This is a genomic window from Sorangium sp. So ce836 (assembly GCF_028553905.1).
Lineage (GTDB): Bacteria > Myxococcota_A > Polyangia > Polyangiales > Polyangiaceae > Sorangium > Sorangium cellulosum_D.
In genome coordinates this window covers 3459838-3517029 of the sequence record NZ_CP102233.1, presented here as the reverse complement: position 1 = coordinate 3517029, position 57192 = coordinate 3459838, and the positions used below count along the sequence as shown (strand labels likewise).

Here is a 57192-nt window from a genome sequence, read left to right as displayed (position 1 = left end):
CGTAGGCTGGGGAAACAATTTAAGCAACGCCCTGCGGATGATGGAACACGATCCCAACAATTACATGCCATTCCAACTGCTGATGCCCGAACCGATCGCACACATTGAGCGCCAAGCCGCCTTGGGCGATGTTAAGAAATTGATACATGTGTCCATTCCTGCTGGGCACATCATTCCCGAAACGGACATTCCCGACGAGATCACGCACTTTTACGCCGGCGGCGACACACATCGAATCATCGTCGGGAAAGTGCGTGATATTTTGGCCCAGAAGCTACTCGGAATCATCCCGAAGCATCTATAAGCTCGTGTTAGCGCTTTGGCGATTGAGCCGGGGGGGGGGAGGACAGTGGCCCGCCAGCTAGCTCGTCGGTGCGCCGCGACGAAGACAAAGCGACAAAGTCGACGCGAACGAGTTCGAGTGCGATGCGACGGGTCACCCTCGCTTTTTCGCTGAAGGCGACAGAGACGCTGCTGCAACACAGCGCATATTGTACCGAGGGCAACGCAGAAAGTTTGCACCACTCTGCTGCAGCGTGCCTCCTTCCGCAGCACTCCGGTCAGCAGCGACGGTGACCAGGGCGGGATGATGCCGAGATAAGGGGGACGACGAGTTGCGCAAGCTCGGCCCACGCTGCGCCGAGCTCAGCTGAAGCTGGCGAGACGCTACTTTCCGGCCTTGCGCGCGCGGAGTAATGGCACGATGTCGATTACGCGTGTACGCCGCCGCAGGACAAGGTACGGCGGTGCGTCCGCCTCCGGCCAGCGGAAGTCGAGGAACGCGTCCTCGTCAGCGTGTGCCCGATCGAGCAGCAACTCCGCGTACCAGAAGCAGAGTCCGTAGTATTTGAGAACGGTTACCTCAGGCGTAGCCGCTCCGCAGAGCGCGTTCTGAAGCGAGCTTGTGGAAGGCGGCCCCGTGCGTAGAGTCGCGGTGCGATGACGGAGCGACGGAGCGGGGACGCAGGCGTCGAAGTCCCGAGCCTGATGACGGCGGTGCTGAAGCTGTCCGCGCCGCATGTCGCGTGGCAAGGCCGCGAGGACGTCCCCGCCCGCGCGAAGGGGCGCCCGCGTCGCGCGGCCGGCCAGGAAGAGCGCGCGGGAGCAGCCGAGCCCGCAGGCGTGGGGCGCCGCAAGAGCGCCGCCCAGCCGTCCGCGGAGCAGGAGGGCGGACGGCGGCCGACCCGAGGCGCGGACAAGCAGCGCCGAAGCGAAGCGACCCGGAGGCGCCCCGCCACGACGAGCTCGACGGCGGCCGGGCGAAGCGACGACAGCACCGGCTCGACGAGCCGACGCACCTCGGCGCGGAAAGGACGCGCGCCGGCCTCGACCGCTCCGGACGCGACGAGCGCTGTGGGCGCGGCGGATGCGGGCGACGCGGCGCGATCAGCGGTCGCGGAAGGCGAGCCGCGAGCCGGTGATCCGAGCCAGGTCCAGGTACTTGAGCCGCCCTTCGGCGATGAGGCGTTGTCGCGTCGCGACCCAGTTCTTGGGACTCAGGTCGAGGATGCGACTGAGCGGATAGCTCGGAGCCACGGTCAGGATCTCCTGCAAGTAGAGCTCGGGGTCGAACCCGTGCATCTGGCAAGTCGCGATGAGCGACGTGATGGCACAAGACCGGACAGCGTGCTCGTCGCTGCCGTGGAAGAGCCAGTTGCGCCGTCCCTTGACGACGCGGCGCAGAGCCCTCTCGGAGGCATTGTTGTGGATGGGGATCTCCCCGTTGGAGAGGAACTCGCAGAGCGCCTCCCTCTGGTTGTGCAGATAGACCAGCCCTTCGCGCAACGGCGAATGCTCGGGGACGACCTGCCGCTGCGCCTCGACCCAGGCGAAGAGCTTCTCAATCAGCGGTGCGGACTTGCGCTGCCGGATCTCGAGGCGCTCGTCCGGGCTGCACAGGGCGCATTCCTGCTCGACGCGGAAGAGCGCCTGGAGGGTCTGGAGCGCGAACGCCGCCTCCTTGCCCGCCCCGGCCTTGAACGCCTTGAAGAAGCGCCTTCGTGCATGGCTCCAGCAGCCGGCCTCACGCGCCTTGCCCGGCCCGAACAGCACGTTGTGGTTGGCCGAGGCGTCGGCGACGAGCGTCCCCTGGTAGCCGCCGAAGAGCTTCGCGACGGTGGGCCCGTCGTACGTCGGTGTATAGCGGAACAGCACCCCATCGCCCGGCGCGACCAGGACGAAGACATGCCCATAGCGGTGCTTGTCCTTGGCCCGGATGGCGGTGCCCGTCGCATCCATGGCGAACCACGACCTCGAGAGCGCGTCGCTCCAGATAGCATCGGCGATGCGCATCGCGATGCCACCACAATCGTACTGCCAGCGGGTCATGTTGCCGCGGCCGATGCGGAAGCCGTGGCGATCCGACTCCACCTCTTGCCGGTAGTAGGGCGTGTGGTAGTCGAGCTTGTGGACGAACAGGTGGGCCAAGAGGCTCGGATCGGCAAGGCACCTGTCGATCGGGCGCTCCGGCAGCGACGCGATCTTCACCGGTCCGCTGTCCTCCGCAGCGTCCGACTCGGGCGTGTAGCGTACAAGGACGCCGTCGACGAAGGGGCTTTGCTTGAAGGACGTGTCCGCGGGGATCCCCAGGAGCTCGTGCTCCCGCACGACGAGCGGCTCGCCGCGCTCGTGATTCAAGGCCGGCCCGGCGGCTGGCGAAGGAGCCGGCGCCTCTTCAGCTGCGCTGCTCGCCGCCGGTGCCTCCGCCTTGGCCACGTACTTGAGGCGACGCGTGACGAGCTCGAGGAGGCCGCCACGCCGGTAGCCGATGCTCGAGCTGTCTTCGGCGCCCACACGCTCGAAGCGCTCGAGGCCTTTGAGCAGCACCTCCTGCGGCAGCGACTCGATGATCACCCTCGGAATGACACCGATGCGGCGGCGCCCGTGCTCGTGGCGCTTGACTGGCTTGCCACCTCCGGGATCGGAGCCGGAGGAGGATTCTGCCGTCCCCGCGTGCTCCGGTGGGCTCGCGGAGCCCGGCGGCGGGCCGCTGGCCTCGCCCGGGTCCACTTCGGGCGCGGCGTCGACGCTCTCGGCCTGCGACGAAGTCGGAGCCGGACAGGCATCTGGCTCTCCGGCCAGCGAAAGCCGCAGCTGGTCAGGCGAGACCTGCTCGGAGACGTGGCGCCGGAATCCGATCTCCAGGGTCCGAATCGTCTCCTGCAGCTGTTGATTGTACGCCTTGAGCGACGCGACGGTGCGAGCGAGCTCTTGGGCCTGCTGCTCCGCCGTCGAGAGCTCGGCCAGCCTCGCCTCGAGCTCCTGCACCCGCCGGAGCAGCGCGTCGACCACCGACGCGGGGCCGGCGGGGCTCCCCTGTCCTTGTCCCCTGGCCTGGAGATAGCCGAGCACGAGCGCCGCGCCGTCAAGGCGCTCTGCCTCCGTCGACTGCGGCAGCGCGGTCTCACCGGGGCGTGTCGTCGAGGTCAAGGCGCGCCATGGATGCCCCCTGCGCTTGCTCTTGACAAGTACCTTATGCAGCGAAAATTCGCTGTTTTCGATGAGAATTTCTCGTCGAAGGCGGGAATGCAGGGCCGCCATGGTGCGCCATCGGCGGCGCGCTCTCGCGAGGTCTTCGGGCGCGATGCAGCGCGCGCCCTGCTCCATCTCCGCATCCGGCTGCGCCGGCCGCCATCGGGCCGCGCTGGCGCCGGCAGCGCGGTGAACGAGCGCCGGCGCAGACGCCTCAGTGGACCAGCCGGCGGCGGCTTGCCAGCTCTTCTACAGGCAGACCGGCGAGCAGCTGCGCGAAGTCCTGTGCTGACAGCTCGATACACCTGCCGTCGGCCTCGGTGAACGAAGGCAGAGCAAATGCACCCTTCGAGAGACGCTTATACAAGATCGTGTATCCATTGCGATCCCACCAAAGGGCTTTGAGCCGGTTACGCCTCCTGTTGAGGAACAAGAACAGCGCGCCGCTGGCCGGGTCCAGGCACAGCACTTGCCGGGTGATCGCGGCGAGCCGGTCGAACGCACCACGCAAGTCCACTGGACCGACCGCCAGATAGACGGCTATAGTCGCGGGGGTCACCGTCCCCTCCGCAACGCTTCGAGTGCTTCCACGAGCTCGCGCGCGCCTATCCCACATACCTGCATCCGCGTCCCGTCGGCAAACGCGACGTTGAGCCGCAAAGGCGGCGCCTCGCGGCGCTCCGGGCGCACCACGACGGGTAGGAACGGAATCTGCTGAGCCGCCTTGGGGGCTCTTGGCGACGCACCCTCGTCTGCGCGCTCACCGTCAGCCACCCATCGGTCGGCAGTCATCTTGTGGACACCGAGCTCCGTGGCGATCTCGGTCGGTGTTGCCCCCGAGCGGGAGCGCGCCTTGGCGTAGGCCTCGGCTCGCTCCCGCAGCTCGCTCGGGAATTTCCCACGGCTCTTCTGCTCTCGATACCTCGACAGCTCTGCACGCAGCTGTACCAGCTCCCTGCTTCCTGGCATCGCTCGCTCCTCTTCGCTCGGCGAGGGCACGGCCCTCATCTGGCGTCGCGTAGCGTGCAACCGAATCTGGCCAGGGGAAAGACGCGGTCAGCGGAGCGGCTACCCTCAGGCAGGTGGCCCCGGTAGCCGCTGAGCCGGCTCGCTCGCCCAATGAGTTTCTCGACCCGATCGCGTACGGTGCGGAACTCCGCAAGAAGAGCGCTCTGGCCGTGGGTGGGGACGATCGGACGAGGCAGGGTTGCCTTGGCGCCTCCCCGGCGCCGCGACGGTGGTTTGTTCATGCGTACCATATCGCCACAACTCCGACGTCGGTTGCCTGGCGGAGCAGCAAGTTTCCTAGACCAGCAGTAATTTGACGTGAGCGAGTCGCTCCTTTCGCACAGAGACGCGGTAGTTTTCCCGTGTATGTGCCGCAGGTCCGACCTCGCGTAGCCGAGAGCCGTTCCCTCGTTTTCGACCACCACGACGCCGGCGTGGCGCCGACGCAGCAGAACCTCCGCCCACGAGCGGCTGAGGCGACCATGGCAGACATTGACGAGGGCCTTTCCGCATGACTGCAGGAGGCCCCAAGCCGAATGCGGTGATCGCGGAGGGAGGGCCCGTCCCGTGGCCCCTGCGTGCCCGGCGAACGTACGGCAAGTCGCGACCCGCCGTGCCGTCTTGTCAGAAACGGAATTTCGTCGGCCGAGATAGGCGGAACTTTCCAATCCGGCCGCTGGCATACGCAGGGTCGAAACCCGAGCTCGACCTGGCGACGCCGAGCTCCCCGAGCTCGACCTGGCGACGCCGAGCTCCCCGAGCTCGACCTGGCGACGCCGAGCTCCCCGAGCTCGACCTGGCGACGCCGAGCTCCCCGAGCTCGACCTGGCGACGCCGAGCTCAACGCGAAGGAGCTCCAGCACGTAGCTACGAGGTAGGGCGCTCCTCGCTTCGCACGCCACTCGCCTTTGGCTCCTCGCCAGCAGCTGAGTCCTGCGCCGGGGCCCGCGAGACGTTGCCCTCGACGGGCACAGGAGCAAACGTAGGCCTCCTTATCGCCTCTTCTGCTGCCTCTACTGCCTCTACTGCCTCTACTGCCTCTACTGCCTCTACTGCCTCTACTGCCTCTACTGCCTCTACTGCCTCTGCTGCCTCTGCTGCTTCTGCTGCTTCTGCTGCTGCTTCAGCCGCGTCCGCTTTAACCGCCGCCGCCTCCGACTTAGCCTTCAGCGCTTCAAGCTCCACTTCTTTGATCTTCACTTGATGCGCCACTTTTGCAGCGTCCAGCCGACTCACAAGCACACGAAACTGCTCCATACCACGCCTATACTCTCCAGCAGCCCGACTCTGCGCCTCTTCGATCTTTCCTAGCAACTGAAAACCATCGATGTGATCGGCAGCGACAAAAAGCCAGTTGCCCAGACCGTGAATCTTGTCAAGCGCCTCCAACTTTTTGCTAAGCAACACCCGCAATTTATCAATCACAGGAACCATCAAATCAACAGCTTCGGAACATTTAGCAATATTTTCATCGCTCCAGTCCTCCAGCTTGGCCGGTAGGTCACTCCGCAGCCTGTACACGATCTCCTGAAGTTTGCTCCCTAAGGAAACAATGGAATCGCAAATCTCAAGAAAGCGACGAACCGGCCCGTGCAGAACCCTCTCCGCGTGCATACCGTCCAGAGCCACCTCGACCCGCCTACCAGCCTCTACCACCGACACCGTACCAAGAGCGAGCTTGCGACGAATCTCGACCAGTGTCGGAACAAGTGGAGACGGAGCCACCTCGTTCGACATCCACATAACCACCTGAAGAATCGCAGCAAGAATCGCCCCAACCTGGACGTCAGAGACGACAAAACTTGCGTCTCTTATGAACACAAGCCCCACACCAACCAATGTAACAGCTCTTGGCACAAGGCTCACCAGCGTCGCCACTTCCGAGGTCGCAACGTAGCGGCCAACAACTCTGGCTACTTTGCCAAGGCGCTCCGGGACGAAAGCAACGAGCAGAATCACGATCTGCGCGCCGTACAGTGCGGCAGACGAATACACGTAGTCGCCCAGATCATGCCGCAGCGCAACGAGAACACAAAGCAGCGCCGTGTTCCGCATGAGCTGAGAAAACCAAAGCAGCCGACTTTCGCTAAACACGTACGACAGAAGCCACGCTCGCGCAAACCCACCAGGAGACGACAGAGCACGCCTCAGCCACGAGACCATGTCCCACAATAGCAGCACAGCAACCGAGCTCAGTGCCACGCTCGTCCAGTTCGTAGCCTGTGTGACTTGAGTTAGCAGGAGCCCTAACGCAGCGACGAGGCTTCCCATGAGTGCCCACGCCGACCACCCAGGGCGTCGATGAGCTTCGCTCTCCAACGCGATTTCGTCTCGAATAAGGTCCAGAAGAGTCTTCTTGTCTGGAACGTTGCAGTCGTGGTGAGTGCTGGTGTCACCGTTCGGAAGGGGCTGTCTGTCATCGCGCGGGCCTTCGGTCATGGCCCCCAGGTGGTCCTCCCCCGCTTCCGTCGACACCCCCGACGGCACCAGGAGGCAGGGATGGGACGGAGAAAGAGGAGGGCGTTCACGCCCGAGTTCAAGGCGGAGGCGGTACGGCTGGCGAAGGCGAGCGACCGGAGCATCGGCCAGGTGGCGAAGGACCTCGACCTGACCGAGACGGCGCTGCGCGACTGGATCAAGCGTAGCCGCTCCGCAGAGCGCGTTCCGAAGCGTGCTTGTGGAAGGCGGCCCCGTGCGTACAGTCGCGGTGCGATGACGAAGCGACGGAGCGGGGATGCAGGCGTCGAAGTCCCGAGCCTGACGACAGCGGTGCTGAAGCTGTCAGCACCGCAGGTCGCATGGCAAGGCCGCGAGGACGCCCCCGCCAGGGCGAAGGGACGCCCGCGTCGCGCGGCTGAGCAGGAGGAGGAGCGCGCAGGAGCGGCCGAGGCCGCCGGCGTGCGGCGCCGCAAGACCGCCGCCCAGCCGTCGGCGGAGGAGGTGGGCGAACGGCGGCCGACCCGAGGCGCGGACAAGCAGCGCCGAAGCGAAGCGAACCGAAGGCGCCCCGTCGAGACGAGCTCGACGGTGGCGGGGCGAAGCGACGACAGCACCGGCTCGACGAGCCGACGCACCTCGGCGCGGACGCGGAAAGGACGCGCGCCTGGCTCGGCCGCTCCGGACGCAACGAGCACTGTGGGCGCGACGCAAGCGGGCGACGCGGCGCGATCAGCGGTCGCGGAAGACGAGCCGCGAGCCGGAGATCCGAGCCAGGTCCAGGTACTTGAGCCGCCCCTCGGCGATGAGGCGTTGTCGCGTCGCGACCCAGTTCTTGGGACTCAGGTCGAGGATGCGGCTGAGCGGATAGCTCGGAGCCACGGTCAGGATCTCCTGCAAGTACAGCTCGGGGTCGAGCCCGTGCATCTGGCAGGTCGCGATGAGCGACGTGACGGCACAGGCCCGGACAGCATGCTCGTCGCTGCCGTGGAAGAGCCAGTTGCGTCGTCCCTTGACGACGCGGCGCAGAGCCCTCTCACTGGCATTGTTGTGGATGGGGACCTCCCCGTTGGAGAGGAACTCGCAGAGCGCCTCCCTCTGGTTGTGCAAATAGACCAGCCCTTCGCGCAACGGCGAATGCTCCGGGACGACCTGCCGCTGCGCCTCGACCCAGGCGAAGAGCTTCTCAATCAGCGGTGCGGACTCGCGCTGCCGGATCTCGAGACGCTCGTCCGGGCTGCACGGGGCGCATTCCTCCTCGACGCGGAAGAGCGCCTGGATGGCCTGGAGCGCGAACGCCGCATCCTTGCCCGCCCCGGCCTTGAACGCCTTGAAGAAGCGCCTTCGTGCATGGCTCCAGCAGCCGGCCTCGCGCGCCTTGCCCGGCCCGAACAGCACGTTGTGGTTGGCCGAGGCATCGGCGACGAGCGTCCCCTGGTAGCCGCCGAAGAGCTTCGCGACGGTGGGACCGTCGTACGTCGGTGTATAGCGGAACAGCACCCCATCGCCCGGCGCGACGAGGACGAAGACATGCCCATAGCGGTGCTTGTCCTTGGCCCGGATGGCGGTGCCCGTCGCATCCATGGCGAACCACGACCGCGAGAGCGCGTCGCTCCAGATGGCATCGGCGATGCGCATCGCAATGCCGCCACAGTCGTACTGCCAGCGTGTCATGTTGCCGCGGCCAATGCGGAAGCCGTGGCGCTCCGACTCCACCTCTTGCCTGTAGTATGGCATGTGGTAGTCGAGCTTGTGGACGAACAGGTGGGCCAAGAGGCTCGGATCGGCAAGGCATCTGGCGATCGGGCGCTCCGGCAGCGAGGCGATCTTCACAGGTCCGCCGCTGTCCTCCGCAGCGTCCGACTCGGGCGTGTAGCGTACGAGGACGCCGTCGACGAAGGGGCTTTGCTTGAAGCCCGTGTCCGCGGGGATCCCCAAGAGCTCGTGCTCCCGCACGACGAGGGGCTCGTCGAGCTCGCGCTTGAAGGCCGGCTCTGCGGCTGGCAAAGAAGCAGGCTCCTCGCCCGCTCCGCGGCTCGCCGCCGGTGCCTCCGCCTTGGCCACGTACTTGGGGCGACGCCAGACGATCTCCACGGGGCCGCCGCGCCGGTGGCCGATCACCGAGCTGTCTTCGACGCCCACACGCTCGAAGCGCTCGCTACCTTGGAGCAGCACCTCCGGCGGCAGCGTCTCGATGATCACCCTCGGGATGACACCGATGCGACGGCGCCCGTGCTCGTGGCGCTGAACTCGCTTGCCACCTCCGGGATCCGAGCTGGAGCAGGACTCTGCGGTCCCCCCACGCTCCGCCGGGCTCGCGAGGCCCGGCGGCGGGATGCTGCCGTCGCTCCGATCCGCCTCAGGCGAGGCGCTGTGGGTCTCGGCCTGCGACGAAGCTTGAGCCGGACAGGCGTCTGGCTCGCCGGCCAGCGAAAGCCGCAGCTGGTCAGGCGAGATCTGCTCGGAGACGTGGCGCCGGAACCCGATCTCCAACGTCCGAATCGTCTCCTGCAGCTGTTGATTGTACGCCTTGAGCGACTCGACAGAGCGAGCGAGCTCTTGGGCCTGTTGCTCCGCCGTCGAAAGCTCGGCCAGCTTCGCCTCGAGCTCCTGCACCCGCCGGAGCAGCGCGTCGACCACCGACGCGGGGTCGGCGGGGCTCCCCTGTCCTTGTCCCCTGGCCTGAAGATAGCCGAGCACGAGCGCCGTGCCGTCAAGGCGCTCTGTCTCCGCCGCCTGCGGGAGCTCGGTCTCACCGGGTCGTGTCAAGGCGCGCCATGGATGCCCCCTCCGCTGGCTCCTGGCAAGTACCTTACGCAGGCACTTTTGGCTGTTTTTGATGAGAATCCTTTGTTGAAAATGGGAACGCGGGGCAAACATGGTGCGCCCTCGACGCCGCGCTCTCGCGAGGTCTTCGGGAGGATGCAACTCGCGCCCTGCTCCATCTCCGCATCAGGCTGAGCCGGCTCCGTATCAGGCTGAGCCGGCCGCCATCGGGCCGCGCTGGCGCCGGCAGCGTGGTGGACGAGCGCCGGCGCAGACGCCTCAGTGGACCAGCCGGCGGCGGCTTGCCAGCTCTTCCACGGGTAGACCAGCGAGCAGCTGCGCGAAGTCCTGTGCTGACAGCTCGATACACTTGCCGTCAGCCTCGGTGAACGAGGGCAGAGCAAATGCACCCTTCGAGAGACGCTTGTATAGAATTGTATACCCGTTGCGGTCCCACCAAAGTGCCTTCAGTCGGTTGCGCCTCTTGTTGAAGAACAAGAATAGCGCGCCGCTGGCTGGGTCCAGGCACAGCACCTGCCGGGTGATCGCGGCGAGCCGGTCGAACGCGCCACGCAAGTCCACTGGACCGACGGCCAGATACACGGCTATCGTCGCGGGGGTCACTGCCCCCTCCGCAACGCCTCGATCGCTTCCACGAGGTCGCGCGCGCCTATCCCACATACCTGCATCCGCGTCCCATCGGTAAATGCGACGTTGAGCCGCAAAGGCGGCGCCTCTCGGCGCTCCGGGCGCACCACGACGGGTAGGAACGGAACATGCTGAGCCGCCTTGGTGGTCGCTGGCAACGCACCATCATCTGCGCGCTCACCGCCAGCCACCCATCGGTCGGCAGTCATCTTGTGGACACCGAGCTCCGTGGCGATCTCGGCCGGCGTCGCCCCCGCCCGGGAACGCTCCCTGGCGTACGCCTCGGCTCGGTCTCGCAGCTCGCTCGGGTACTTCCCACGGCTCTTCTTCTCACGATACCTCGACAGCTCCGCACGCAGCTGCACCAGCTCTCTGCTTCCTGGCATCGCACGCTCCTCTTCGCTCGGCGAGGGCACGCCCCTCATCGGACGTCGCGTAGCGTGCAACCGAAGCTGGCCAGGGGAAAGACGCGGTCTGCGGAGCGGCTACGATCAAGCGCGCGGACACCGACGCGGGCCACGGCCCGCCGGGGGCGCTGACGACGCCGGAGCGTGAGGAACTGCAGCGGCTGCGCCGCGACGTGAAGCGGCTGGAGATGGAGCGCGAGATCTTAAAAAAACGGGCATGCGCAGGGGCGCACCCGCGAAGCATGAAAGCCGGTAGACTGCGGGCGCGGATCGCGTCGGGCCAAGGTCGACGCTTACTGGTGTCGTGAGCCCGAAAAAAAACGGACCCGAGCGTCGCATCAGGCACCCCGAATTGTTGCCGTCTCCGCAAGGAGCGAGCACGCCAGGTAAAATCGCCCTTCGCGACGCTCCCCGGCGCCTTTCGCGCTGGAGGTCAAGATGGAGGTCCTGTACGCCCGCTGCTGCGGGCTCGACGTGCACAAGGAGACCGTCGTTGCATGCGTCCGGATCCAGGAGCCCCGAGGCCGCGCAAAGACGACGGTGCGTTCGTTCGGCGCGACCACGGCCGAACTCCTCGAGCTACACCAGTGGCTCACCGAGCAGGGCTGCACGCACGTGGCGATGGAGTCGACGAGCGTCTACTGGAAGCCGGTCTTCAACCTGCTCGAGGGCAGCTTCGAGGTGCTGCTCGCCAACGCGCGGCACATCAAGGCCGTCCCGGGCCGGAAGACCGACGTCAAGGACTGCGAGTGGATCGCCGACCTGCTCGCGCACGGACTCATCCGGGCGAGCTTCATCCCGCCCGCCCCGATCCGGGAGCTGCGGGACATCACACGGCATCGCAAGAGCCTGATCCGTGACAAGGCCACCCTGGCCAACCGCGTGGGCAAGCTGCTGGAGACCGCCAACATCAAGCTGAGCAACGTCGTCTCCGACGTGCTTGGCGTGTCCGGCCGCGCGATGCTCGCGGCGCTCATCGCCGGCGAGCGCGATCCGAAGAAGCTTGCGGCGCTCGCCCGGGGCCGGCTCATCCCCAAGGCCGAGCAGCTTGCCGAGGCGCTGCGCGGTGGATTCTCGAGCCATCACGCGTTCTTGCTGGAGCAGCTCTTGAAGCAGATCGACCATCTCGCCGAGCTGATCGCCGCATGCGACGCCAGGGTCGTCGACCTGTGCCAAGCGCACCGCGAGCCGCTGCAACGGCTCCGGACCATCCCCGGCGTCGCGCAGCGGACGGCCGAGGTCCTGCTGTCGGAGATCGGGCTCGACATGACGCGCTTCCCGACCGCGGGTCACCTCGCCTCCTGGGCGCGGATGTGCCCAGGCAACAACGAGAGCGCGGGGAAACGACGCAGTGGCGCGACCGGCACCGGCAACAACTGGCTGCGCACCACGCTGCTGGAGTCGGCGTGGGCTGCCTCACGATCACGCAAGACGTACCTCGGCGCGCAGTACCGCCGGATCGCGCGCCGCCGTGGGCCCAAACGAGCGGCGACCGCGGTGGCGCACAGCATCCTGGTCATCGCGTTTTACGTTCTGCGCGACGGCGTGGAGTACCGGGATCTCGGGCCAGACTATTTCGACCGCGCCAATGCGGCCAAGCTCACCAAGTACCACCTCCGGCGCCTGGCCGAGCTGGGGTACGAGCTGCCCCAGCCTCGTGCCCAGCCCGGAGCGTAGGCTTTCTAGGTAAAGCGGCGGCCTTCTTCGCGAAGGAAAACGAGTGAGGTTCGAGTTCATCGACGCGGAGAAGGCGCACTACCCGGTGCTGGTACTGTGCGCGGTGCTGCTCGTCTCGCGCAGCGGCTACTACGGGTGGGCCAAGCGCTCGGAGTCCGCGCGGGCCAAGTCCGACGCTCAACTGAGCGCACAGATCAGGGCCGTGCACCACAAGAGCCGTGGCCGCTACGGCAGTCCGCGCATCCACGCGGAACTTCGTGCTCGCGGCATGCGTGTCGGCAAGAAACGGGTCGAGCGGCTGATGCGAGCTCAACGACTCGCGGCTCGGAGGAAGCGGCGCTTCCGCCGCACCACCAACTCGCGGCACAACGGCCCGATCGCCCCGAATGTGATCGAGCGGCAATTCGATGCTCGAGCGCCCAACCAGGTCTGGGTGACGGACGTGACGTACATTCCCACCGGCGAGGGCTGGCTGTACTTGGCCGTGATCCTGGACCTGTTCTCGCGCCGCGTGGTCGGCTGGGCCGCGAGCGCGTTCAACGATCGCGCCCTGGCGCTCACCGCGCTCGCGTTCGCCTTGGGAACGCGGCGGCCGGCGCCTGGGCTGGTGCACCACTCGGATCGTGGCAGCCCCTACGCCAGCGACGACTACCGGCTCGTGCTCGGGACCCACGGGCTCATCCCGAGCATGAGCCGCGCCGGCGACTGCTGGGACAACGCCGTGGCCGAGAGCTTCTTCGCGACGCTGAAGGCGGAGCTGGTCGAGCACGAGCGCTACCCGACGCGAGCGGCCGCCATCGCATCGATCGGAGACTACATCGAGAACTTCTACAACCTGAAACGACGGCACTCACGGCTCGCCTACATGAGCCCGATCGAGTTCGAATTGAAGACCTACGTGACCGCGCGCGCGGCATAGTGAGACTGTCCGCGGAACCGGGGGAGGACCAAGGCTAGCCTAACCGGCGGGCTCCGGCTCGCCGGGAGCTGGACTGGAGGTCGCCGAGACCGCGGGGTCGCTCTAGAAGGCGACGCGTTGCGCGAGCTCGACCCGGCGGCGGGGTCCTACTCTCCAGCCTTGCGGGCCCGGAGGAACGGCACGACGTCGATCGCGCGCGCACGCCGGCGCAGGTCAAGGTGCGGCGGTGCCTCCGGCGCGGGCCAGTCGATCTCGAGGAAAGCGTCCTCGTCTTCGCGGGCGCGCCGGAGCAGCAGCTCGGCACGCCAACAGCAGATCGCGTCGAACCTGAGAACCATCGCCTCCGGCAGGTGGCACCGGTCAGGGCTGAGCCGCTGCGCCTGCGCGATGAGCTTCTCGATCCGCTCGCGCAGGGTGCAGAACTCCGCCAGCAGAGCGTTCTGGCCGGGGGTGGGGTCGGTCGTAAGCGACAGGGTTGCCTTGGCACCTCCTCGGCGCCGCGACGGTAGTTTGGCCAAGCGTACCATGTCGTCACAGCTCGGACGGCGCTTGCGTGCCGTAGCAGCACGTTTCCTGAGGCACTAGCAACTCGACGAGGGGAGCTGCGCCCGTCGCCACCCAGGAGGGCTGCTCAGTGAGCGGTGCGCTGCGCACGATCACGGGTTAGGGCCGGCGGCTCGCACCGCGTCCGCGTCGCCTGTCAAGCGTAACGACGGTCGCTGCACAGTTCCCTCGGTCTGGTACGCAACCGGCGGCACGCGCGCGTCGACCTCCCGAGCATGAACGACCCGCATGACCTTGCCGCCCTGATCGACGCTGTCCTCGCCGACCCCGTCGAGGTACTCGAACTGCCACACCCGACGGCACCGGCCGTGCTGCTAAGGCTCGTTTACGACGAAGGCGGCCCCCTCATCGCGTCCTGGCGCTGCGGAGCGTGGCGCCATGCCGTGGAGGTGGGCGAGGCGTAACCGACGCTACAGCCGTCGCGTCCCCACCCGGGACCGCTGCGCAGGCGCCCTCTTCTTCGACGCTGCCGCCCGCTTTCCGCGGCTTCCGTCGCGTCACCTGCACCTGCACCTGCACCTGCGCCTTGATGCGCGACGCAGCCCGGAGCACCCGGTCCAGCCGCGTCGGAGGGATCAGCGCGTCGAACATGAGCCGCATCCTGCCCGGATCCACCGGTTACCTCTTGCGGCGCGACGGCGCGCGTTTCTTCTGCGCCTTCTTGGGCTTCCTCGTCGTGAGGAGGCGCTTCATTTCCCGCAGCTCGCGCTCCAGAGCGGACTCCGCCCGCGCTGGGCGGCAGACGTACGTCACCCCTCGTGCCGCCCGCCGTCCGCGCTTGGGCGTCGTCGCCCGCGTCTTCCGCAGCGCCCGCTTCCTCGCCGGCCTCGCCGCCGTAGGGGTCGCGCGTGCGGTTCGGGTGCGCACCTTCGCGGCGCGCGCCGTCGGCGCCACCGCGACGGCTTTCCGCGTGATCGCCTTCCGCGCGGCGCTCCGCTTCGGCGGTGATCTCCGCTTCAGCGTGCGCCTCGGCCTCGCGCTGGTCGTCGTCGCGCGCTCCGTCGTGGTCCTCGGCACCGCTGACCGCCCGGCTAGCGGCCTGCTCCCCACGAGCACCAGCCCGCGGCCCCGCGCCCCAGGCGTTCCCGCCGACAGGAGCAGCGGCGCCGGGCGCGCTGGCGGCAGGCGGAACGGCCGCGCCGGGAGCTCGTTCACCTCGGCCTGCACCACGATCGTGCGCCCGCGCCCTCCCTTGCCCTTGCCCTTGCGGCGACGCTTGCCCCCTCCCCCCACGTCGAACATCGGCAACTGCTGCTCTGCCATGACGCCTCCTCGGCTCAGCTGACCCCTTCGAACCAGGGCCGCACCAGGGCGGCCCACACTTTCGGCGCGAGCTCGGTGGCGTGCGCCGCGTGGCTGTAGCGGGCTCCGTAGTCGAGCAGGTGCACCCCGCCGCCTGCCCAGCGGCGCTCGGGCGCGGGCAGGCCCGCCAGGGCGCCCTCCTCCACACTCACCCGGCTCCCGAGCTCGCGCGCGAGCGCAGCCAAGGTCTGCGCCCCGGTCGGGTGCTGCTTGTTCGGCGCGCTGCTCGCCGTGGCCACAAACAGCCGCCCGCCCCCCGCTGTCTCGGCCGCGTAGTCCACAAGCGATCCGATCGGCGCCGCGAGCGCCCGCGCGCGGTCGGTCCACTCCGTCGTGTAGGTCGCGTCCGCGAGCACCACGGCCGCGACCTCGGCCCGATCACGTGGGTCGGCGAGCAGGCGCTTGACGATGTGCCCCCCGGCCGAGAAGGCCGCGAGCACGAGCGGTCCCGGCGGCAGCCTGAGCGCGCGCCGGCAACCCGGGAGGCGCCTCCCGTCGCCGTCCAGCCAGCTGTCCGCGATCTGGCTGCACGAAGGCGACCCGTCGCCGGTACAGGCCCGGTGTATCACGGGCTCGCTGGCGAGCCAGGCGCCCGCGACCTGCGCCGCGCTCACGGGGCCGAGCCATACGACGGCGACCGGGCGCGGCCGCACGTGGACGGAGCTCGTCCGGCCGGGCGGCGCGTTCCCGCTCGGCGTGTCCTGGCCCCGGCGCTTCGCGACGACGGTACCGATCACGCCTGTTGCGAACGCGACCCCGCCCACGGCGACCGCGACCCGGTGGCGTGCGAGCTTGTGCGCTGCCGCCGGCGAGACGCCCATGGCGCGGAAGCGACGGGCCCAGGTCTCCAGTGCCCGCGCCTCGCGGGTCGCGCGCGGCGGAGGCAGCGGCGCGAAGCGCGTCACCGCGGCCTCCGCTTGCGCCGCGTGCCCTCGGTCAGCCGGTGCACCCCGTAAAGAACGAGCCCGCCCGCCGCCGCCCCGGCGCCGAGCTGCACGCCCCGCGGCAGCCCCTTGAAGGCCCGGACCGCCCCCTGCGCCATCTCGGGGAGGGTGTTCGCGCCGATGACCGACGGCGGCAGCCCCACGGCCGTTGCGGCGCGGTCGACCGCCGCGGCGCTCTTCAGCGGCCCCGTCGCCTCCTCGATGTCCGGGGGGCGCACCTGCGGCCCGCCGCCCGCGTAGCCCTTCTCGCGCGCGTAGCTCTCGGCCACCTGGAGGTCGGCCGACATGGCCGCGAGCGCGCTCGCGTCCTCGTCGCCGGTCTCCCACTTCGCCGAGAACTCCCGCCAGGCGTCGAGCTGCCGGCGGACGTTCGGGAGCTTGTCCCCCACGCCCCAGGCGATCAGCGCGTCCCAGCGCCGCCGCAGCTCGGCGTAGGTCTCCTTCGCCTTCTGCGAGACCCACCACGCGCCCACGTCAATGTCGTCGTCGTCGTCGTTGCTCATCGCAGCACCTCCACGAGCCACGGCGGCAACGCGCCGCCGAGAAGCAGTTCCGAGCCCCGCGCGAGCTCGTCCACCAGGTCGATCTCCTCGCTGTCCCGCGTCGCTTTGCGGTGCACCGGCGCCCAGAGCTGCGACCAGTCCTTGTGCACGTCGTCGTGGACGCGGCCCGGCGTCTGCCACACGCCGCCGCCCTCTCGCCGCAGGCCGTAGCTCACCGCCTGGCGCTCCCTGAGCCCCGGCTCGAGGATCCACTCCTTCCAGGGGCCGTCGAGCAGCGCGGCGGACTTGGGCCCGATCCGCTTGCTCCACTCGCGCGCCTGCGCCTCGAGCGTCGGGTAGCGGTCGAGCAGCGCAGGTAAGCCAGGGGGGGCGAGCGGCGCGAGCACCACCCGGCGCACCGCCGCCCGCCAGCGGGCGTCGCAGATCGCGCGCGTGGGCGGGAGGTAGTGCGACACCCGGCAGAGCTCGAGCGCCTCGCGGAAGGCGACCGGCAGCCGCACGCCTCGCACGCTCAGGGCGTCGGTCGCCACGCGGAGCCGGTACGGGCCGAGCTCCAGCTCGGACCAGTACACGTTGTCCACGAGCCCGTCTTTCCACCCCTCCACCACGCCGGGCAGCGGCGGGACGGCAGGCGCTCCGGCCACGGCGGCGCCCTGGTCGGGCAGCGACCACGGGCGCTCATCGTTCCGGGCCTCGGCACGAACCGAGACATGGAGGTGACGCGTGTGCGGGTTCGTCCCGTCGTACGGGCGCCACGCGCCTCCCTGGACCTGGCGGTTCGCGATCCGCTTGTTCCAGATCACGTACGTGACGCGCGGATCGGTGAGGAGCCGCTCGGCCAGCGCGTCGAGGTCGGGGCCGCGCTCGGGGTCGTGCGTCACGTCGAGGGCGTTGCCCTCGTTGTGGTCGCTCTTCCTCGCCTGGTGCCCGGCGTCGCCCAGTAGACCGTCGCTCGCGCGGCTCCGGCCCGGCCAGCGCTCGTTGAGCTGGCGCACGAGCACCCGCAGCGCCGGAGCCACCTGCGCGGGCGGTGCCGCTGGCCGACCGGAGACCTGGGGCGCGGAACGCGCTGCCTGCGCTGCGGGTGGCGGAGCGTCGACCAGCTGCCCCCCGATCGTGACCCACTTGCCCTTGGCGCGGCCCTCGACCGCGCGCACGGCGCGCTCGACGTCGGCCCACGTGAAGTGGCCTTTCTTCTCGGGGTCGAAGCCGGGATTCGCAGCGTAGACAGCGCCCTTGGTCAGGACCGCGCCCGGCACCACGGGCTCTTTGCCGTCCCGCACCGCGATCTGCGCTTCGAGCGGCAGGCGGGCAGCGGCGGGCAGGAAGTTGCGCTTGTACAGATCGAACGCGGTCCACGCCGGCGAGCGCCCCTCGAGTCGGGCAAAGAAGGGGCGCACGAGCTCGCGGAGCTGCCGCTCGGCGCTCCACGTGCGCACAGCCCACACGCGCTCGGCGGTGTCGAGCCCCGGCAGCTTCGCGCCCACCGTCACCTGGTTCAGCCCCGCGCGCGGCGTCCCCGTGGCTTTGCGCGGCGCTCCTGGATCCCAGCCGCTCTCGAGCTCGATCACCGTCGCCAGCGCAGCCGGCGCCAGGCCGAGCTCGTAGGCGACCTCGAGCAGTGTCCTGCGCACCGCGGGCGTCGCGCTCACGAGCCCGGCGAAGGCCGGCGCGACGGGCGTATCCTCGTCGGCAGCCTCGTCCGGCGTGCCGGCGCCGAGAGCGCGCCGCGCCCGGTGCCGGACGTACGCGAGCCCCGCGGGGAGCCCCGCGGTGGCCACGTAGCCCAGGCCGGCGAGGATCGTCAGCGGTTCCACAGCGTCCGCACCCGCGTCCAGAGCTCGCGCACCCGCGGCGCCACCTCCCGCCCGAACTGCTCGACCTCCGCGACCACGGCCGCGACCTCCGGATCGAGGAGCACCGGTGGAAGCCCCGCGCAGAACGCCTGGACCTCGACCGCCGGTTCGGGCGCCGGGGCCTCGGGCGCACGGGCGCGCTCCTCGCTCCCCTTCCCCTTGCGCCCGTCCCGGACCGTCTGCGGAGGCTCGCGGATCTCCTGCTCTCCCGGCGCAGCCTTGGCTTCGCTCTGCACCTCCGCGGGCGCGCTGTCCGCACGGTGCTTGCCCGTCTCTTCCACCGCGCCGCAGCTCGCACACATGCGATGCCCGTTCACGAACGTCTGCGGACCACTGCACACAGGACACATCATGAGATCACCCTCTTTCGGTCTTCCCTTCGACCGTCTCAAAGCAACGTCCCAGACTGCCAGTACCCCTGCACCTCGATCTCGGACTCCGGCGCGAGGCTTACGGGGCAGATCACGTTGGGCGTGAGAGCGTAGTCACCCACGGTCATCTCGCCGCTGATGAGCCGAAACCGATTGGCGAACGGCGGGAAGCGCACCTCCTGCCCTTTCTCGTAGAAGTGCGTCAGCCAGAAAGACTGTGGCTCGATCCACGCGCCCGCCTCGTCTTCTGCCGCCCACACCTCCACCTTCCACCTGCCCCTTCCCCCCTTCAGAAACAGGTCCCCTCCGGTGGGGAGGTAGTAAGCGCCGCAGTCGCTCCACAGCTCGACCCGCTCAGCGGGCGCCGCAATCGCCTCGACCGCGAGCGGCCCCCTGCGCGGGAGCACCCAGCGGCAGTGGAGCTTATAGCCCTCGCCGTCGTAGGCGCGGCCCCTGTCCGTCTTCTGCGCGCGCACCCAGACGCGGACAGGCGTGCACCACGACTTAACGAGGAGCGGGCCCTGGTTCAGCGCGGCGTCTTCGATGACGATCGGGCCCATGGCTCACCTGACCGCGCACGTGCCCGGGCAGCCGACGCGCTCGGCCAGCCCCTCGACGTCGTCTGCCCACCCCTCGAAGTCGAACAGGTCGAACGTGTCGCCGAACTCCTCCTCCTCATGCTCGGCCCGGACGCGCTGTCGCCGCGCGCGCTCGGGCGCGGGAGCGGTCTCCTGGGGAGCAGCCTGCGTCGGCGACGTCGGCGCAGGCGGCGTCGGTGCCGTCGGAGCTGCCCCCGGACGCGTGTCCTCCAGCGGCAGCCGGTAGTTGAGCTTGCGCAGCGCCACGGCCGCCGCGAGCAACCGAGCGCGATCCGCCGGTGCCGGGTCCTTGGCTGCGGGGGTCGCGAGCCGACGCCGGATCGCGCGCTGCACGTTGGGGTCGGGGCTCGACACCGCAGCGAGCGCCGCGTGCGCCTTAGCCTCCTCCGAGGCCGGCGGCGCCGCCTTCATCGCCTGCTGCGCGGCCGCGTGCACCGCCGTCGCGTCGCTCCGCTTCGGGTCCTTCGGGTGCGGGCGCTTGGCCTTCTTGGCTGCCTGCTCCGCCTGCCCGACCGCCGTTGCGACCGCACCTGTGGCCACCGCCACGCCAGCTCCTGCCGCGGGCGTCGCGACCGCCCCGACCACGACCGACGCGACGGCGCCCACCACGCGTACGACGTCGTCCCACAGGCCCACGTCCTCGGCGTCCTCGGGCGGCGTGGCGCCGCCGGCCTGCACGAGCTCCGCGCCGCCCTCCTCGCCCGTGCCCGCCACCCCGCCCTCGCCCTGCTCGGCAGCGGCGAGCTCGTCCAGCGCCGCGCGCCGCAGCTCCTCCGCCTCGGCAGGCGGCAGCGTCGCCGACACGCGCTCGACCTCCGCGAGCACCTCCCGGCGGAGGGCCTCTTGCTCGCTGCGTGCGAGCGCCGCCACGGGCACGTCGACGCTGCGCAGGGCCAGGCGCGCGGCGGTGCCGCCGCGACCGGCGACGCGACGCAGCGCCGCCTTGAGGCGCTCTGCGGCCGGCGGCCGGATCTGGGCTCGCGCAGCGCCCTCGTACGCCGTCGCCGGCGGCTTCGGCATGCCCCCCGTCACGCTCGGGTCGTCGACTCGGCCCGCGTCGTCGATGAGGAAAACATGAAAGCCGCGGCCGTTGGCCGCGCGGACGCACCCCACCCAGCGGCCCCGATGCCCACCCGCTGCGCGCGTCAGCCCGTCGCAGTCGTCTCCGCCCTTGTGCCGCACCTCCTCCGGCGCCGCGAAGTAGTCGCCGCCCTGGTCGGGCACGTACCGCAGACCCTTGAGCGAGACCTTGACGCCACGGCGGATGTCCGCGCGGACGAGCGCCGCCAGGACCTCGGCGATCGCCTGCGGGTCACGCGGGATGGAGACCGTGGGCCGAATGCCCGCGGCGCGGCCGATCTCCTCCACTCTGCGGGCGCGCTCGTTCGGGTTCGCCGCTGTCCCTCCGCTCACGTCATCCGGCAGGGGCGCGGTGTCCTCGTCGTGCCAGTCCTGTTGCCGCATCGCTGTTGCCCTCCGTGTCCGATCCCGACCTTGCCGCGCCCTTCAGCCCCTCACTTGAACTTGAACCGCGGCCGCGCCTTCGGCGTCAGCGTCCGGCGGCGCTTCGCGGCGTTGAGCAGCTCGCGCGTGAGTCCCCGGAAGTCGAGCTCTCCCACGCCCGGCAGGAAGATCCGACCCGTCGAGCACTGCCGCTCGAAGTAGAGCAGCGTGATCCCGTAGAACGGCACGGCCGGCGCGTTGGCCGGAGCGTCGAGGTAGACGGAGCAGGTGAACTCCGTGTCGTCGCCGAAGGCCTTGCCGATCAGCGACGCAAGGGGCGTGTCCTTGGTGATGAGCTCCGTCCTGAACTGCGTCAGCGAGATGTCCTGCGGATAGGCCTTCGCTCGGTCGTCGCTGAAGCCGAGCGAACCGCCCACGATGCAGAAGCGCTGCGCGCAGTCGACAGGGTCGGTGCGGACGCCGAAGAACGTCATCGTCTTCGTGAATTTGAACGGCGTCCCCTGCCGTGCGCCGTTGACCCGCGGCCGGAGGTCGTAGACCTGTCCCGCTTGGCACGGCGTACCCCGGTCGGTCGCGTAGAGCGTGACCGAGCTGTTCGGGCGCTGCTCGGCCGCCACGAGGCGGGTCGCGCCCACCGTCGCGTACGCCTTCTCGAGCGCCGCGTTCGACTTCGCGAGCTTGCGCGCGACGGCCTGCGCCACCTCCCTGCTGATTCCCGCTTTTTTCTGGACGTACGCCCCCACCTCGTCCTCGTCGGCCAAGAGGAGCCCTTCCACCTCGTCGTCGTCCTCGTCGTCGAGAGCCTCCGCGATGCCCTCCACCGCGTCATCGAACCTCACGCCGATCGCCTCGTACGTCTCTTCCAGATCCCTGTCCCTCATGACGTGCCTCCAAGGCCCGCGGCCCAGTCGAGCATCGCGAGCCAGTCCTCTGTCCCCACGCGCGCCTGGAGGCGCGCGCACAGCTCTTCGTCCTCCAGCACCTTCTCGAAGCCTCTCTTGACCGGCGCGAGCTTCGGATCGGCGGTCCCCCCCGGGAGCAGCTCCGTCACCCGCTGGAGCGGCACGCCGAGGAGCTTGTAGAGCTCCTGCTCGCGCGCATTCGCGGTCCGGAGCTTCTCGATCGCGATCTCCTTCTGCCCCTGGACGATGGCGAGCGAGGCGTTCGTCGCTGCCGCCTTGGTGAGGAGCTCGTTGGCGGCCTCCAGGCGGTCGTAGAGCGCAGCGATCCTCTCGTCCCTCTCCTTGATCGCCGCCTCGCGGGCCTGAACGGTCCGCTCCAGCGAGTCGATCTGCGCGCGCGCGTCCGACGCGCCGCGGCTGTACGCCTGCGCGAGCTCCCCGGTGAGGAGGTGAACATCGACGTTCACCGACTGCTGCGTGACCATCGACGACGAGCTGCGCGCCTTGCCGCTCACGTCTACCCCTTGTCGCCGTTCCGTCCGCGCTTCGGCTCTTCCGCCGCCGCGCGCTGCTGGGCGCGCTGGCGCTCGGCTTCCGCCTTGTGCTTCAGGCCGAGCGAGCGGCCCGCATTCGCGCTGATCGCGTTCGTGGACCCGATCGCCGCTGCACGACAGATCGCACGCACGCCCGGGTTGGCGTCGCCCGCGAGCACGGCGCCGAGGCCGCTGACCGCGGCCACCGCGACCTTGACCGTGTCGCCGTCGTTGTGGCGCGCGTCGGCGTACGACACGCCGCCCGCAACGACGTTCGTCAGCGGGGCTTCGATGGCAAGCGGGAGAGCCTCGTTCGCCTGCGCCTCCTCCAGGGCGACGACGAGATCCGCTTTGGATGCGCTCGACAGGGCGGCATCCGTGGGGAGTGCAAGAGTACCAGCCACAGGCAACCTCCTTCGGTGACGTCCGGTGTCCGAACGACCGCTGCCAAGGCTAGCGCGCCCGCGCGGACCTCCTGCCTTTTGTACTCCACGGGGGGTGTACTCCACCGTGGAGTACACCTCCCCCTTCTCGGAGGTTTTCTGTGGAGAGTCGCTGTGCTAGGCTCTGCTTCTGGTAATGCCCAGCCGTCGTGACAAAACGTACTCTACGGCGGTCGCCTGGCTACGGTCCGATCCGCGCGTCCGGGCTCCGCTCAGCCGCTCTTTGAGGAGCGACTACCGGCGGATCGCTGCCCTCGGCGACACCTGGGGGGGCGCTCTCGATGCCCTGGGCGCGCCGTACTACCTGGTCCGGTGGGTCGCCGGCCCCGGGACGAGGGACGTCGAGGAGCGCGAGCGACGCTACCGCGCCGCGTGCGAGGCGCTCCGCCGCGAGGTCCCGTGGACCGTGGCCGCGTGGCGTGCCCTGAAGGCCACGGGGCGGCCAGTTCGACCGGAGCCTCCGAGGCACAAGCTGCGATTGCTGTCAGTCTCCTTCGAGCCGATAGCGCCGGCCGTCCCCCAGAGCGACGTCACCCGAAAGTGTTCTCCGGCTCGACCAACTGAGAAACGGCAGGCCAGCGGGGACACGTCGACCAGTCGGGAAGAGTCAGGTTCTCGGGCGACCACGGCGCACGCTGCAACCGTGCAGAAGCGAAGTGCGCCCGCCGCTCTCGCCCCCTGGCGACGAACGTGAACACACGCCTGAACGCGGCAGGATGAGAGCGGCTCGTTCAGTCTTTGACTAGCTTCAGCAGCTTCCGGTCAGCGATCCAGTAGACACTCTCCTCGTCCACAGCGAGCGCCCACTGCTGCCCACGTGTTAACGGTTCAGTAATGAGCGCCGTCGGATTCCCTCCCGACACCGGCACCCTCATCAATTGATACGAGGAGCCGTCCCAGTTGATCCAGTAGACGTGGCTCGCGTCTACAGCGACACTCCGCGGGTTCGATTGTCCAAACGCCAGTGACACTGGGTCACCTCCGTCGATCGCGACCTTCATCACCGAACCGTCCTGCCTGTTAGTCCAGTAGACGCTCGCCGCGTCTACTGCAACGCTCTGCGGCTCCGACTGCACTGTAGCGAGCGCCACGGGGTCCCCCCCGCCGATCGCAACCTTCATTACCGAGCCATCACGCGTGTTAGCCCAGTAAACGCTTGTCGCATCTATAGCGATGTCGAACGGGCCCAGCTGCCCGGAGGCGAGTGTCACAGGGTCGCCCCCGTCGACCGTCACCTTCATCACCGATCCATCACCCTGGTTAGTCCAATAAACGTTTGTCGCGTCCACAGCGACGTTCGCCGGGTCCCGCTGCTCGGCGGCGAGTGCCACAGGATCACCTCCGTCAATCGCCACCTTCATTATCGCACCACCGTTCGTCCAGTAGACACTTGTCGCGTCCACGGCTATACCCTGCAGGTTTGCCTGCCCGGCGGCCAGCACAGTCGTGTTGCCCCCGGCGTTCGGAACCTTTACCACCTTGCCATTCACAGCCGGAGCTGTGAAATATACATTTGTCGTGTCCACGACGAGGTCTGCAGCGGGATCTACAATGGCCAAGATGACGGGCCGGCACATCGATCCGTCACAAGCGCCCCCTTGACAACTGTGGTCACACCTACCGCAATGCTCCGAATCAACGGAGGTGTCTACACAGGCTCCCGCGCAGTACACCGCGGCTCCTTCACAACTGACACCCGTACCGCTCGAAGCAACGCTGGCAGCGGTGCCGCTCGAAGCAACACTGGCGGCGTCATTTGATTCACTTCCTCCCCCACCGCTCGAACCACCAAACTCCCGATCGGACGGTGCACACCCTCCCGCTAAAGCCACCCACGACGTCACTGCGCCAAGGCATGCCAGTCGCCACATGGTTATCCTCCGGTGGTGAGTGTAAAGTCGTCTGGCTGGCCCTGTCGAGCGTGAGTGCACGTTCGCCCATAGCGTTCGCGCTGGGTATCTGAGAGCGGTTCCCCCAGTCCGGCGCGGCGTGCAGAGTACGTTACCCGCAGCTTCGCCGAACAACTTCGGCGTCCATGCCGGACTCGAGCTCGCCCGGCAGCGCGGGGTGGGAGCAGCCCAGCAGGTCTGAGTAGAGGTAAGCGCGCCCGTGAAAGGTGGACGCCGAAGCAGACCACGCTGTCAAGCGAGAAGTGGCAGCCCCCTGGCTCACTTCGTACGGCTGGAGTTTTCCGCGAAGCTCCAGGAAAAGCTCCCGGTCACAAGTCGTTGATAACTTATGGGTTTCAGGCTGCTCCGGGAGCTTCTGGAGCTTCTGGAGCTTTTCTGCGGGTTGTGGATCGCGCGCAGGCGCGCAGGAACGGTTGCCGGAAACAAGCTCCAGAAGCTCCAGAAGCTCCAGACCAGTGGACTTTCGAGTACTTACGGCCTGGAGCTTACCCTGGAGTTTGTCCGGCGACACGGAGCGCGGGGCCCGGTCGCGCAGCCCTGGACGGCAGCGCCGCTCGGCCCGGAGCTCGCGACGAGCCGCAGGTCCGCCCCCGGTCGCCGGAGGTGGCTCTGACGGCGGGGGCGCCGGCTGAGGATGGGACGCAGCGGGTGCTACCGGGGGAGCCGACGCGCTACCCGACGAGCCGGAGCGCTCCGAGAACTCGCCGACGGGTGCCCCGCGCCCCGAGTCCGCGTCAGCGGAGCAGGGCCCCCGCTGGCACCCGCCGGTAAAAGCGCGCCTTTTCGCCTTCGTCGCGCTCGTACAGCTTGGAGGCCACGACTCGCCGGCCGAACATGTGGGCCGACAGCGTGTTCTTGTGCCCATTCTCTCCGGCCCATGCCCGATACTGTCTGTAGAACTCGCTCGCCTGAATGACCTCGTCGGCCGGGCGTGTCGCGAGGAAGAGTCGCACCTGATCTGAAGAATCCCGCCACTCGTTGACGAGCACGAGGCTCTGGCTCGGCATCGTGTAGTGCTTCTGCCGCTGCAGGCGAGCGGCTCCCTCAAGAGCCCAAGCAACAACCCCGGATAGCTCCTGATCGAGGACAAGAGCCTCGGGTGCGATCTTCCTCTCCTGTGCCGTGTCGAACCTTCGGGTAAACGGCAGAATCATGGGCCGCCGCCAAAAGCCTGCGGAGAAATCCGACGCAGCGATCGGCCAGTTCGTGCTGAACATGTGCCCGGCAACCGGTCGAAACTCAAAGGGATCGCGGTGCTTTCTCTCCGCCATCACCGGATCACCCGTCACCACCGCCTTGAACGCCCCGCCGTCGAGGATCTCTCCGGTGGGCGTTTCCGACACGAAGTTAGCCAGCTTGCCCTCAAGCGCGGACAGCGCAAACCTCTCCGTCCATCGTTGCGGCGGAAGGCTCGCCAGAGCTTCCGGCGGAAACATCGCCCTCACGAGGTTGATCACCGCGCTCTTTCCGTTACCGCCCTCGCCATACAGAATCAGGCAGCGCTGGTACCTCACGGCGTCGCCGATGAGGCAGGCGCCCACGAACTCCTGGAGGAGCGCGGTTCTGGCCGCGGCTTCCTCCTCACTGCAATCCGCGAAGACACCTTCGAGGAACTCGTTGAGCAACGGCGTATGACCAGGGCTCCACGTCACGTAGTCCATCGGGTAGCCGTGCCGGGCTCGGTGGGCTTCGGAGTGCGGCACGACGTCGATCCGGCCGTCCCTCACCACGACGAAGCCGTTGCGAAAGGCAGCGCCTGGAGGAGCTCCCGAGAAGGTCACTCTTCCGGCCTGAGACAGCAGCTCGTCCCGTGCGATGGCTTCCGCGCCGCGCACGTCGGCCACGTTGACTTTGAGCGGCTTCTCGTCCTGGCCGACGGGTGCGCCGGCGAACTGGGCGGCCGTGTGTCGCACCACGTGGCTCGGAACGAGCTCCCACACCCCACGGGAGGGGCTGTAACGCCAGAACTCGCCAGCGTCGTACGTCAACGGTGCCGGGCCGAGCGCATGGAGGACGGCTTTCGCGAGCTCGGCGTGATCTCCACGCGCGAAACGCACGGTCGTCACGCCCGGAGCAGGTAGCCAACGGGCGCCTGCGAGCGTTCCGCGCTGGCGACCTTGTGGTGGAGCTCCTTCGCGCTCCACGGCGGCTGGCAGCGCGGATTGTAGAGCTGCTCGAGGAGCGCCAGCGCCGCCTGCGGCGAGAGCCCGAACCCTTTGACCAGGTGCAGCGCCGCGAGGAACGTCGCGCGGCTGCCACCCTGACCCTGCACGGCGGGCGGAAGGGTCTCAAGGTATGCCGCGGCACGCCGGTGCGCGTCCGCCGGAGCACCTAGCTCGCCAGGCCGCCCCTCTGGCTTGCTCCGCCGGCTCGGAGCCGACGTCACCACGCGCTCGAGCAGCCACCGCGGCGCGGGCTGCACCTCGGCGCTCGGATCCTCCCACGCGTAGCGGGTCCCGCTGACGTGCAGCGACGGCGGCGCGACGACGTAGCCGCCGTCCCCTCGCACGTCGACGCCGGGACCGAGGCGCCCGGTCACGCTCGGCACGTGCACGCCAGGCCACCGGAACCACCAGTGATCGCCCCCGGAGCCAGTGAAGGCGTGCAGTGTCTTCCCAAGGGGGCCGTGCAGCCGCACCAGTTCCACCAGCGTGCGATCCCCGCCGGCCGCCGGATCGACGTCCACCACGAAGGCGCCGGCGTGCTTCCCGAGGGCGATCCCGATGTTCGCCTGAGGTGCCGAGCGCCACCACGTAAGGATGACCCCCCGGTCCGTGCTCGCCTGGAGCACGCCTCGCCGAACGAGGCGGCCCGCTGGGTGCTTCCCGATCCGCCGGCATGCGGAACCTGCACAGGACGCGGAGCGTTCGCAGCAGCAGCGGGCGGCGTCGCCGGTGGCGACGGGCCACGCAACGGGCAGCACCGGCCACCCGCGGGCGGCGTAGGAGAGAGCAACCTCGAGGAGATTCACGGCCTGCGCCCGGAGTCGACGGGGGCCGAGAGCTCCAGGATCTCAGCAGCCTTCATCCTCCCGTTGGACCAGGCCTCCAGCTTCCGGGCGGTCGCCTCACCGAGCTTCTTGCCCTTGCGGACGTGAGGGTGGAGGGTCGAGTACGCGACGCCGGCCTCTTGAGAGAGCTTGTGGATGTTCATGCCCGTCGCCTCAAGGAACTGCTTCACGTTCATGCGGCGGATGATACGCGGACGAAGATATAGTTTCAACGATATATCGTCGCCGACTTCAGATTGTCACGCGAGGCCGGCGATCCCAAGGCTGGGACATGGCGCGCAGCGCGTTCGGGATGTACCTACAGGAGCTCCGCGAGGCTCGCGGCGTGAGCAAGGCGGAACTAGCGCGGGAACTGAAGGCGTCCTGGAGCACGGTCAACAACTGGGAGCTGCACGGAGCGCTCCCCGAGCGCGAGAAGCTCCGCCAGGTCGCCACCGTCCTGAAGCTGAAGCCCGAGGAGCGCACGAGGCTCCAGGCTCTCGTCGAGGAGGGCGGCGGAGCCCCTGCCAATGCCAACGGGACGCGAGGGGCATCCCCGGATGCTGCGCCGCCGCCTTTCATCGAAGGAGCGGCGGCGTCCTCGCGCTCGCGCTCGGCCGAGGCGCAGCGGATGCTCGAGGACGTGCTGACGCGGGCGCTCCAGCCGGGACGCCACACGATCGGCGATGCCCACAGCGTTCTGAGCGCTCTGACGGAGGCGGCTCACCTCGTGGCCGAGCTCGAGGCGCCCGAAGAGGCCGCGCGGGTCTGGCTGGACGCGGCGGCTCGACTGCGGGCGCGGGGCGTCCGCGTGACCGGTGCCACCCTCGCCGTGGGCTCAGCAGTGAGCCAGCCGGCGGACGCACGCCGAGGGGCCCCGCCCAAGTAGAGCGCCCGGAAAGATATATCGTTGACACGATATAGTTGACACTATATCGTTCAGGCGTGTCTTGTCCACGCCTCTCGACCTGCTTCGTCGACGTCCGGCTCGGTTCCGAGCTCCGCACCTACGCGGTCGCGCGGCTCCGTGACGCGTACTTCCTTACAGCGGTCGTGTGGGTCGAGACCGGGCAGCTCGTGCCCGGCGGGCTCGACGCGCTGGACGTGCAGGCAGCCGAGGAGGCGGAGCGGCTCCTCGAGCTCGAGCAGCGACGCCAGGTCGACCCAGGCGCGGACGGCGGTGCGCCGTGTGCGCCCGGGTCGACGAACGCAGCGCCACCGCCGTTCCGGCGAGGAGGCCGAACGTGAGCCACTTGGAGAAGCGCGCGAAGGAGTGGGAGCAACGACTACGTGACACCGCAAGCCGGCTCGATCGCGGCATTCGCATCGCTCCGGTCTATTCGTGGGAGCTCAACGACCTGGCGGATCTGGTCGAGGGGCTGCGTGTCGAGGCGCAGCTCGCTGCCGCTGTGCCGGAGAAGGAAGAGGCGTGAGTTGGCGTGGTGGCACCGAGAGGCCGCGCGCCGCTCGCGTGATAGGCGCGCCGGGCGGAAGGCCTACGCGGACACGTGGGCCCAGCCGGCGCGTCGCGTGATCTCTTGCTCGCGTTGCGGGCGCGCAGTCGAGTGGCGTGGCTACGTGGCCGCGCTGCTGTCGGGTTGGGTTTGGGAGTGGAGGCACGGGCGCGAAGTGTGGTTGTGCAACGACGCGCACGACGCCCCATAGGGAGGAAGTTTCATGGCTGTGTGCGACAGCGTTTACAGGTTTCTGAGGGCAAACTACGGCCCCAGGTGCACAGCGCCCCTCACCGGGCAAGACGCCAGGGCGCTACGCTCGTTCGTGCACCTGGTCGAGCTCTACCGCGTGTCGGACGAGACAGGCGCGCGGTGCGCGCTCGAGGCGATGCGCGCGACCGTGCGCGCAATGCAGACGCACACACGATGGATAGCGCGCGAGGCTATCGCCGCCGTTGCGGACTGGGAGGACAGGGAGCGGGTGTGGCGAGAGATGTTTCCCGACGAGCCCTGCGGAGGCTCGCGGCCATCAGGGGAGGGGGCGTGACAGCCGCCGCGCTCGTGCTGGAGTTGCTCCAGGCGCGCCCGGAGGGACTGACCCTCAAGGAGCTGCGCCACGCCTTCGTCGAGGAGTTGGAGCGCGGCTTCGACGAGCTGTGGGAGCTCGGGATGCTGGTGAACCGGCTCCCCGAGGACGGACCGCCGTGCCGGGTGGCCTGCAAGGAAGGGGTCCTGGCACGGCCCGTGACCGTCGAGCAGCTCTGCCGGCGCCTCCGTGCTCACGGTGGCTGGCCTGCTCAACTGGCGCGGGTGATCGCAGCGTGGTCACGCGAGCCCGGCGCGCTGGCTGTCCGGACGCGTCCGGAGCAACTTGCACTGGCGCTCGACCCGGCGCCGCCCCGCGCGCCCGTCCCCGAGCAGCTCGACGCCGATGTTGCCCCCGAGCAGCTCGACGCCGACGTTGCCCCCGAGCAGCTCGACGCCGACGTTGCCCCCGAGCAGCTCGACGCCGACGTTGCCCCCGAGCAGCTCGACGCCGACGTTGCCCCCGAGCAGCTCGACGCCGACGTTGCCCCCGAGCAGCTCGACGCGGAGCAGGAGAACGGCAGCGAGGACGATCACGATCTGTATCCCGCGGGGCTGTGGCTCAGCACGCCAGCGCCGGATCCCGAGCCCGCGCTCAACGTCGCGGCCCAGGAGCACCAGACCACGCTGGTGGAGCATGCCCCAGCGGAGCATACGCACGACTCGATCCGGCACGCGGCCTGCCCAAAGTGCGGAGCTGCACCGGGCAAGCGATGCCGCAACGTCAGGACGCGGAAGCTACGCCGCCGGCCGCACCTCGAGCGCCAGGCCGTCGAGGGAGCTGTCGCGCCATGAACGCTCGGCGCGTTGCAGAGCTCCACCTGCAGCTCGCGGAGCTCCACCGCGAGCTCGCCGACGCTCTCGTCGAGGGCGACGACGCTGCTGACAGCAACGCGCAGCCGGCGCCCCTTCCGCCTCCGCCGGCCCCCGCGCCGAAGAAGCGTACCCGACGAACCGGCGGGCCCCTCGTGGTCGCGCCCGTGGTGCCTCCCGACGATGTCACCCGGGCGCGCGCCCGAGCCCAGCTCAACCGCCTTGGGTTTCGCGGGCCATGACCCCCTGGCTCGATCTCGGGGTCAGCCGCGCGTGAAGATGCGGCCGCGCGCTTCCTCCCAGGGGACGGGCTCGGCGCGCCCCGCCCGGATGTCGTCGAGGCGCCTCCGGGCCTCCTCGGCCCATGCGCGTTCGACCTCCTCCGGCGGCTCGTTGCCCACGCTCTCCAAGGGCCGTAGCGCGAGGACGCGCCGTTCGCTTTCGGGGAGCTTCATCGCCTCCTCGAGGAGTTCTTCGACCGAGAGGGACACGACCCGCAGCGTAGCAGCTCCGGCGTGGAGGCCGGCGGACCCACGTCGAACGCCAGGGCATCGAAGGAGCTGTCGCCCCATGAGCCCCCGGCGCGTTGTCGAGCTCCACCGGCAGCTCGCGGAGCTCCACCGCGAGCTCGCCAACGCCCTCGTCGAGGGCGACAACTTCGCGGACAGCAACGCGCCGCCGGCGCCCCCTTGGCGGGCCCCTCCTCGTCGCCCCGTAGAACCTCCCGACGATCTCACCCGGGCGCGCGCCCGGGCACAGCTCGACCGCCTCGGAGTCCGCAGACCATGAGTGACCAGAGCGCGCCCTCAAATCCTCGCCGACGCCGCCGTGGCACGGGGACGATCGACCTCCTACGCGATGGCCGCTGGAGCCCGCGCCTACCGATCAGCGTCGGGCGCGGGCGCCTTGAGCCTTGCGCCACGTACGAGGCAGCGGAGGCCCTTCTAGACGCCGCACTGGCTGAGATCGCCGAGCGCAACCTGGTCCACGAGCAGGCAAACACGCTGCGCGGCTGGGGCGCCCGGTGGATGGACGACCGAGAGATCTCTGGCGTCGAGGACATCACGAGCGACCGCAGCCGCTGGCGCAGGCACATCGAAACGGCCGCCTTCATCGATTGGCCGCTCGCCTCGATCCGTCCGGTGCACGTGCGCGATTGGCTCGCAGAGATGCTCCGAAAGAGCGCCGCGCCGGGCCGAGGGTACCGCAACGCGCCGAAACGCCGGCTCGGCAAGCAGACGATCAAGAACACGCTCAACCTGCTCCGCTGCTGTCTGGCGGCAGCCGTCGAGCGCGAGCTCATCCGTGAGAACCCGGCGCAGGAGGTCCACCTACCGCGCGCCAAGAGAAAGGACCGCAGGACGTTCGACCCGTGGACGTACCTCATGCCTGAGGAGCAGGAGCGGCTGCTGTCCTGCCAGGACATCCCGGAGGAAGATCGCGACCTCGCGGCGTTCGCCTTGTGGACCGGTGTTCGCGAATCGGAACAGTGGAACCTTGAGCTCCGGGACGTACACCTTCAGGTGGCGCGGCCGTATGTCGTGATCCGGTTCGGCAAGAAGGACAAGTCGACGAAGAGCGGCAAGATCCGTCGCGTCCCGCTGTTCGGCCTCGCGCTGGAGGCGACCCAGCGGCAGGTGGCCCGCCTGGCTGACCCCCGGAAGAAGAACTCCCACGGCCTGCTCTGGCCGAGCCCGCGGGGAGAGCGCCGGCAGGCAGCGAAGGCTCCGCGCCACTGGAAGAAGCACCTCACCGCCGCGGGCATCGTCGCGGAGGAACGCCACGACCGGCGGCCGGTCCGCTGGCACGACCTCAGGCACACCTGCGCGTCCTCCCTCATCGCGGGCTGGCGTGGACGCCGCTGGACGCTGGAGGAGGTCAAGGAGCTCCTCGGCCACTCGGACATCAGCGTCACCCAGCGCTACGCCCACCTGGCGGACTCGGCCTTGGACGCGGCGGCCAGGGAGACCCATCAGGCGTCCGGTTCATGGGCAGAGCGATCTGCCCACAGTCTGCCCACGACGCCTGAGCCCGCTCTCGCAAGTGCCCGAAATCACAGGGCACCCCCGGCAAGAATTGAACTTGCGACCTTCGGTTTAGGAAACCGCTGCTCTATCCACTGAGCTACGGGGGCAGGGGCAACAGCCGCTACGGGGGCGGGACCCTGGCACACCTCGCCTCGTGTTTCAAGCCCGATCCCCAGCCGCCTCGCCGTTCAGTCCGCCCTTCCGCTTCCTCTCCGCCCCGTCCCGCCGCTCGTCCGCCGTCCTCCCCTCCCCGACCTCCCCGCCCCTCGCTCACGTCCACGGCCCTCCCCAGAGCGCCGCCCCGATCGCCAGCGCGATCCCACCCCGCGCCAGCCCTGCCCGCAGCGCCCCCGTCGCGCGCTCTCGGCTCCCCCGCACCACCCGGGCGATCTGCGGCGCCCCCCGGTAGGCGTGGGTCGGCCGCACCACCTCGACCCGCACCTCGTCCCCGAGGCCGAAGTCGACCCTCTCCCCCGCCCCCACCCCAATCCCCGCCCCGCCCTCTCTCGCCTCCTCCGCCCCGACTAGCCTCCGCGGCAGCCGCAGCGTCAGCACCTTCGCCAGAGCCACGGCGTCGACCACGAACACCGCCGCTGCCACCGCGAGCCCGACCGCCGCCACCGCGCGCCCCACCTCGGGCGCCGCCGGCCTCCCGAAGAGCGCCGGCACTGCCAGCGCCGCCGCCGCGATCACCGCCGCCGTCGCCGACCACACCGCGCGCCGATCCGCCTGCGCCACGATCGAGCCTGCGCGCGCCCTCCCGACGCGGTTCGCCGCGAGCAGCACCACCGCGAGCGCCGGAACGAACGGCAGCGAGAACACGGCGCCGAACGGCGCGCCGACGATCATCCCCGCCGGCCCCAGCACGAGCCCGACGGTCATGCCGTTGACGACGCCGGCCACCACGATGGCCCACAGCGCGAGCAGGCTCGCCACGATCGGCCCCCGCCGGGTCCACCGCCCCGGTCCGTCCGCCCACCCCGGTCCGTCCGCCCACCCCGGTCCGTCCGCCCACCCCAGTCCGTCCGCCCACCCCGCGCCCGCGCCCGGCGCCGCCGCGCCGGCGCTCCCCACGCCTCCGATCCGGCTCGTCAGGTAGTGGCCCAGGAGCCCCGCGACGACCGGCGTCACGCCCGCGAGCAGGTAATGGAGCGAGCGGTCCGGGAGATGGAAGCTGTCTGCGGTGAGCCAGCCGCCCACGAGCCCGATCGCCCCGAAGGGGAGCACGAGCGACACAGGAGCATCAGGCGACACGGAATCGGACGTTGAACGCGGCATCTTGAAACCTCCGGCTCGTTCGTTCCCCTTCGACGCGCTTGCCCTCGAGCAGCTTCCAGCAGGCTGGCTCGCCGCCCGACCTTCCATCTTCTCATCCCCGCGCTCCGCGCGCACTGCCCCTGCCCCTGCCCCTGCGCCTGCGCCTGCGCCTGCGCGCCACGCCGCCCGCGTCGCGTGACCCCATGGCCCCCTCGGCTCCCCGCGCCGGCCGCTCGCCACGCCGCTCCCTGCGCGTCGGCCCCCCCGTTCCGCACAGGCACGCCGCACGCCGCCGGCACGCGATCAGCCCGCGTCCAGCCGCGGCACCTGCGGCTCCGGGTAGTGGCTGAGCGCCACCAGGTTCCCCTCGGGATCGCGCGCGTACATCGTGTAGGCGCTCTCCCGCTCGACGGCCACGCCCGCCGCGGCCAGCCGGCGGCGCCACGCCTCGCGCTCGGACGGGGCGATCCCCAGCGCGACGCAGTGCCAGCCCGGCGCCTCGTCCGAGCGCGTCGGCCCGGCGACCGCCGCCCGCTCCACGGCCAGGAAGGCGCCGCCCCCGAGCCCGAGCCACACCGACCGTGGCGCTCCGGCCTCGTCCGTCCAGCGCCGCACCACCGGCAGCCCGAGGACGCCCGCATAGAACGCCTCCGCCCGCTCCAGTTCGCGCACGACCACGGCCAGGTGATGGACCGACAGCGACGGCAGCGTCTCACCCATGCAGCCCCGTCATCTCAGCGCCTTTCTCGCGGCGCCGCACCGAAAAACCGCACGAAACCCGCGCGTCACGCGCCCCCGCCGGCCCGAGCGCCCGAGCGAGCTGGCTTGCCCCGGCAACACACCTCGTCTATGGTCCCGCTCGCGGACGTTCCGCCCGGGGAGTCGCACAGTCCGGTAGTGCACGAGCTTTGGGTGCTCGTTGTCGCGGGTTCAAATCCCGCCTCCCCGACCCTCTCCGACGATCCCATCCCCTGTCGCGATCCCGACGAGCCCCTTGCCAGAGCGCTCGCCTGCTCTGCCGCCCGCTCTCATCGTCCCCGTCGCGCCTGCAGCTTACTTGGCCCCCTCGGGCCTCCCGCGCATAGTCCCGCCGATGTCGACGCGCGGAAGGCTCATGCTCGGCGCATGTCTCTCCTTGTCCGTCCTCGCGGGGTGCGGCGGGCAGCAGGCGGCCGCTCCGGCCGCGGCCCCGGCCAAGCAGGCGCAGAGCGCAGCCCCGGCCAAGCAGGCGGCGCCCGCCGGGCAGCTCGCCCGCGCCGACGTCGACCGGGTGCTGCAGCAAGGCCCGCCCTGGATCCTGCGGCGCGTCCCGGTCGAGGAGGTCGTCCGGGCCGGCGCGTTCATCGGCTGGAAGATCCTCGCGCTACCCGCGGACTGGAGCGCCATCGAGCTCAAGCCCGGCGACGTCGTGACCCAGGTGAACGGCACGACGCTCGAGCGCCCGGACGACCTGTTCGCGGCCTATCGCACCCTGGCCAGCGCGAGCGAGCTCAAGATCGCCTACGAGCGCGAGGGCACCGCGCGCGAGCTCGTGGTGCCCATCTTCGGGCCTCCCTCTCCGCAGACCGTCAAGGCCCTCGAGAGCGACAGCCCCCCGCGCCGCCCGGCCACGACCCGGCCCCGGGGAACGACGGTGATCGAGGAGGACGACGGCGCCACGCCGCTCGACGACGGCGCGCCCTGAGCGAGCGCCCGCCGCCGCGCGCCCGCCCACGGGCGCTCGGTGACGCGCTCTCCTGAGCGCCCGGCGCCGCGGCTCCCCCGCGGAAGCGCCGGGCGCGGCGTCTCACATATCGAGGGCCAGCCCCAGGACCCACGTCGAGGTGCCGACGTGCATCTGCGAGCTCGAGCCGAGCCCGTCGAGGTTCGCGTACATCCACTCGCCGAAAAAGTAGGTGTGGTTGATGCCCGTCGTCTCATCGAGCTGCGACGACGCGCGGCGATCCATCCAGTTGAGCGCGAGCATCGCGCCGAGCGCGAGGTGCGTGCCCCAGGTGATGCCCTCGCCGCGGACCCCATCGACCACCGCCGTCCCAGGGCCGGACGACGTGTACCAGAGGCCCATGCCGAGGCCCGCCTTCGCGTAGGGGACGATCGGAATGCCCGTCCGGCGCATCAGCTCGTCGCCGCGGAGAACCGCCGACAGGTGCATCGGCATGACGGTGAACGAGGTCTCCTCCGCCTCGGCCCTCGTGTCGCTGCCCGCCTCGAACGCCTTCGCCGACGCCGACGTGTACCCCCAGCCGAGCCCCGGGCCGATCGCGCCGACGTACGGGATCCGGAGCGGCAGCCAGTCGAGCTCCATCCCGAAATAGAACCGCGCGCCGTCGCCGAAGGTCCCCTCGTAAGGACCCGCGCCGGAGAACTCCTCGTCGACCTCCGGCGAGTACGGGGCGAAGCGGAGCTCGAACGCGAAGCTCTGAGGCGAGGCATAGCGCTCCTCGCTCAGGATCCTCCCCCGATCGTGCTGCCGCCAGTCGCTCCGGCTCGTCTGCGCGCCGGCCGCGGAGACGACGAGGAGCGCCGCGGTGCCGGCGAGGCACGCCGCCGCAAGATGACGGAGATGACGGTTCATTGGCTCTCCTGCGTGATGGAACGCGCGCGAAGCCGGCGGCCCCGGCGCCACAGGCCGAGCGCCGCGCCGGCCACGAGCACGCCGAGCGGCGCCGACACCCACCGGCCGGCCCCGATCGGCCCCCCGACGCTGCAGAACCCCCCGCCGGCCTGCCCGCCGGCGTCCCGGTACTTCTCGAAGAACCCGTCGACGTCGACCGGCGTCGCGCAGGACAGCTCCGACAGCGGGCCGGCGTTGCCCACGAGGTCATAGGCCGAGACGCCGACGACGTACGGCTTGCCGTTGGCGATCGCCTCCCCGTTGTCGAACTTCATCGCCTCGCCACGGTTGGCCTTCCCCACCTTGCCACAGCGCAACGCGCTCTCCGGGACCTCCCCGGGGACCAGGCGCGACGCCTGGCATCCGGAGCTGCCGGCTCCCGTCGCTCCGCCCCCGCTCCCGCCGCCGGCCGCCCCCGCGCCGCCGGCCGCCCCCGCGCCGTCGTCGCCTCCGCCGGCCCCCGCCCCGCCCGCGCCGGGCGAGGATTGCCCCCCTCCGTCGCAGTAGAGATAGTACCCCTCCACGTCCTCGTCCTCGTTCTGCTTGAAGTCGATGAGGAGACGACCATCGCCGGGGTGCGCCTCGACCTCCGTCGGCGGCTTCGGCCCCTGGAGATCCATCTTGGTGCTCTCCCACTTCGCGTGATCCGGCCCGTCCTGGTCCAGCGACTCGAGCCGCATGAAGTACATGGTGACCGACACCGCGCCGGTGCTGGACCTCGTGCCCTCGCACCCCTCGGCGCCGAGGGCCGCCGCGATCTCCTTGGCCGACAGCTCGATCTCCATCGTGTCGTCGAGGGGCGACACGGCCTTGATCCGCCGGCATCGCGTGCCCGTGTCGCGGTTCGAGTAGAGCGTGCAGTCCTGCGACTCGCTGACCCAGACCTCGAGCGTCTGACTGGTCGAGAAGCCGGTCAGCGTGACCGTGAAGCGCAGATCGTTGTCCGTCAGGCAGTCCTCGCGGCTGATCCAGAGCGGGTTCTCCGCGTCCGGGCGCCTGTCCCCGGTGCGGTCCACGTCGGTGCTGATGGTCACCGTCGCCTCGGCCCGGCGCGCGGCTCCGGCGAGCGCCGCCGCCGCGAGCGCCGCCGCGCACAGCCGGGGGAGCCGCCGCCCTCGCGGCCAGGGCCGCACGAGAGTCCTTGTCGTGTCCATGGGCGGGTCCTTTCAGCACAGCTCGTACCACGCCGCAAATGCCTCGCACAGCCCTCCGCGCAGCAGGGAAGCAGCAGGGAAGCCGCGCCTCTGCCCGAGTCGGAGCCCCTCCGAAGACCGCGTCCGCCGCGCTCGGAAGCACCGGCGGCCCCCTCGGCCGCCCCCGCCGGAGGGCGCCGCGATGCCCACGTCGGCGACGCGCGAAATGACGAGCTGGCCACCCTCGCGGTCCCTTCCTGACAAGTTGGCAGCGGCGCCGCGGCGCGCGGGGGCGAGCGGGCCGCCGCGCCGCGCCGCGACGCCGGGCGCGCCGCGTGGCCTGAAACACGCGCTCTTCGAGAGAGCTCGGCTAGCCTGGGGCGGGTGGACCCGACCGACGCCGCTCCCGCGCAGCCGAGCGCGAAGGGGCGCGCGGCCGCCCCGGAGACGCTGCGCTCCGGGCAGCCGAGCGCGCGCCCGGACGGCGCGCCTGCGCCCGGGTCCGCCCCGTCCGTGCGCCCGGCGTCGAACCGGCCCAGCCGGCTGCCGCCGAGCGGCGCGCCGCCGAGCACCGACACCGCCGTCCTCGGCGTCACGCTCACCCGCGTCGAGCTGCACCGGTCCGCGCTGCTCTTCTGCCTGCTCTTCCTCGCCGCCCTCATCTTCGTGGTCGGCCGCTCGGCGCGCGACGCGCTCTTCCTCACCAGGTTCCCCGTCACCTGGATCGCGCCGATGTGGATCGTGTACGGCGCCGCCTCCGCGGTCGCGGCGCTCGCCTACGACCGCGTCGCCCGCCGCCTCCCGCGCGCCCGCCTGTGCGTCGCCTTCGCCCTGTTCGGCGCGATCACGTTCGCGCTCCTGCGCGTGCTCATCGGCCAGGAGGTGCGCGCCGCGATCCTCGTCTTCTACATCTGGTCCGAGATCATCGCGAACTTCACCGCCGTCCTCGTCTGGGCCGTCGCCCAGGACCTGCACGACGCGCGCAGCGCCAAGCGCCTCTTCGGCCTGATCGGCAGCGGCCGCGTCGTCGGCACCGTCGCCTGCGGCTTCGGGACCGGCCTCGTCGTGACGTGGATCGGCACCGAGAACCTGCTGTTCGTGCTCATCGCCGCCCTGCTCGGCATGGCCTCGCTCACCACGGCGCTCGCGCGGCGGCACCCGCTGGAGCGGCCCCCGTCCGGCGACGACGAGCTCATCCAGGCCCGCCTCCCCCGCATGGAAGTGTGGCGATCGCGCTACGCCCTCACCATCGCGCTCCTGACGCTCCTCCTCTTCACCGTGCTCACGGTCGGCGACTACCAGTTCAAGGCGATCGCCCTCACCGCCTACCCCGACCGCGACGATCTCGCCCGGTTCATGGCGCACCTCTACGGCGCCGTCGGCCTGCTCGGCCTGCTCGTGCAGCTCGGCGCGACGCCGGCGGTCCTCCGCCGTCACGGCGTGCTCGGCGGGCTGCTCGCCATGCCCGCCGCGTTCACCGCCAGCACCGCCGCGCTGGTCGCGATCCCCTCGCTCGCCTTCGCCTCCATCATGAAGCTGAGCGACAACGCGCTCCAGTTCACGATCTACGACGCGACGATGCAGCTGCTCTTCTTCCCGTTCCCGCCGGCGCTCCGGGAGCGGGTGCGGACGCTCGTCTCCGCGATCGCCAAGCCCCTCGGCTACGGCCTCGGCGCGCTGGTCCTGCTCGCCATGGCGCCCACCGCCGCCACCGGCCCCGCGCTCGTCGAGGAGGCCGCGCGCCTCGGCCTCTACTGCCTCCCGCTCTGCGTCGCCACCATCGCCCTCATCCCGCTCGTGCGGCGCGGCTACTTCGACGCCATGCGCAGGACCTTGATGCGCCGCCAGCTCGGGCCGGACAGCGTCGCCTACGGCCCGCAGACGCGCGCGATCCTCAAGGAGGCGCTCTACAGCCGCGCCATGACGCAGGTGCTCTTCGCCATCGATCAGCTCCGCCAGCTCGACCCCGCCCTCGTCCGCGAGGCCGTGCCCGCGCTCGCGCGCCACGGCTCGGCCAGGGTGCGCGCGCTCGCGGTGCGCCTCGCGGCGGAGCTCGATCACGAAGAGGGCGCCGAGATCGCGCGCGCGGCGATCCGCGACCGGAACACCGCGGTCCGCGTCGCCGCGGTCGACGCCCTCGCGGCGCTGCTGCGGGAGGACGCCCACGACGAGCTGCTCGCGCTCGCGCGGGAGAGCGACGCGCCGCGCGGCGCCTCCCCCGGCGCGCCCGGCGACGACGAGCTCCGGGCCGCCGCGATCGCCGCGCTCCTGCGCCACTGCGGCCTCGACGGCATGCTCGAGGGCGCGCCGCGGCTGCGCGCGCTGCTCGAGAGCCCCTCCCCGCGCGACCGCGTCGCCGCCGCCCGCATCCTCGGCATGGTCGGCCACGCGTCGCTCCAGCGCGCGCTCGCGCGGCTCATCGGCGACCCCGACCCCGCGGTGCGCCGCGAGGCCGTGCGCTCCTCGTCGAGCGTCGCCGATCCGCGCCTGCTCCCGCTGCTCGCGGACGCCCTCGCCGAGCGCGCCCTCGCGCCGGCCGCGGCCCGGGCCATCGAGGCGCTCGGCGACGCCGCCATCCCCGAGCTCGCGGCGCGCCTCGACGACGACAGCACCCCGCGCGGCGCGCGGCTCGCGATCCCGCGGGTGCTCGCGCGGCTCTCCAGCCACGGCGCCCTCGACGCGCTGCTCGCCCAGATCGACCACCCGAACGAGGCCCTCCGCCAGAAGGTGCTCGCGTCGGCCTCGCGCCTGCGCCTCGCGCTGCGCGCGCCCCCGGCCCCCCTCCGGCGCATCCGCGCCTGCATCGACGACGAGACGGTCGAGCACGTCCGCGCGCGCGAGGCGTACATCGCGGTGCGCCCCCGCGTCGCGGGCCCGCTGCTCGATCAGCACCTGCTCCGCCGGCTGCGCAAGGGGATCATCCGCGTGCTCCGGCTGTGCGAGCTCGCCTACCCGCGCGAGGTCGTCGCCCTGGTGCGCACCCACGTCTTCGGCCCGGATCCGGCGCTGCGGGCCAACGCGTTCGAGGTGCTGGAGTCGCTCCTCGACCGGCCGCTTCGCGAGCGCCTCGTCTCCCTCGTCGAGCGCCTGCTCGCGCTCTCGGGCGAGTTCCCCCGGATGCCGATGCCGCCGGAGGCCGCCGCCGTCGCCTGGATCCGCCGCGAGCTCGTGCGCGGCGAGCCCTACAGCGCCGCGCTCGCGCTCGACGCCGTCGCGCGGCGCGCCATCGCCGGCGCGGCCGCGGACGCGCTCGCCGCGACCTGGGATCCCGACCCGCTCGTCCGCGAGGCCGCCGCCATCGCGATCGCGGTCACGTCGCCGGCCGGCGCCCCCGAGCGCCTCGCCGAGCTGCGGGTCGATGAGGATCCCGCGGTGGCCCGTTACGCACGATACTGGGCGGTCACCGGCGGCACCGGCATCGAGCCCGAGGACGAGATGTACACCACCATCGAGAAGGTCCTGTTCCTCCAGCGTGTCCCGCTGTTCTCGCGCGTGGCCGGCGACGATCTCGTCGCGCTGGCGCGCGGCTCGCTCGTGATCTCGCTGGCCCGGGGCGACGTCATCTTCCGCCAGGGCGAGCCGGGCGGCGCGCTCTACTCGATCATCTCGGGCGAGGTGAGCCTCACCCTGGACGGCCGCGAGATCGCGCGGCTCGGCGCGAACGACGTCTTCGGCGAGATGTCGCTGTTCGACAGCGAGCCGCGGGGCTCGACGGCCGTGGTCACCGAGGACACGGAGCTGCTCCGGGTCTCCGCCGAGGATTTCCACGAGGCGGTGCGGGAGACGGCCGAGATCGCCGACGCCGTGATCCGGGTGCTGAACCGGCGCCTGCGCGAGGCCGATCGCAAGCTGGCCGACGCGCACGCGCGGCTGTCGCTCCTGCCGAAGCCGCCGCCGCTGCCCTCGCGAGAGCCGCCGCCGTCGGACGAGGAGGCGCCGGCGCTCGACGACAGCGACCTCGATTGAGGCAAGGGCCGCGCTGATCGACGGCGCGCGGGCCGAGCTCCGGAACGAAGCTTGCAGCGCGCGGTGACTGTTCCGGCGCGCGAGGACGTCTGAAGAGACCCGAGGACGCCCGAGGCCAGCCCGACCTCTTCCTGGCATCCCCCTCGAGAAGGACCCATCATGCACCCGATGCCTCTCCCCCCCGCTCCCCCGAAGCGCCCTGCGCCTGCGGCGTCGGGCATCACCAGGGCCCGGCTCCGCCGGCTCGCAGGCGCGCTGTCGCTGCTCGCCGCGCTCGTCGCCGCGCCGTCGAGCGCCGCCGCCCAGGGCCTGCCGCAGGGCTACACGACCGACGAGCCCCGCGCCGCCGGTGAGACCGCGGCTTCACGGCCCGCCGAGACCCAGCCGGTCCAGGCCGAAGTCGGCGTGAGCGCCGAGCTCGCGGTGGACGAGTACTACGAGGACACCGACCCGAGCGCCGTGATCGAGTTCCAGGAGCCGCTCGCCCCGTACGGCACCTGGATCGACGACCCGAGCTACGGCCGGGTCTGGGTGCCTTCCGCGGTCGTGGTCGGCCCGGGCTTCGCGCCCTACCAGACCGCGGGCCGCTGGGAGCTGACCGACGACGGCGAGTGGCTGTGGGTCAGCGATTACGAGTGGGGTCACATCCCCTTCCACTACGGCCGCTGGGTCTGGATCCCCGTCCACGGCTGGGCGTGGATCCCGGGGCGCTCCTATGCCCCGGCGTGGGTGGTCTGGCGCGTCGGCGACGGCGGCTACATCGGCTGGGCTCCGATGCCGCCCACCTATTACTGGAGCAGCGGCGTCGCGGTGTCGCTGTGGACGGTGCCCCCGGCGGCGTACGTCTTCTGCCCGACGACCTACGTGTTCCACCACCACGTGCACCGGCACGTCGTCCGGGATCGCGAGGTCGTCCGGCGCATCGCCGCGCATTCGCACCCCTACAGGCCGGCGCGGCCGACCGTGAGCAGGACCGGGCGCGACGACGTCCGCCCGGGCGGCAGGCGGGGGCCCTCCAGCCCGTCCCACGGCATTCGTCCTGGCAGCTACCGCCCCGCATCGCCCTCGCTCGCCGAGGCCCGTGTCCCCTCGTCGGCTGCGCCGAAGGTCCGCGGCAAGGCGGATCCCCGCGCCCTCGCCTATGCGCGCAAGAGCACGACGCCGAGCGCGCGCCTCGCGCCCCCGTCGTCGCGCCGTTTCTCGGCGCCCCCGGCGCCGTCGGGCGATCGGCGGGCGTCGCCGTCGCTGCGCACCCCGAGGTCGCACGACGGCGACGCGCCGGCCTCCGTCGCCAGGCCCGGCCTTCCGGGGCGGGGCTTCTCCGGCGCGGGCCCCCTGCCCCGCGCCGGCGCGCCGCACCGCGCCTCGAGGGCGACCGTCGCGCCCCCGTCGGAAGCGCCCGCCCCGACGCCGCGCGCGCTCCCGGCGCCGCGCGTCGCCCCCTCGCCGCGCGTCTTCACCGCGCCGCCCGCGCCGCGCACCGTCACCGCGCCGCCCGCGCCGCGCGTCGACGCCACGCCGTCCGCGCCGCGCGCCGTCCCGCAGCGGTCGGCGCCGGCGCCGACGCCGGCGCCGCAGCTGAGCGCGCCGGTCGCGAGGCCGCACGCCCTCCCGAGCGCGCCGCGGGCCCCGCGGCCCAGGATCCACCTCCCGTCGGGCTCGGCTCCGGGGCGGGCGGCGCCGGCGCCGCCGGCGCGTCCGCGGTCGAGATAGCGATTGGTCCACGTCTTGCGACGTCCACGGGCAGGAGCAGATGCGATGACGTTTTCCGCTGACTTCGTGAAGCTTCGTTCACTGGGGCTGTGGTCGTTCCTTCTCGTCGCCGCGCCCCTGGCTTCGTCCGGCTGCATCATCGTCGACGAGGACGGCCACCACCGGGACCACCAGCACGACGATGGGGACGGCTGGGAGGACGACCACGACAACCAGCCTCCCCCGCCCGCGGACGAGCCGAGGCTCGTCGCCATCGACACGGACGCCGCCCTGAGCAGCGAGCCGGGCGAGGGGGTCGGCATCTTCGTCGAGTATGCGGCCGGCGGGACGTGGCGGCTCTGGACGACCTGCGACACGAACCGCTCCAAGGTCGTCTGCAGCTTCGATCTCTACGCCTCGGTGGACACGTCGTCCGAGCTGTTCGACATCGTGGGGACCGACCTCGAGAAGACGGACGCGACGCGCCTCGCCGACGACGGCATCGCGTACCTCCACGCCGAGACCGGCTCGGACATCGACGCGATGACGTTCACCACGACCGAGGGCGCCATCGTCCGGCTGGAGGCGTACCTCGACGGCGCCCAGGAGCCTCGCTACGTCTACTGGTTCGGCGACGGCGTCCTGCACGAGGGCGCGCCGACGAACCCGATCGATTTCCAGCCGACCTCGCCCTGAGGACGCGGGCGCCGACCTCGCCCCGCAGAGCGCGCGGGGACGGCGCCGCTCCTCCCGCTGCCCGCGCGGCGGGAGGAGCGCGGGCAGCGGGGACGCGGGCCGCTCAGGGCGCCTTCTTCGGCTGGATCGGCTGCCCCTCGACGTCCCACGCCTCCGGCTCGCCGAGGCCGATCGCCTGGAGCTGCGGCAAGATCTCCTGCCGCGGGCCGACGAGCACGAGGGTCGCCCCCTTCGGATCCACCGCCCTCGCCAGCTCCGCGAGGCCGGCGAGCGTCGCCTGCTGCCGCGCCTGGCTCGCGGCGCTGTCGAACGTCTCCGGCAGCGAGAGCCGCGCCAGCGTCCCGAGGCGCAGCGCGGTGCGGTTCACCGTCTCGTAGGCGGAGACGAGGTCCGCGCGGTCGTGCGCCTGCACCTTCGCCAGCTCGTCCCGGGTCAGCCCGGAGTCTGCCATCTTGGCAAGCTCGCCGAGCATCTCCTTCAGGGCGGGTCCGGTCGCCTCGGTGACCACGGACGCCCGCGCGACGAAGGCGCCCGGCCGCTTCGTCTCGCTGAACGCCGACGCGGCCCCGTAGGACCAGCCGTGATCCTCGCGCAGGTTCTGGTTCAGGCGCGACGTGAACGAGCCGCCGAGCGCGGTGTTGATCAGCTGGAGCAGCGGCCGCCGCGGATCGCTCGCGGCGACCCCCTCCCGCACGACCGCGATCACCGACTGCGGCGCCCCCGGGCGGTCGACGAGCACGAGGCGCGGCGGCTTCCAGGCCGGGGCCGCGGCGGGCGCGGCCGGCGCGCCCTTGTCGGTCGGCGCGGCGCCGGCGGGCGCGCCCTTGCCGGACCACGCGCCGAGGTCGCGCGCGATCGCCTGCATCACCTCGTCCCGGGTGATGTCGCCGACCACGGAGATCACCGCGCGATCGGGGCGCCACGCCGCCTTGTAGAACGCCTTGACGGCCGGGAGCCCGATCGATTTTGCGTCCGCGAGCAGGCCCTCGACGGGGTGCCCGTACGGCGTGCCCGGCCCGTAGAGCGCGGCCGTCGAGACCAGCGCCGAGACCCGCGTCGGGTCGTCGCCGCGCTTCCGGAGGTCGTTCTGCCAGAGCTCGCTGACGCGCTTCCACTCCTTCGCCTCGAAGCGCGGGCGCGCGACGACGTCGGCGAGGAGCGAGAACGCCTTGTCGAAGTTCTTCTTCAGCACGGAGAGGGCCGCGACGCTCCCGTCGGCGCGCGCCCCGACCGAGAGCGTCGCGCCGAGATCGTTGATCGCGCTGGACAGCTCCACCGCGCTGCGCTGCCCCGCGCCCTCGTCGAGCATGTCGGCCGTGATGTGGGCGAGGCCCGCGGCGCCCTTCGGATCGTCCGCCGACCCCGACGCGACGGCGACGGACACCGCCACGATCGGCAGCGTGTGGCGCTCGAGGAGCCACACCTTGATGCCGTTCGGCCCGTCGAGCACCACGGGCGCGGGCGGCGTGAACGGCTCCGGCTTGGGCAGCTCCGGTTTGGGCCCGAGCGGGTCCGCGGGCTGGGCGGCCGCGGCCGGGGGCGCCTTCTGCGGCGCCTCCGCCCGGGCCGGGGACTGCGCCGGCGCCTTCGGCTCGCAGCCGACGGCCGCGGCGAGCAGCGCGATCAGCGCGCCTGCGTTCCTCGCTCTCATTTCGTCACCGCCTTCTTCGCCTCGTCGCTGCCCTTCTTCGCCTCGTCGCTGCCCTTCGGCACGACCCTCACGATCACCCGCGCGTTCGGGTCCAGCGTGCTCTTCGCGGTCGCCTGCAGCGACGCCGCGGTCGCGTCGCGGTAGCGCTTCAGATCCTGCTCCACGAACCCGGGCTGGCCCGTCCACGTCTCGTACCGGTTGAGCATCGAGGCCCGGCCGGCGACCGACTCGAGCGCCGTCACGAAGGCGGTCTCGTACTGGTTCTTGGCCCGGTCGAGCTCCTCGCGGCTCAGGTGTTCGTCGCGCACGCGGGCGAGCTCGGCGTCGATGGCGGCCTCGAGCTTCTCGAGCGGCACGCCCGGCCGCGCGATCGCCTCGACGGTGAACGTCGAGCCGAGGTCCCCGGAGCTCTGCTGGGCGCTCACCTCCTGGGCGAGCGCCTTGTCGTAGACGAGGGCCTTGTAGAGGCGGCTCGCCTTTCCCTGCTCGAGCGCGGTGGCGAGCAGATCGAGCTCGGCGTCGCCCGGCGCGAAGCGCGCGGGGCTGTGCCAGGCCATGACCACCTTGGGGAGGTTCACGTTGTCCTCGATCGTCTGGCGCACGACGCCGCTCAGCTTCACCGGCGGCGGCGCGGCCACCTCGGGGACCGGCCGCCCCGGGATGCCGCCGAAGTACCGCTCGATGGTGTCGCGCGCCTTCTGCGGATCGAAGTCGCCGGCCACGACCAGCGAGACGTTGTTCGGCACGTACCACCGCCGGAAGAACGCGGTCACGTCGTCGACCGTCGCGGCCTGGAGGTCCTCGTGCGAGCCGATCACCGGGTGATGGTAGGGGTGCCCTTTCGGGTACATCAGCGAGGGCAGGAGGAGCTCGACCTTGCCGTAGGGCTCGTTCTCGCTGGTCTGGCGGCGCTCGTTCCTCACGACGTCGCGCTGCGTGTTGAGCTTGGCGATGTCCATGCTGTCGGCGAGCGACGCGAACCGGTCGGCCTCGAGCCACAGCAGGAGCGGCAGCGCATGGGCCGGCGCGACCTCGTGGTAGTCGGTGCGGTCCTCGCTGGTCCACGCGTTGTTCCAGCCGCCTTCGGCCTCCATCCACGCGTCGAACTGCTTCGTGGGGACGCGGCGGGTGCCCATGAACATGAGGTGCTCGAACAGGTGCGCGAAGCCGGTGCGCCCCGGCTCCTCGAACCGCGAGCCGACCTTGACCATGAGGTTCAGGGCGACCATCGGCAGCGCGTGGTCCTCGTGCAGGATCACGGTGAGGCCGTTCTCGAGGGCGTACTTGGTGAAGGGGACGTCGAGCTTCGGCGCGGGAGAGGCGGCGGGCGGCGCTCCCGGCGCGGGCTTCGGAGCGGCGGCCTCGGGCGGCGCGGCCGGGGCGGCCTTCGGCCCGGAGAGAGAGAAGGCGGCGGCCACGGCGGCCAGGATCGGCCCCGTGGAGCGCGGGAGCGGCGGGTGACGCGCGCGGGTCTGCATGAGCCCGAGGGTTGCGCCGGTCCCAGGCGGGACGCAAGCGGCCGGGAGCACCGAGGGCGAGATGCAGCCGGCGAGGGTGCCGTTGTCAAGTTGTCACGGACAACGGACGCACGGCGGAAGGGATAAGGAAAGCGCGGCTCGGGAGCGGGACAGCCGGGCTCACGAAGGCCGGGCGCCGGCCGGGCTCGCGGGCGCTGCGGGCGGCGGCGCCGCCCCTTGCCGGTCCTCGATCGGCTTGCTCTCCGCGGCCTTGCGGGCCCTCTCGTCTCATTTCCGGATCGTCCGCGCCTCCTGCCCGGAATCCACAACGAGAGCACCTCGGGCGGCACAGGGCCGGTCGAGGGTCGAGGTGGAGCGCTGGGGCAGCCGGGCGCAGCGGCCTCTCTCGCTGCGTGCGCCCACGTGGAGATCGGTGGAATGGGTCAGTACGACATCGCCTTGCGGCACATCGCGCTGCGCTGCGGCGACGAGCTCGCTCGGGGTCTGACGCTCGCATTTGCGGTCGACTCGGTCTCGTGGGTCGAGACGCAGCTGACCGCGCTGGAGCGCAGGATCGACCGGGTCCTCGAGCTCCGCGGCGGCGGTCAGCGGCGCCTGGTGCAGCTGGAGTTCATCGTCGCGCCGGGCAATGACCTCGCGCTCCGCATGTTCGAGTACGCGGTCCTGCTCGTGCTCTCGCTCCGGGCCGCGGTCGACCCGGGCCGGGGCGACGGCGCCATTCCCCCGGTGGAGAGCGTGGCCGTCCTCCTCAGCGGGCGCGCGGCTCCGTGGCCGCTCGAGGGGCAGTTCCGCACGAACTGGCCCGAGAGCGAGCGCTTCTGCGGACAGCGCTTCCGCATCGAGGCTGTCTACCAGCGCAAGGTGGCCGAGCTGATGGCGCGACCGGGCGTGTTCTGGCTCGTCTTCACGCCCCTCGCCGTCGACGCCACGGAGGGCTCGATCCGGCAGGTGGTCGAGGAGATCCGCCGCCGCGAGCCTCGCGACGAGCAGCGCGCGGAGCTGTATGCCGTGATGCAGGTGCTGGCGGAGCTGGCCCCCTGGGGGCACACTTGGCACAAGGAGATCAGGATGCGCGTACAGGAGCTGGATCAGCAATCGATCCTGGCGAGCGAAACCCTGCGGGAGGTGTTCGAGCAGGGTATCGAAAAGGGCGTGGAGCAGGGTATCGAGAAGGGACGCAAGCAGGGTATCGAGGAGATGCTGCGGGGCGTGCTCGCGCGCCGGCTGCGCCGTGAGCTGAGCGCCGTGGAGCAAGCCGCCGTGGCCAACAGGGCGAGCACGCTGGGCGATCCCCAAGCGGCTGCCGCCGTGTTCGAGCTGGACACCGAGGCCCTGCTGGCCTGGTTGCTCGGCCCCGACGCGGAGTGAGCGCGGGCCTCCGCGGCCGGCGGCGCTGAGCAGGTGGGCTTCCCTCCCGAACGACCGGTGCTCGATGCGCGGCCGACGACGTGCGGCACCCCCGTCTGGGCGGTCGAGACCAGTAGCTACTCCCGCGGCACCCAGCGCGACAGGACGACCCCCGGGATCGACGCGGCGAAGGCGATCGCGAAGAACGCCGTGAACCCCACGCTGGCGGCGAGGTAGCCGCTCACGCTGCCGGCGAACGTCGCCGAGACCGACATCAGCGCCGACCCGATCGCGAAGTGCGACGACTTGTACCCGTCCACGCAGCGCCGCATCAGGAACACCACGAGCACCGCCGTGCCGATCCCGGCGGCGAGCTGCTCGAGCGTGACGAGCGCGACGATCCACGGGAGCGCCGGCCTGAGCCACGCGAGCGCCACATAGAGCAGGATCGCCAGGCTCTGCAGGAGCGCGATGGGGAAGATCGTGCGCGCGAGCCCCCACCGCTTGATGAGCACACCGCCAAGCGTCGAGCCGGCGATCGAGGCGACCGTGCCGACGCCGGCCACGTTGCCGCGCGCCGCCGTGTCGAGGCCGAGGTCCTTCAGCAGCGGCGACGACATCGCGAACATGAGCGCGTCCCCCGCCCGGTAGCAGAGGATGAACGCGAGGCTCGACGCGATCCGGGGCTGGCGCAGGAACGCACGGAACGGCTCGACGTACCGCCGCAGCCCGGCGGCTCCCGGCGCCGCCACCCCGGGTGCGGCCGCAGCTCCGGACGCCGCGGCAGCTCCGGACGCCGCCGGGGCGCCCGCCGCCGGGGCGCCGGGCGCGGGCGCTACCGCGGGGCGCGGCAATCCCACGGCGTGCGCGCCCGCGAGCAGCGCGAGCGCGGCCGCCGCGACGGCGAACGACGCGCCGAAGGACGCCCAGCCCGCGAACGCGACAAGGAGCGCGCCCGCGAGCAGCGCCAGCCGGTACGCCCCGACCCGCAGCCCCGAGAACGCCGCCTGCGCGTCCTTGTCGAGCGCCTGCAGGTAGAAGCCGTCGACCGCGATGTCGTGCGTCGCCGCCGCGACGGCGACCAGCCCGAACAGCGCCGCGACGAGCCCGAGCGCGCCGCTGTCCGCCGTCGCCGCGAGGCCGAGGAGGATCACCGCGAGCGCGACCTCGGCCCCCACGAGCCAGCGCCGTGCGCTGCCGTGGAGATCGACCAGCGGGCTCCAGAGGAACTTGAGGTTCCACGGGAGCCCGTAGAGCGACACGAGGCCGATGATCTGGAGGCTCGCCCCCGCCGCCGTGAAGAACTCCCCCGCCACCTTATGCGCGATCGCGTAGGGCAAGCCCTCGGCGAAGTAGGTCGACGAGATCCACAGACCCCGGCTCGCCGCCCGCTCCGCCGCCGCGCCGGACACCGCCGCCGCGCCGGACGCTCCCGCGGGGGCGCCGCGCCTCGCGGCCTCCGCGCCCTGATCGGACAGAGCGGTGCGCGCCGGGGCAGCGGGCTCGACGGACTTGTGGGATGTGACGGCAGCCTCCACGCCTTCTCGGCACCCTTACACGAAGCGCCCCGGGGCGGAGCAAGTTCCAGGGCGCTCGGGGGCGCAGACCACCGCGCAGCACCGTGCGCGCCGCGCAGAACCGCGCCGACGCCGACGCGAGGGAAGCAGCGGACTCCATTGCGAGCGACGCTGTGGTATCGGTCCGGCATCTGGTTTAACGGTGAACTGCATGCGACGGGCTCGCGCTCCCTCGGTGTCCCCCTGCCGTAACGGCCGCGACGCCGATCGTGGCGCCGCGTGCCCGGACGGCCGCGCGGCCGCCCCGGCGCGCACGGCCCTCGCGCCGACCTGCCCATCTCCGGTACTTCCGAGGGAGCGAGCGTGAACGAGTACACCCGGCGCGAGGAGGTCCGCGCCACCTTCATCGCCTCGGCCATCCTCGTGCTGTGCATCGCCGTGGCGGTCCTCCGCCTCGTGACCGTGGAGGGCAGGCTCGTCCCCGATCCGGCCGCGCGGCGGCAGGCCGACGAGTCCGAGGCCCGCATCGCGCCCGCGCGCGCGTGCGCCCTCGCCGGCGAGAAGCTCATCGTCGAGATCGACCTCTTCAAGAAGGCCGCGAAATCCGCGCGCATGCCCGCCCCGGGCGAGGAGCCCCCGGCGCCACCGCCGGTCACGAAGACGCGCGCGCAGCGCAATACGCCGCCGCCGAAGCCCAAGGAGCCGGACAAGCAGGGCGCCTGGGCCTCCGCCCAGCCGCTCTACAAGCAGGTCAAGACCCTCGCCGGCTGCCGCGAGGCGACCGAGGCGCTCCTCGGGGCGCGCGTGAGCGCGATCCCCGCCTGGGACGCCATCGTCAAGGCAGCCGCGATCACGCCGCCCGGCACCGCCGAGGCCGAGCAGTTCGAGGCGGCGAAGCAGCTGCTCTCGCTCCTCGCCGACATCCCCGCCGACAAGGTCGCCCAGGCCACGAAGGACGCCGAGGCCGCCTACAAGGCGAACGCCGAGCGCGACCGGGAGCGCGCGCTCACCGCGATGGTCCGCGAGCCGCTCCCCCAGGGCGTCTTCTCCCGGCGCGTGGCGGTGAGCGTCGGCGTGGGGCTGACCGTCTGCGCCCTGCTCATCAGCTACCTGGGCGTGCGCGCCGCCTCGATGCGCCGCCTCGCGACGCTGCTGCCGCTGCGCGACGCCGTGCGCAGCGGGCGCCCGGGCATGCAGGCCGTGGAGATCCTGAAGACCGCGGCCGCGCACAACAGCGGCGAGCCCGGCATCGTCATCGGCGCGGCCATCGGCGGGCTCTCCGCCGCGCTCCTCGCGCCGAAGGACGCCGACCTCTTCGTCGCGGGCGTCATGACCGGCCTCCTCATCGGCCTCGGCGGGCAGTGGGCCTTCCGCCTCGCCATCGGGGCGAGCCGCTGGCGCGCCCGCGCCACCGAGCTCGCCGAGGTCGAGAAGCCCGCCATCCCGATCGTGCTCGTCCTGAGCGGCGTGAAGCCCGGCCTCGAGCCGGAGTTCATCCAGTTCCTCCGCTCGCTGCCCCCCGCCGACGCCGCCGCGGCGGTCGAGAAGCTCGCCTCGCAAGCCGAGGAGCGCATCCTCGCCGCCGCCGACGCCGGCGCGGCCTTCCCCCAGGGCAAGCCGCCGCCGGGGTGACGCTCGCCCGGGCAGGGCGCCCCGCCCGCCGCCCGCGCCGCCGCCGGACGCCCGCGCTCCGTCGCGGCGGACGGCGCCGCGGCGGCGCCCCAGCACCGATCGCTCGATCCACACGCGGTTCCATGGAATGGAGGCCCACCCGACATGAAAACTCCTCTGCAGGCCCGCCGGCCCCCCGGGCGATGGGCGCTCCTCTCGCTGCTCGCCGCCACCTGGTGGCTCGCCGCGCCCCCTGCAGCGGCGCAGGACCCGGCCGCCGCGAACGCCGGCGCGCCCCCGGAGCCTCCGCCGGCCGCGCAGGCCGCCCCGCCGGCCGGCGCCGCCCAGGAAGACGGCGCGCCCCAGGAAGACGGCGCGCCCCAGGCCGGCGCGCCCGCGGCGGACGGCGCCGGCGCCCCGCCCTCCGGCGCGGGCGGCGAAGCCCCGGAAGCCGGCCAGCGCGCCGATCGCAGCCCGCCGCGGCGCGACCGGCCGGGGGCGACCAGCAGCCGCGCCACCCCCTCGAAGAAGCGCCGCGGCGACATCAACCCGTGCATGACGCCCGATCCGGGCTGGGGCGTCTACGACCGGTGGTCCCGCGCGCCCTCGATGGGGCAGATGATCATGCCCCACAAGGGCGGGGTCACGAAGCGCGGCGGCTTCGACGTCCTCATCCACTTCCACGGCCACGAGGCGCTCCGGAAAGAGTTCGTGAAGACGGCCGACGGCGCCGTCCTCGTCGGGATCGATCTCGGCATCGGCTCGGGCGCGTACTCGAGCGCGTTCTCGGCGCCCTACGTCTTCGAGAACCTGCTCGACAGCATCGAGCGCGCGGTGGCGAAGAAGACCGGCAAGAAGAAGGTCTACATCCGGAAGCTCGGCCTCTCGGCGTGGAGCGCGGGCTACGGCGCCGTCGAGCAGATCCTGCGCCAGCCGGCCGGCAAGCGGGTCGACGCGCTCGTGCTGCTCGACTCGCTGCACGCCGGGTACGCCGACGAGCACCAGCGCAAGCTCAAGGTCGCGCAGATCGAGCCGTTCATCGCGTTCGCGCGGCGCGCCGCGGCGGGCGAGGCGTTCATGTTCATGAGCCACTCCTCCATCCTGCCGCCCGGCTACGCGTCGACCGCGGAGACGGCGAACTTCATCGTGCAGCAGCTGCGGGGCAAGCCGCGCGGCTCCTCCCGCCGCGACGTGCTCGGCCTCGACATGATCCAGCGCTTCGACCGCGGCGACTTCCACGTCCGCGGGTACACCGGCGACGACAAGCCCGACCACTGCGCCCACCTCGGCCTGATGGCGGACGTCGTGCGGGTCCACCTCAAGCCGCGGTGGAAGACGCCGCAAGGCCGGCGCTAGATGGGCGGCATCGGCGTCATCATCAACCCCCGCTCGCGCCAGAACCTGAGCGACCCCCGCGCGGCCGTCCGGCTCGCGCGCACGCTCGGCGACCACGGCGTCGTCCGCACCGCGCGCACCCGCGAGGACCTCGCCAGGATCGCGGAGGACTTCAGGAAGCTCTCCATCGACGTGCTCGGCATCTCGGGGGGCGACGGCACGAACCACGTCACCATCACGGGCTTCCTCGACGTCTACGAGGACGAGCCGCTGCCGCCGATCGCGTTCCTGCGCGGCGGGACGATGAACACCGTGGCCAACGCCGTCGGCGTCCCCCGCGGGCGCCCCGACGGCCTGCTCGCCGGGCTCATCGCGCGCTACACCGACCGCGGCCGGCATCCGCTGCGCTCGGTCGAGCGCCACGTGATGCGGATCGGCGCCCACTACGGCTTCATCTTCGGCACCGGCTGCGTCCACGGGTTCATCGCCGAGTACAACCGCAGCGAGGAGCGGAGCGCGATCTGGGCCGCGAAGGTCCTCGCCCGCGCGAGCGCCGCCGTGCTCCTCAAGACCGACACCCAGGTCGCCGCGCGCTGGGAGGGCCGCGTCCACTTCGACGACGGCTCGGCCTTCCCGGACCGCGACTACCTCGCCGTCGCCGCCGGCACCGTCGACCAGATCGGCCTCGGGTTCCGCCCGTTCCACCGCTACGACGAGCGCCCCGAGAGCTTCCACATGCTGGGCATCCACACCTCCGCGCTCGGCTTCGTGCGGAAGCTGCGCGACATCTGGCGAGCGCAGCCGATGGGCGAGGCGTGCACGTTCGAGAAGATCGCGCAGCGCGCGGTGCTCGAGGCGCGCTCCGGTGTGGTCCGCTACGTGTGCGATGGGGACGTGCACGAGCACGTCGGCCCGCTCACGGTGCGCATCGGCCCGCGGGTAAAAATCCTCGTGGAGCACAAGACCGGCCACCGCCCTGTCGCCGTTCGGCGCACATCGCACGAGGTGTGCGCTCCCGGCGAGGGCGCGCGCCGCGCGCGCTGACCGAGCGCTCCTGCGGCGTGCGCGCGCTCGCTGCGCGCGCACGGCCGCGCGAGACCATGGCTGTAGGAGACCGGCAAAGTTAGAATACCCTCGCTCCATGTCGCCGCGCTCAACCTCCGCGCCCGCACCCTCGACGGGATCGACGCTGCGGGCTGATGGCGTGAGCCGCCCGTCGTCGTCCGCGGCCTTCCCGCGCGGCAGCGCTCCCGACGCGGGCGACCCGGAGTCGCTCGATCCGGAGTCGCTCGATCCATCGCTCCTGTCGTCGCTCCGGCAGATCGGCGCGCCGTCGCCCGGGCCGGGGCGGTCGACGCGGCGCATCTACCGCGAGGGCGACGTGATCGGCGGCAAGTACCGGCTGCGCTACGTCCTCGGCGAAGGCGGCATGGGGATGGTGTGGCTCGCGCACAACGACGTGCTGAACATCGACGTCGCGCTCAAGTTCATCCGACGCGAGGTCACCTCGACCGAGGCGACGCTGCGCCTCCAGCAGGAGGCGCGCGCCGCGGCGCGCATCGATCACCCCTCGATCGTCCGGGTGCTCGACTTCGGAGAGTCCGACCACCGCGATCCGTACATCGTGATGGAGGTCCTCCGCGGCGAGCAGCTGGTCGAGGCGATCGAGCGCCGGAAGCGCTTCTCGCCCGCGGCCGCGCTCCGCATCCTGCTGCCGATCGCGAGCGCCCTCGCCGCGGCGCACGACCGCAGGATCGTCCACCGCGATCTCAAGCCCGAGAACATCTTCCTCGTGAAGAACGATCGCGGCGACGTCACCCCCAAGATCGTCGACTTCGGCATCGCCAAGGTGTGGAGCGAGACCGCGGGCGGCGACGTGACCAAGGCGGGCACGGTGCTCGGCAGCCCCGACTACATGTCGCCCGAGCAGGCCCGCGGCATCACCGACGTCGACGGGCAGACCGACGTCTGGGCGTTCTCGGTGGTGCTCTACGAGACGCTCACGGGGCAGCGGCCGTTCCTGGGCGGCAACTACCACGACCTCGTGGCCGCGATCCTCGTGAAGGATCCGGTGCCGATCACCGAGCTCGGCGTCGGCGACGCGGCGCTGTGGAGCATCATCGAGCGCGGGCTCGCGAAGGAGCGCGCCGGGCGGTGGCGGACGATGCGCGACATGGGCGTGGCGCTCGCGCGGTGGGCCACCGAGAACGGGGTCGAGGAGGACGTGACCGGGACGTCGCTCGCCGTGCACTGGCTGAGCGACGGCGGCCAGCGGCGCCTCTCGGAGCGGCCGGCCGCGCGCCCGCTGCGGAGCAGCCCGGACGTGGAGACGCTCGCGCGCGAGGAGCGCGAGGAGATCGCGCTGCCGCCCTCTGGCCGGCGGCGCTCCGCCGTCCTCGCGCTGGCGGCGGTCGCCGCCGTCGTCACGATCGGCCTCGCGCTCTTCGCCCTGAGCGGCGTGACCGCGCGCGACGGCGGCGCCGACCCGCCCCCGGCCGCGACGTCCGCCGCGCCGCCCGATCTGCCCTCGCCCGCCGCCGCCGCGCCGACGGTCGGGCCAGGCGCCATGAGCCAGGCCCCCCCCGCGCCGGCGCGCTCGGCCGGAGCGCCGGCGGCCTCCGGCGAGCCGCGCCGCGAGGCGACGGACGGCGGCGCCGTCCCCGCGGCGGCGCCCCGGAACGCGGGCGCCCGGCGGAGCGCCGCCCCGCGGACGACCTCGAAGACCCCTTCCGCCGCCCTGCCGGTCCCGGCTCGGCCGAACTTCTGAAGCCGGGATGCCGATGAACGTGAGGCCCGCTCGCGGAGCGCGACATCGCGAGCCCACGCTCGGCGCGCGATGGCCGCTGCTGCTCGCCATCGCCGTGCTCACCGGCGCCTGCTCGCTGCTCGCGGACAGCGCCCTCTCCGACAAGCCGTCCGAGGGCGGCGCCGGCGCGCCGGGCAGCACGTCGACCGGCGGCTGCGCGCCGGATTGCCCGGCGGACGCGTGCTGCGGCGGGACGTGCGTCGACCTGAGCCAGGACCCGGGGCACTGCGGCGCCTGCGGCGACGCCTGCGGCGCCGGCGAGTCGTGCTGCGGCGGCGAGTGCACGAGCGTGCTGAACGATCCGTCGAACTGCGGCGCCTGCGGCGCGGCGTGCCTGAACACGCTCTGCGTCGGCGGCCACTGCTCGTCCGAGTGCGTCTTCGGCTTCGACAACTGCGACGGGAACATCGTCACGAACGGCTGCGAGGTCGATCTCACGAGCGATCCCGAGCGCTGCGGCGGCTGCTCCCTCCGCTGCCCCTCGGGCGCGATCTGCGACGCGGGGCGGTGCGCCTGCGCGCCGCCGCTCCTCGACTGCGACGGCCTCTCCGACACGGGGTGCGAGACCGACGGCTCGTCGAACCCCGCGCACTGCGGCGCCTGCGGCGTCACCTGCGGGCCGAACATGGAGTGCCAGGCGGGCGTGTGCGGGTGCCAGGCGGGGTACGCCGACTGCAACCTGTCGCCCGACGACGGCTGCGAGGCCCCGCTCGGCACGACCGAGAGCTGCAAGGCCTGCGGCGACGCCTGCTCGGACGGCATGGCCTGCGACCCGGTCGGCGGCTGCGCCTGCACCAACGGGCTCCTCGACTGCGACGGGCTGCCGGGCTGCGAGTCGATCGTCACCGACCCGGCGACCTGCGGCGCCTGCGGCGTGCAGTGCCCGACGGACACGCCGCGCTGCGACGGCACGGCGTGCGTGGTCACCTGCGCCCCGGGCCTCACCGCGTGCGGCCTCTCGTGCGTCGACACGCAGACCAGCCCGCGCCACTGCGGCGCGTGCGGCGTCGTGGCGGGGCCTCACCAGCACTGCGAGGCCGGCGCGCTGGCCTGCGACGCGGGCTTCGCCGACTGCGACGCGAGCGCGCCGGGCTGCGAGTCCGACCTCGCCCGGAGCCCGCAGCACTGCGGCGCGTGCGGCAACGCCTGCAAGCCGGGCGCGGCGTGCGCCGCCGGCGTGTGCGCGTGCGGCGGGTTCACGCCGCACGACTGCGGCGCAGACTGCCGCGCCTGCTGCTCGGACGCGGACTGCTCGGACGGCGACGGCTGCACCGCCGACGTGTGCGAGGCCGGCGGCACGGCGTGCCGGAGCACGGGCTGCGCCGCCGGAGAGCAGTGCTGCAGCCTGGTCGCGTGCCGCCAGTGCTGCACCAGCGCCGACTGCAGCGGCAACGAGATCTGCTCCGGCGGGGCCTGCATCCCGCCCTGCGGCGCCGGCCTCGTGGCGTGCGACGGGGCGTGCGTGAGCCTGGGCTCGGTCGAGCACTGCGGCGCGTGC

Annotated in this window: 50 protein-coding genes, 2 tRNA genes and 3 pseudogenes (2 of these 55 cut by a window edge); 22 read left to right on the top strand and 33 right to left on the bottom strand. The window is 71.5% G+C overall.

Translation table 11 applies throughout. The features are described 5' to 3' along the window. A protein-coding gene (locus NQZ70_RS12890) for an SIR2 family protein (protein ID WP_129574490.1) crosses the window boundary here: on the top strand, positions 1-304 show its 3' end. 1124 nt of this gene lie to the left of the window's left edge; only the last 304 of its 1428 coding nucleotides appear in the window; the start codon falls outside the window, past its left edge; the stop codon is at positions 302-304. A 1082-nt stretch (positions 305-1386) separates the two neighbouring features. Here NQZ70_RS12890 and tnpC (NQZ70_RS12885) read toward each other — a convergent pair. The 4 genes from tnpC (NQZ70_RS12885) to NQZ70_RS12870 all read right to left on the bottom strand — a co-directional run bounded on the left by tnpC (NQZ70_RS12885) (position 1387) and on the right by NQZ70_RS12870 (position 6573). Then, the gene (gene tnpC, locus NQZ70_RS12885; protein ID WP_165373741.1) at positions 1387-3429 is read right to left on the bottom strand and encodes an IS66 family transposase; all 2043 of its coding nucleotides are present in this window, start codon (positions 3427-3429) and stop codon (positions 1387-1389) included. 256 nt (positions 3430-3685) lie between these two features. Continuing rightward, entirely contained in the window at positions 3686-4030 is a 345-nt protein-coding gene (gene tnpB, locus NQZ70_RS12880; RefSeq protein WP_165373740.1) for an IS66 family insertion sequence element accessory protein TnpB, read from the bottom strand. Further along, positions 4027-4440 (bottom strand): helix-turn-helix domain-containing protein, encoded by a 414-nt coding sequence (locus tag NQZ70_RS12875; RefSeq protein ID WP_129572567.1) that lies wholly within the window; start codon positions 4438-4440, stop codon positions 4027-4029. The genes tnpB (NQZ70_RS12880) and NQZ70_RS12875 overlap by 4 nt, the downstream gene beginning before the upstream one ends. A 906-nt stretch (positions 4441-5346) precedes the next feature. Further along, positions 5347-6573: a hypothetical protein gene (locus NQZ70_RS12870; RefSeq protein WP_129574489.1), complete on the bottom strand. Its 1227-nt coding sequence runs from the start codon at positions 6571-6573 to the stop codon at positions 5347-5349. A gap of 405 nt (positions 6574-6978) precedes the next feature. Here NQZ70_RS12870 and NQZ70_RS12865 point away from each other — a divergent pair. Continuing rightward, positions 6979-7137 (top strand): annotated as a pseudogene (locus tag NQZ70_RS12865) (transposase); the annotation flags it as partial. A gap of 510 nt (positions 7138-7647) precedes the next feature. On the opposite strand, the gene tnpC (NQZ70_RS12860) reads toward NQZ70_RS12865, so the two are convergent. From tnpC (NQZ70_RS12860) to NQZ70_RS12850, 3 genes are all read right to left on the bottom strand, one after another. Further along, entirely contained in the window at positions 7648-9684 is a 2037-nt protein-coding gene (gene tnpC, locus NQZ70_RS12860) for an IS66 family transposase (RefSeq protein WP_165373930.1), read from the bottom strand. 276 nt (positions 9685-9960) lie between these two features. After that, positions 9961-10362 (bottom strand): IS66 family insertion sequence element accessory protein TnpB, encoded by a 402-nt coding sequence (tnpB, locus tag NQZ70_RS12855; protein ID WP_129574487.1) that lies wholly within the window; start codon positions 10360-10362, stop codon positions 9961-9963. Beyond that, positions 10302-10715, bottom strand: coding sequence for a helix-turn-helix domain-containing protein (locus NQZ70_RS12850; RefSeq protein ID WP_129572580.1), 414 nt, complete (start codon positions 10713-10715; stop codon positions 10302-10304). The genes tnpB (NQZ70_RS12855) and NQZ70_RS12850 overlap by 61 nt, the downstream gene beginning before the upstream one ends. A 459-nt stretch (positions 10716-11174) precedes the next feature. On the opposite strand from NQZ70_RS12850, the gene NQZ70_RS12845 reads away from it, so the two are divergent. Next, the gene (locus NQZ70_RS12845) at positions 11175-12413 is read left to right on the top strand and encodes an IS110 family transposase (protein WP_129572563.1); all 1239 of its coding nucleotides are present in this window, start codon (positions 11175-11177) and stop codon (positions 12411-12413) included. 34 nt (positions 12414-12447) lie between these two features. Further along, positions 12448-13332: pseudogene (locus NQZ70_RS12840) on the top strand (IS3 family transposase); the annotation flags it as partial. A 146-nt stretch (positions 13333-13478) separates the two neighbouring features. Here NQZ70_RS12840 and NQZ70_RS12835 read toward each other — a convergent pair. Then, the gene (locus NQZ70_RS12835; RefSeq protein WP_129574486.1) at positions 13479-13859 is read right to left on the bottom strand and encodes a hypothetical protein; all 381 of its coding nucleotides are present in this window, start codon (positions 13857-13859) and stop codon (positions 13479-13481) included. A 252-nt stretch (positions 13860-14111) separates the two neighbouring features. On the opposite strand from NQZ70_RS12835, the gene NQZ70_RS12830 reads away from it, so the two are divergent. Beyond that, positions 14112-14300, top strand: coding sequence for a hypothetical protein (locus NQZ70_RS12830; RefSeq protein WP_129574485.1), 189 nt, complete (start codon positions 14112-14114; stop codon positions 14298-14300). 214 nt (positions 14301-14514) lie between these two features. On the opposite strand, the gene NQZ70_RS12825 is transcribed toward NQZ70_RS12830, so the two are convergent. The 14 genes from NQZ70_RS12825 to NQZ70_RS12760 form a co-directional block, all read right to left on the bottom strand. Beyond that, positions 14515-15159 carry a hypothetical protein gene (locus tag NQZ70_RS12825; RefSeq protein ID WP_129574484.1) on the bottom strand — a complete coding sequence of 215 codons (645 nt, stop codon included), beginning with the start codon at positions 15157-15159 and terminating at the stop codon, positions 14515-14517. A gap of 14 nt (positions 15160-15173) precedes the next feature. Continuing rightward, on the bottom strand, positions 15174-16103 hold the full coding sequence (locus NQZ70_RS12820) for a hypothetical protein (RefSeq protein WP_129574483.1): 930 nt from the start codon (positions 16101-16103) through the stop codon (positions 15174-15176). Further along, on the bottom strand, positions 16100-16645 hold the full coding sequence (locus tag NQZ70_RS12815) for a hypothetical protein (RefSeq protein WP_129574482.1): 546 nt from the start codon (positions 16643-16645) through the stop codon (positions 16100-16102). Before NQZ70_RS12815 ends, NQZ70_RS12820 begins: the two co-directional genes overlap by 4 nt. Then, complete coding sequence (locus NQZ70_RS12810) at positions 16642-18462, bottom strand: hypothetical protein (protein ID WP_129574481.1); 1821 nt, start codon at positions 18460-18462, stop codon at positions 16642-16644. Before NQZ70_RS12810 ends, NQZ70_RS12815 begins: the two co-directional genes overlap by 4 nt. Continuing rightward, a complete protein-coding gene (locus tag NQZ70_RS12805) occupies positions 18450-18854 on the bottom strand; it encodes a hypothetical protein (RefSeq protein ID WP_129574480.1) in 405 nt (134 codons plus the stop codon). Before NQZ70_RS12805 ends, NQZ70_RS12810 begins: the two co-directional genes overlap by 13 nt. 35 nt (positions 18855-18889) lie before the next feature. Further along, on the bottom strand, positions 18890-19432 hold the full coding sequence (locus tag NQZ70_RS12800; protein ID WP_129574479.1) for a hypothetical protein: 543 nt from the start codon (positions 19430-19432) through the stop codon (positions 18890-18892). Between the two features lie 3 nt (positions 19433-19435). Continuing rightward, positions 19436-20935 (bottom strand): hypothetical protein, encoded by a 1500-nt coding sequence (locus NQZ70_RS12795; RefSeq protein WP_129574478.1) that lies wholly within the window; start codon positions 20933-20935, stop codon positions 19436-19438. Positions 20936-20985: 50 nt separating this feature from the next. Beyond that, entirely contained in the window at positions 20986-21816 is an 831-nt protein-coding gene (locus tag NQZ70_RS12790) for a hypothetical protein (RefSeq protein ID WP_129574477.1), read from the bottom strand. After that, entirely contained in the window at positions 21813-22352 is a 540-nt protein-coding gene (locus tag NQZ70_RS12785; RefSeq protein WP_129574476.1) for a hypothetical protein, read from the bottom strand. The genes NQZ70_RS12790 and NQZ70_RS12785 overlap by 4 nt, the downstream gene beginning before the upstream one ends. A gap of 2 nt (positions 22353-22354) precedes the next feature. Beyond that, positions 22355-22780: a hypothetical protein gene (locus tag NQZ70_RS12780; RefSeq protein ID WP_272828271.1), complete on the bottom strand. Its 426-nt coding sequence runs from the start codon at positions 22778-22780 to the stop codon at positions 22355-22357. A gap of 764 nt (positions 22781-23544) precedes the next feature. Further along, a complete protein-coding gene (locus tag NQZ70_RS12775) occupies positions 23545-24372 on the bottom strand; it encodes a DUF5050 domain-containing protein (protein ID WP_237245271.1) in 828 nt (275 codons plus the stop codon). A gap of 1085 nt (positions 24373-25457) precedes the next feature. Beyond that, positions 25458-26789 carry a phage/plasmid primase, P4 family gene (locus tag NQZ70_RS12770; protein WP_129574473.1) on the bottom strand — a complete coding sequence of 444 codons (1332 nt, stop codon included), beginning with the start codon at positions 26787-26789 and terminating at the stop codon, positions 25458-25460. Next, a complete protein-coding gene (locus tag NQZ70_RS12765) occupies positions 26786-27694 on the bottom strand; it encodes a bifunctional DNA primase/polymerase (RefSeq protein ID WP_129574472.1) in 909 nt (302 codons plus the stop codon). Before NQZ70_RS12765 ends, NQZ70_RS12770 begins: the two co-directional genes overlap by 4 nt. Then, entirely contained in the window at positions 27691-27909 is a 219-nt protein-coding gene (locus tag NQZ70_RS12760; RefSeq protein WP_129574471.1) for a hypothetical protein, read from the bottom strand. The genes NQZ70_RS12765 and NQZ70_RS12760 overlap by 4 nt, the downstream gene beginning before the upstream one ends. A 95-nt stretch (positions 27910-28004) precedes the next feature. Here NQZ70_RS12760 and NQZ70_RS12755 point away from each other — a divergent pair, with 95 nt between their 5' ends. From NQZ70_RS12755 to NQZ70_RS12740, 4 genes are all read left to right on the top strand, one after another. Next, a complete protein-coding gene (locus NQZ70_RS12755) occupies positions 28005-28601 on the top strand; it encodes a helix-turn-helix transcriptional regulator (RefSeq protein WP_129574470.1) in 597 nt (198 codons plus the stop codon). 56 nt (positions 28602-28657) lie between these two features. Beyond that, positions 28658-28960, top strand: coding sequence for a hypothetical protein (locus tag NQZ70_RS12750; RefSeq protein ID WP_129574469.1), 303 nt, complete (start codon positions 28658-28660; stop codon positions 28958-28960). Beyond that, positions 28957-29145 (top strand): hypothetical protein, encoded by a 189-nt coding sequence (locus NQZ70_RS12745; protein WP_129574468.1) that lies wholly within the window; start codon positions 28957-28959, stop codon positions 29143-29145. Before NQZ70_RS12750 ends, NQZ70_RS12745 begins: the two co-directional genes overlap by 4 nt. Positions 29146-29389: 244 nt before the next feature. Further along, positions 29390-29713, top strand: coding sequence for a hypothetical protein (locus tag NQZ70_RS12740; RefSeq protein WP_129574467.1), 324 nt, complete (start codon positions 29390-29392; stop codon positions 29711-29713). Between the two features lie 278 nt (positions 29714-29991). Here NQZ70_RS12740 and NQZ70_RS12735 read toward each other — a convergent pair whose 3' ends face one another. Then, positions 29992-30288, bottom strand: a complete 297-nt coding sequence (locus NQZ70_RS12735; RefSeq protein ID WP_272828268.1) for a hypothetical protein — start codon at positions 30286-30288, stop codon at positions 29992-29994. A gap of 539 nt (positions 30289-30827) precedes the next feature. Beyond that, the gene (locus tag NQZ70_RS12730; protein ID WP_207217819.1) at positions 30828-31019 is read right to left on the bottom strand and encodes an addiction module protein; all 192 of its coding nucleotides are present in this window, start codon (positions 31017-31019) and stop codon (positions 30828-30830) included. Positions 31020-31134: 115 nt separating this feature from the next. Here NQZ70_RS12730 and NQZ70_RS12725 point away from each other — a divergent pair, with 115 nt between their 5' ends. Continuing rightward, the gene (locus NQZ70_RS12725; protein WP_129574464.1) at positions 31135-31353 is read left to right on the top strand and encodes a hypothetical protein; all 219 of its coding nucleotides are present in this window, start codon (positions 31135-31137) and stop codon (positions 31351-31353) included. Between the two features lie 155 nt (positions 31354-31508). Here NQZ70_RS12725 and NQZ70_RS12720 read toward each other — a convergent pair whose 3' ends face one another. Further along, a complete protein-coding gene (locus NQZ70_RS12720; RefSeq protein ID WP_237245270.1) occupies positions 31509-31895 on the bottom strand; it encodes a hypothetical protein in 387 nt (128 codons plus the stop codon). A 54-nt stretch (positions 31896-31949) separates the two neighbouring features. Between NQZ70_RS12720 and NQZ70_RS53320 the strand changes: the two are divergent. Continuing rightward, positions 31950-32444: pseudogene (locus NQZ70_RS53320) on the top strand (tyrosine-type recombinase/integrase); the annotation flags it as partial. Between the two features lie 181 nt (positions 32445-32625). On the opposite strand, the gene NQZ70_RS12710 reads toward NQZ70_RS53320, so the two are convergent. From NQZ70_RS12710 to NQZ70_RS12700, 3 genes are all read right to left on the bottom strand, one after another. Continuing rightward, positions 32626-32698, bottom strand: a tRNA-Arg gene (locus NQZ70_RS12710). A gap of 163 nt (positions 32699-32861) precedes the next feature. Further along, positions 32862-33869 carry a hypothetical protein gene (locus tag NQZ70_RS12705; RefSeq protein ID WP_207217818.1) on the bottom strand — a complete coding sequence of 336 codons (1008 nt, stop codon included), beginning with the start codon at positions 33867-33869 and terminating at the stop codon, positions 32862-32864. Between the two features lie 282 nt (positions 33870-34151). Beyond that, positions 34152-34568 (bottom strand): VOC family protein, encoded by a 417-nt coding sequence (locus tag NQZ70_RS12700; RefSeq protein WP_129574462.1) that lies wholly within the window; start codon positions 34566-34568, stop codon positions 34152-34154. A gap of 155 nt (positions 34569-34723) precedes the next feature. On the opposite strand from NQZ70_RS12700, the gene NQZ70_RS12695 reads away from it, so the two are divergent. Both NQZ70_RS12695 and NQZ70_RS12690 read left to right on the top strand, forming a co-directional pair. Further along, positions 34724-34797 (top strand) — tRNA-Pro (locus NQZ70_RS12695). Positions 34798-34962: 165 nt separating this feature from the next. Further along, positions 34963-35532 (top strand): serine protease, encoded by a 570-nt coding sequence (locus NQZ70_RS12690; RefSeq protein ID WP_129574461.1) that lies wholly within the window; start codon positions 34963-34965, stop codon positions 35530-35532. Between the two features lie 102 nt (positions 35533-35634). Here the strand turns inward: NQZ70_RS12690 and NQZ70_RS12685 are convergent, their stop codons facing one another. Continuing rightward, the gene (locus tag NQZ70_RS12685) at positions 35635-36423 is read right to left on the bottom strand and encodes an MXAN_2562 family outer membrane beta-barrel protein (RefSeq protein ID WP_129574460.1); all 789 of its coding nucleotides are present in this window, start codon (positions 36421-36423) and stop codon (positions 35635-35637) included. Further along, entirely contained in the window at positions 36420-37616 is a 1197-nt protein-coding gene (locus NQZ70_RS12680) for a hypothetical protein (RefSeq protein WP_207217817.1), read from the bottom strand. The genes NQZ70_RS12685 and NQZ70_RS12680 overlap by 4 nt, the downstream gene beginning before the upstream one ends. Before the next feature lie 363 nt (positions 37617-37979). On the opposite strand from NQZ70_RS12680, the gene NQZ70_RS12675 reads away from it, so the two are divergent. From NQZ70_RS12675 to NQZ70_RS12665, 3 genes are all read left to right on the top strand, one after another. Next, positions 37980-41561: a HEAT repeat domain-containing protein gene (locus tag NQZ70_RS12675; protein WP_129574457.1), complete on the top strand. Its 3582-nt coding sequence runs from the start codon at positions 37980-37982 to the stop codon at positions 41559-41561. Between the two features lie 159 nt (positions 41562-41720). Then, positions 41721-43274 carry a DUF6600 domain-containing protein gene (locus NQZ70_RS12670; protein ID WP_129574456.1) on the top strand — a complete coding sequence of 518 codons (1554 nt, stop codon included), beginning with the start codon at positions 41721-41723 and terminating at the stop codon, positions 43272-43274. 45 nt (positions 43275-43319) lie between these two features. Beyond that, positions 43320-43949, top strand: coding sequence for a hypothetical protein (locus NQZ70_RS12665; RefSeq protein ID WP_129574455.1), 630 nt, complete (start codon positions 43320-43322; stop codon positions 43947-43949). 103 nt (positions 43950-44052) lie between these two features. On the opposite strand, the gene NQZ70_RS12660 is transcribed toward NQZ70_RS12665, so the two are convergent. Then, complete coding sequence (locus NQZ70_RS12660) at positions 44053-45600, bottom strand: pitrilysin family protein (RefSeq protein ID WP_129574454.1); 1548 nt, start codon at positions 45598-45600, stop codon at positions 44053-44055. Then, positions 45597-47078: a pitrilysin family protein gene (locus NQZ70_RS12655; RefSeq protein ID WP_129574453.1), complete on the bottom strand. Its 1482-nt coding sequence runs from the start codon at positions 47076-47078 to the stop codon at positions 45597-45599. The genes NQZ70_RS12660 and NQZ70_RS12655 overlap by 4 nt, the downstream gene beginning before the upstream one ends. Positions 47079-47495: 417 nt before the next feature. Between NQZ70_RS12655 and NQZ70_RS12650 the strand changes: the two genes are divergently transcribed. Then, the gene (locus NQZ70_RS12650) at positions 47496-48446 is read left to right on the top strand and encodes a hypothetical protein (RefSeq protein ID WP_129574452.1); all 951 of its coding nucleotides are present in this window, start codon (positions 47496-47498) and stop codon (positions 48444-48446) included. A 116-nt stretch (positions 48447-48562) separates the two neighbouring features. On the opposite strand, the gene NQZ70_RS12645 is transcribed toward NQZ70_RS12650, so the two are convergent. Beyond that, entirely contained in the window at positions 48563-49963 is a 1401-nt protein-coding gene (locus tag NQZ70_RS12645) for an MFS transporter (protein WP_129574451.1), read from the bottom strand. A 342-nt stretch (positions 49964-50305) separates the two neighbouring features. Between NQZ70_RS12645 and NQZ70_RS12640 the strand changes: the two genes are divergently transcribed. The 5 genes from NQZ70_RS12640 to NQZ70_RS12620 all read left to right on the top strand — a co-directional run. Beyond that, positions 50306-51574: a hypothetical protein gene (locus NQZ70_RS12640; RefSeq protein ID WP_129574450.1), complete on the top strand. Its 1269-nt coding sequence runs from the start codon at positions 50306-50308 to the stop codon at positions 51572-51574. 144 nt (positions 51575-51718) lie between these two features. Continuing rightward, the gene (locus NQZ70_RS12635; protein ID WP_129574449.1) at positions 51719-52909 is read left to right on the top strand and encodes a hypothetical protein; all 1191 of its coding nucleotides are present in this window, start codon (positions 51719-51721) and stop codon (positions 52907-52909) included. Further along, positions 52910-53932 (top strand): diacylglycerol kinase family protein, encoded by a 1023-nt coding sequence (locus NQZ70_RS12630; RefSeq protein WP_129574448.1) that lies wholly within the window; start codon positions 52910-52912, stop codon positions 53930-53932. Between the two features lie 160 nt (positions 53933-54092). Beyond that, positions 54093-55655, top strand: coding sequence for a serine/threonine-protein kinase (locus tag NQZ70_RS12625; RefSeq protein ID WP_129574447.1), 1563 nt, complete (start codon positions 54093-54095; stop codon positions 55653-55655). Positions 55656-55668: 13 nt separating this feature from the next. Beyond that, positions 55669-57192, top strand: partial view of a kelch repeat-containing protein gene (locus tag NQZ70_RS12620; protein WP_165373925.1) — the 5' portion only. The gene runs 1092 nt beyond the window's last position; the window shows 1524 of its 2616 coding nt (coding positions 1-1524); its start codon is at positions 55669-55671; its stop codon lies beyond the right edge, outside the window.

Coding starts and splice junctions, on each gene's coding strand:
- NQZ70_RS12875 (WP_129572567.1), bottom strand. CDS start 4,440: ATGCCAGGAAGCAGGGAGCTGGTACAGCTGCGTGCAGAGCTGTCGAGG.
- tnpB (WP_129574487.1), bottom strand. CDS start 10,362: ATGTGGGATAGGCGCGCGCGACCTCGTGGAAGCGATCGAGGCGTTGCG.
- NQZ70_RS12850 (WP_129572580.1), bottom strand. CDS start 10,715: ATGCCAGGAAGCAGAGAGCTGGTGCAGCTGCGTGCGGAGCTGTCGAGG.
- NQZ70_RS12845 (WP_129572563.1), top strand. CDS start 11,175: ATGGAGGTCCTGTACGCCCGCTGCTGCGGGCTCGACGTGCACAAGGAG.
- NQZ70_RS12835 (WP_129574486.1), bottom strand. CDS start 13,859: ATGGTACGCTTGGCCAAACTACCGTCGCGGCGCCGAGGAGGTGCCAAG.
- NQZ70_RS12830 (WP_129574485.1), top strand. CDS start 14,112: ATGAACGACCCGCATGACCTTGCCGCCCTGATCGACGCTGTCCTCGCC.
- NQZ70_RS12825 (WP_129574484.1), bottom strand. CDS start 15,159: ATGGCAGAGCAGCAGTTGCCGATGTTCGACGTGGGGGGAGGGGGCAAG.
- NQZ70_RS12815 (WP_129574482.1), bottom strand. CDS start 16,645: ATGAGCAACGACGACGACGACGACATTGACGTGGGCGCGTGGTGGGTC.
- NQZ70_RS12805 (WP_129574480.1), bottom strand. CDS start 18,854: ATGATGTGTCCTGTGTGCAGTGGTCCGCAGACGTTCGTGAACGGGCAT.
- NQZ70_RS12800 (WP_129574479.1), bottom strand. CDS start 19,432: ATGGGCCCGATCGTCATCGAAGACGCCGCGCTGAACCAGGGCCCGCTC.
- NQZ70_RS12795 (WP_129574478.1), bottom strand. CDS start 20,935: ATGCGGCAACAGGACTGGCACGACGAGGACACCGCGCCCCTGCCGGAT.
- NQZ70_RS12790 (WP_129574477.1), bottom strand. CDS start 21,816: ATGAGGGACAGGGATCTGGAAGAGACGTACGAGGCGATCGGCGTGAGG.
- NQZ70_RS12760 (WP_129574471.1), bottom strand. CDS start 27,909: ATGAACGTGAAGCAGTTCCTTGAGGCGACGGGCATGAACATCCACAAG.
- NQZ70_RS12755 (WP_129574470.1), top strand. CDS start 28,005: ATGGCGCGCAGCGCGTTCGGGATGTACCTACAGGAGCTCCGCGAGGCT.
- NQZ70_RS12740 (WP_129574467.1), top strand. CDS start 29,390: ATGGCTGTGTGCGACAGCGTTTACAGGTTTCTGAGGGCAAACTACGGC.
- NQZ70_RS12730 (WP_207217819.1), bottom strand. CDS start 31,019: ATGAAGCTCCCCGAAAGCGAACGGCGCGTCCTCGCGCTACGGCCCTTG.
- NQZ70_RS12725 (WP_129574464.1), top strand. CDS start 31,135: ATGAGCCCCCGGCGCGTTGTCGAGCTCCACCGGCAGCTCGCGGAGCTC.
- NQZ70_RS12705 (WP_207217818.1), bottom strand. CDS start 33,869: ATGCCGCGTTCAACGTCCGATTCCGTGTCGCCTGATGCTCCTGTGTCG.
- NQZ70_RS12700 (WP_129574462.1), bottom strand. CDS start 34,568: ATGGGTGAGACGCTGCCGTCGCTGTCGGTCCATCACCTGGCCGTGGTC.
- NQZ70_RS12690 (WP_129574461.1), top strand. CDS start 34,963: ATGCTCGGCGCATGTCTCTCCTTGTCCGTCCTCGCGGGGTGCGGCGGG.
- NQZ70_RS12685 (WP_129574460.1), bottom strand. CDS start 36,423: ATGAACCGTCATCTCCGTCATCTTGCGGCGGCGTGCCTCGCCGGCACC.
- NQZ70_RS12680 (WP_207217817.1), bottom strand. CDS start 37,616: ATGGACACGACAAGGACTCTCGTGCGGCCCTGGCCGCGAGGGCGGCGG.
- NQZ70_RS12670 (WP_129574456.1), top strand. CDS start 41,721: ATGCACCCGATGCCTCTCCCCCCCGCTCCCCCGAAGCGCCCTGCGCCT.
- NQZ70_RS12665 (WP_129574455.1), top strand. CDS start 43,320: ATGACGTTTTCCGCTGACTTCGTGAAGCTTCGTTCACTGGGGCTGTGG.
- NQZ70_RS12660 (WP_129574454.1), bottom strand. CDS start 45,600: ATGAGAGCGAGGAACGCAGGCGCGCTGATCGCGCTGCTCGCCGCGGCC.
- NQZ70_RS12655 (WP_129574453.1), bottom strand. CDS start 47,078: ATGCAGACCCGCGCGCGTCACCCGCCGCTCCCGCGCTCCACGGGGCCG.
- NQZ70_RS12650 (WP_129574452.1), top strand. CDS start 47,496: ATGGGTCAGTACGACATCGCCTTGCGGCACATCGCGCTGCGCTGCGGC.
- NQZ70_RS12635 (WP_129574449.1), top strand. CDS start 51,719: ATGAAAACTCCTCTGCAGGCCCGCCGGCCCCCCGGGCGATGGGCGCTC.
- NQZ70_RS12630 (WP_129574448.1), top strand. CDS start 52,910: ATGGGCGGCATCGGCGTCATCATCAACCCCCGCTCGCGCCAGAACCTG.